Origin of the sequence: Halocatena pleomorpha, assembly GCF_003862495.1 — an archaeon.
Taxonomy (GTDB): domain Archaea; phylum Halobacteriota; class Halobacteria; order Halobacteriales; family Haloarculaceae; genus Halocatena; species Halocatena pleomorpha.
This window is the reverse complement of sequence record NZ_RRCH01000028.1, coordinates 173,014-229,274: the sequence shown is the minus strand read 5'-3', so window position 1 is coordinate 229,274 and position 56,261 is coordinate 173,014. Positions and strand designations below refer to the sequence as shown.

The following is a 56,261-nucleotide window of genomic DNA, read 5'->3' as shown; positions in this document are numbered from 1 at the left end:
TCGCGTCCATCGTCCAGTGCCAAATCACACGCCGTCGACAGGAGATGAATGGCTTGTCGAGCATCCCCCGTATCTTGCCCAGCGAGGGCTGCACAGAGGGGAATAACATCCTCCGTGAGGACTTCACTCCGAAGATGCTGTGAATCCTTGATGCTGTCTTCGAAATACGTGTTTCGGAGAGCATGAGCGGCTCGTCGAGCAAGAATGTCCCGAAGCTGATTCGCGTCGTAGGGGCTGAACACGACTTCCCGACTTCCGAGTGAGGATCGGATATCAGCGTCGAGATTTTCGTGGAACTGGTAATCGTTCGTTATGCCGATTACCCCTACTGAAACCTTCTCGATTGAGGCTCGGGGAAGTTCGTAGAGAACGTAGTCGTCTTGTTGAATTCCATCAATCTCGTCAAGAACTATAATTACCATGCCCCCAATTACCTGAAGATCCTCTGAGAGCATCTCGAATAGTTCGACTTTAGTTGGGCCACGTGGCTTTTCAACGGTTTTGTTGTACCGTACTTCACGCGCCTTCTTGACGAGTTCAGCAAGCACATTCCATGATTTGCCGGCCCCCTTACAACTGACGCGCAACACTGTGAGAGTGATGTCATCCTCGCTCGCCGCCCACTGCTGGAGTTGCTCTGTTTTGAGGTTCACCCCGACGGTCTTCCCTTGTCCAGTTGGACCGTACACGAGGATATTCCTCGGTGATCCACCAAGAGTAATAGGTCGCAATGCCGAGTGAATCCTTGAGAGTTCGTCCTCTCGCTCCGGAAGTTCGGTCGGTTTGTACGTATCCGGCTCCGGATCGAGGATGTCGACATTTTCATAAATTCCCTGTTCGCCACCGAAGGATTCCATGAATAAGCGACTCCATACACCGTGTCTATATAAATCCATGGGAGTGAAGAGAGTGAAGAGAGTGATGGGAGGGGGGATCGGAGTGTAAATAGAAGAGAGAGGGGGTGGAGAAAATCGAACATGGATAGTAACATAAAGAGGGGTCTAAACAGGGATTCTAGGAGACAAAGGTAAGTAAGCAATTTCCACGTTAAACGCATTCTTAGCCTATCTATTCTACTATTACCCCTACTTACTTACCTAACGTTAATAGAAAACGTTATAATAACGCGAATATCTCTACGTGATGTCTAGGGGAACCACTGCAATTGCCTTTCTAGGAAATCTCTAGTGTGGGTGTATCTCTAGCCGATATTATGGAAGTCACCCATCGCTGACGTGGAGGTTGGACGGGGGAGGGGGGACTGCTGTAGAACGTTACACTCTGATCCCCCCTCCCCCTCCCCCCCACTCACATCTCTTGTTATAGAAACTGAAGTCACACCGGCACCGTCTTCGAGGCCGAGAGTCCGGAGTGGCTGTAGTTCGTTCACTAACTCCCCGTCGCCTATGTCGCTAGAATAGGAATAACCCACATCGTCGGGGACAAGCGCCGTGCTCCGTTCAGTCACACCAGAAGGCAGAACCAACAGCCAACGTCTCTATTTATTCCATGGGCCGTGATCAGGATCGATACACCGTTTTTCACGTTCAATCGCGTCGATCGTCGTGATGTCGTCTGCATCGAGTTCGAGATCCTGAGCCTCGACGTTGCTTTGAAGGTGGTCTTCATTCATCGTCCGTGGGATGACGGCGACGTTCTCCTTCGAGAGTAACCACGCGAGACTTACTTGCGCTGGACTCACGCCGTGTTTGTCCGCAATTTCTTGTATTTCCGGGACGTTGAAGATCTCTCCTTGCGCAAGCGGCGAGTAGGCGACGAGCCAGTGGTCGTGTTCGTAAGCGTACCGGTGTAGTTCTTCCTGTTGGAGCAGGGGATGCATTTCGACTTGGTGAGCGAAGACGGGTGCACTGAGGATTTCCTGTGCTTCATCGAGTAACTCCGGGGTGAAATTGCTCAATCCCACGTGGCGGATCGTTCCTTCCTCGTAGAGACGGTCATACGCTGGAAGAACGGTTTCATGATCGTAGACACCAACAGGCCAGTGGACATATAACATGTCTACGTAGTCGAGACCAAGACGTTCCAGACACCCGTTGGCGGCCGCGAGGATATCCTCTGTATCAGGGCTAGGCCCCGGAACATCAACGTGGACCGTTTTGGTTGAGACGAAGATGTCTTCACGGGAGACGGACGCGTTTTTGAGTCCTTCACCGACGTATTCCTCATTATCATAAATCTGGGCTGTATCAATATGGCGGTATCCAACCTCAAGTGCTGATTCGACGATCCCCGCCCAATAATCCTTGTTGTCGTCTGAATATGTCCCAAGACCGAATTGTGGGAAGTCGTTTGCCGGCATATGTATGAAAGTTCAGTGAGCACAGAAGACTCTAGTGGTTTCGGAATCGTGGCCGTGGCAAGAGAGTGGTATTCTCACCTCGTGTAGGAATTCCCAGAAATAGGCCGGATCTATGCTCGATTCTTGTTGCTCGGGTCATAAACTGTGATCCTCTGAGCCAGAACCACGCCGGTACTAAGATTCCACCTTACTATACTGTGAAATAATTAATTTTATTAAGATTATCATAGGATAATATTTGTAGTAATAGACACCCCATAATATCAAAATATATTTAAAATATCTATGGTTATTAGTAGCCAGACAATGACGCTTGCATCACGGAAGTCGAACGATTTCGACGCGGCACTGCCCAAACTATTGTATGAAGGGTGGGTAACCCCTGCCCAGACACAAATACCGATAGCAGAGTACTTGACCGCGGAGGTTCCATGGCAGTACATCGTCCAACGGCTTAGCCGTCTAAGCGACCCCGATCACGATCGGAGTGACCGGTTATGAGACGTAGGATTGTCACCCGACCGTTGGAGGGACTGGGGATGATGATATCCGAGGTGAGTAAATAGCATGTATAAACGAGGACACTTCGGGATCGGGTTACTGGTCCTCGCTCCGATACACTACGTGTTGCTTCCTGAGCGGCCGATGCTGGCACTGTTAGTCTCAGGGATCCTAGTAATTCAGGGGCTCCCCGACAAAGACCAGGGAATCAGCTGGCTCGAACACCGTGGGACGAGTCATTCGTTGTTCTCAGCGGTGCTCAGCGGTGCTGTTTGCGCAGGGGTAGGGTGGGCTGTTGGTGAGTACTTTCTCTCCCCGACTGCGACCTGGCTATCGACTGTAGCGACATCCACTGGAACGCCTGCCGCGTGGTGGGGAACTCAACTGACGATGTACGACGCCCCGACAATGGCTGTAATCGGGTTTGCTGTTGGAGCAGGTGGGATTGTGACCCACCTACTCGGGGATATCATCACACCAATGGGATTGCAGCCGTTTCGCCCGTTTTCGGAGCGCCAGTACAATGTTGCGTCGATCCCGGCAGCGAATCAGTACGCGAATAGTGGGTTCTTCGTGCTCGGCTTGCTGGCAATGCTAGTCGCACTCACGTCGGTGTACAGTGTTCCTTAAGCTACAGGCTAACCTGCGTACTTGTCTCAGCGGCGGTGTAGGCGGCTTCGATGATCCGGAGATCGGTTCGTCCTTCTTCACCATCACACTCACATTCTATCTCAGTGTGGATACAATGGGCGAAATAGTCGAATTCTTCACAGACTTCATCGACCGGTGGACCTGTGTAATGAGCGTGAGTCTCACCACGTTCGATGATAATCTCCTGTGAGACATCACCTCCGAACGGAAAGCGGAGCAACAACTGCCCGTCCGTCCCGAGAACGTGAAGTCGACTGTCTGGATGGGCGTTGAAGCTCGCGGTACAGGAAGCGGTCTCCCCCTCTGGAAAGGTAAGTTGGACGGCGGCGTGCTCATCAACCAGATCAAACGGCGGACCTGACGAAGTAGTTTCGGCGCTGACTGCCACAGGATCAGCATCGAGTAAGAATCGGCTCGTGTTCAACGGATACACGCCGAGATCCATGAGCGCTCCACCGCCCGCGATGTCGGGATCAAGTCGCCACGACTCCGGATCAGTGTATTCAAGAATCTGTGTAGAGAAGCCGCTGTGGATCTGGACCGGTTTGCCGATGACACCGTCCCTGATCGCTTCGCGCATGCGTCTGATTGCAGGTTCCGTCCGTAACCGATAAGCAGTCATGAGGACGACATCTGTCGAGACATCAACCATTCGTTCAGCTCCCTTAAACGTCGCCGCCAACGGTTTTTCACAAAGAATATCTTTTCCTAATTGAGCAGCAGTTTCTGCGTACTCTAGGTGGAACGCTGGTGGTGTGGCAATGTAGACGGCGTCGTACGCTTCTGCTGCCTCACCAGCGTGGTACGCCTCGTAATCGATAACCCGATCGATGGCGAGAGTGCTTGAGAGATCAGCAGCCTTCTGTGGCGAGCCACTGACGAGCACGGTCGCTTCACAGAACTGTGCGTCGCGGATCGCAGGCAGTGCTCGTTCACGGGCGAATTCACCAAGACCGATCACCGCAATCCGAACGGTTGCTACATCGGATGTCTGCCAATCTCGACTCGTGAATTCGCCAAAATACCTGTTGAGGTCCATGGCAGGATATACCACGTTCATCGGCTAATGTGTTCTCCCAATATCGGAGTTAATATTAATTATAATGTATAGATTATCCCTGCAGAACGTAGACAGATCCGACGTTGATGAGACGTCCCCCAGTCGCTAGTACTGGTGTCATCATAGGGTCGATCTCAACCGGCGAAAGATAGCGCTGGTATGATTCGTATACGAGGAAGAGGACCATCGGCACAAGGAGGATACCGTTGAGAAACGCCGCAAACGGTTCGACTCGGAAGAGACCGAACGTCCACCTGCCAGATGGGTTTGATCGGCGTGCAATAATCATTGCACCGAGGGCGATGATGTACGCCAAAGCATCAAAAAGCATGTGTAGGGCATCGCCAACGAGCGCAACCGAGCCAAACACGATTCCACCAAGTAATTCAATGATAAATCCAATAGAATCAATTGCTACGTCCGTGACTCGTTATTGCCCCTCAACACGTAGACTAACCGGGTGAACGGAATAGAAGTTGGTCTCACGTAACTAAGTTGCTGCCGGCGGCGAGTTGGGCAGTCCCTGGGCACCGTCACGGTTGATATCGTTTTTCTTGATTGTTATTCGTCTGTCTGTGGGGATGCACCCACCACAGATAGCGCTGCTTTCTCTAGCATATATTATTAATCAACACTATCATACCATGATCGAATAAAACGGGCCTGTCGCGGCTGAGTCATCGAGTGGCTGGGAGGAGATCGTGCTGGCTGCTCTTCGCAGGGCTGGTACTGTCTCTCGTTCACGCAGCCGAAAACGCTTTATGAGATACTGCTTATGCTGATATGAGGGCAGTTATTACTTCGATAAAGGTGAGAAGATGTCTGTAACAAGAAAAATTGCGAGCGCAGTTGGATCAATTATTGGTCAGAAAATAGGTGATGTATTTGGACAAAAGCTTGAAGCAGTTATTTCGTCCCAGAGTATGGATGAATCGGATATGAAAGACGAAGAGCCGTCACATCGTACGACCGCCATCGGGTATCTTCGAAACGCGCTCACATCGACCAGCGTGAATGAGGTGGAACGTAAAGATGAATCTGGAGTCAGTGAAGACGAAGAGGCGATAGACACCAAAAGCGAGTCGGATGATGAGAAATCACAGGGCGACCCATCTGAATATCTTGATGATATATCGGATGCGGAACTCTGGTCGCTTACGAATCAACTCTTAGACGAACTCGATAGACGGCAGTCAAAGTGAGCACCGGTGTCAATCCACCTCAGCGCCAATATATCTCACCGCAATTGGGTGACCAAACTACACATCTACTATTTATTCGCTCTGTTTCGACTACGGTTGATCTTCTCCGGTGAATTCGTCACGGGCTCGACGCCGGTATTGCCAGTCCCAACCCTCAAAAATCCCGTATTCGGTCATCGTGGTCATACCTGCAAGCGCTGCTCGAAGTTTGAGTCCGACGAGCGGGATGTCAGCGACGGTGATGATAGCGTCGGCTTCGAGAACGGCCCCGTCGCGGAGGATCACGTCAAGTAGGTCAACGACCGCGTCGTCGTCCCGTTTAGTCGGTCGCATGTTCACTCTCCAGTTCGTCTCCGATCGCCGGCGTGAACGTATAAGGCGGCCACGGACCAGTAAAGCGGACCGTGACCCCGGGTTCTGCGGCGACGTCGTCGAGTATGTCACCAATCTCCTTCTCGCGGTTTTCATGCGCGAGCAGCGTCAGCCGAGTCAATTGGGAAGTCATTCGGTCGCTTTCATCACCCTTGCTATCTGTGAGATTGATCGACCGTTCACCGGTGTCTCGATCATGTATCTCGTAGGTGATATCTGAGAGACGATTGCGAAGGGTTCTCGCCCGTTCATCACGCCGACGGCGCTTCAACGTGGCAAGGCGCTGGTTGTATTGTTTTTCGAGCAGGAAGTTCGTGCCGTCGCCGCTTCCGGAATCATTGATACGCGTTGTGAGTTCTTGGAGCCGCTCGTCTCTTTCTTCGAGACCAGCTTCGAGTTCGTTATCTTCTATCATGACATCTATGTGGTACTCCCAGAGGCCGGAGAGCGTGTCGAGATAACGAGAGAGCGCATCTGCCTCCTCGTACGCCCACTCACGAACGCGATCATCATTCCCTTGAATGATCGTATCGAATCGAAATGGCAGTGGTGTCCCAAAACGTTCACCGACAGCATCGACCACTTGCTGGTGTTGAAGCAGCCATTTACGAAGGAGATCAACCTCGTCAGTATCGTATAAGTTATTGCACTCGTGGACGACCACTCCTACATCATCAATAGGAATGAGTGTTGTTGGCTCGTCATCAACACCTGTAACCGAAAAATCGGGCTTTTGATCGGGAATTGATACGGCACAGTAGAGGTAGCGACCCTCTTTGATGGTAGTGTCATTCATCCTTGAACAGGCTATAACCAGGGTGTGATTGGTGTGAGTCGTCGACTCGGTGGACGAGATCGTCAACGAGTCCGTTTAGCTCGCCACGAAGATCGTCGACCGATCTGTCGATTCCTTCGTCAGTTTTCAACCGATCAATCTCCGCTTCGAGCGACGCAAGCTGTGTACCGAGTCGCTCTACCTCCTCGTCAGTGAGCATCCCGGACTCCATTCGACGGAGTGCTTCGCGTTCCATCGCATCCACTAGTAGCTCAACGAGCGTCACGACGAGCGTCATGAGCCCGTCGCGTGCGTTCTCGCCGTCGACATCGATCCTCGTCATGGCTCTTCTTCAGATTCGTCCCACTCGTCGGCGTTCCCGTCATCGTCTGACTCGGTCGCGTCGGATTCGTTAGTTTGGTTCGATGGAATGTCAATGCCCAAGCGTCGCGGGCGTGGTCTCGTCGATACGGCTGGATCGATCCACGGACAGTCCGTAGAGTACATCTTCTCGTCCGTCTCTAGGTCGTCTTGATCCCCAGTGATCGGTGGGGAATTCAGCCATGGGGCGTTGTCCGTGATCGGCGGCTGGAAAAGCGGTGCAACGGGTGTGCCACCGTCCGGTTCTTGTTCCCGTTCTTGGTCTTCGAGTTCAGAGACTTGGCTCTCCTGCTCCTCTTCGTCGCTTTTTGTGTGTGTGTCGATCGTTTTCTGTCCAGCAGCTTCTGCAACGCGTTGCATATCCGTTCCGGTGGGGAATTCGAGACCATACTTCGAAGCCGTCTCAAACGACGCGAGCGCCGCCCGGAGCTGGATTCCCAAGAGTTCGGCGTCACCGATCGTCACCGCAATGTCGGCGTTAATGACGACGCCTTTCTCAAGTAGCATCTCGACGATTTCTGCCAAATCATTCTGTGTTCGAGTCGGACTGTTGTTCCGATTTCTATGTTGATTACTCATTAGCATCACCTATGTCACTTATTAGTATCATTTCTCCGCTGAAGTCGAATTTCGAGTACACCGTTGTTGAATCGTGCGTCCACGACCTCGAAGTCGCCGTGACGGAGCGGGACTCGCGCTATTAGTTCGCGGCCAGTGGCAACCACGAAAATAGGTTCACCATGCATATCGGTGATGCCCCCCGCCAGTTCTTCCGGAGTGATGTTTTCGTCACAGAGGTCAACCACGACTACTGCTCCGATGTCGTCGTAACGGACAGTGGTCGGGTTGCTTTGCGTCGGCACACTAATCGACCGCCGTTCGATTTCGCTGTCGGCTAGTGTGCCGATCCCGATCGAGAACTCGTGACCGACGCACGTCCGTCCGATGTCCGTGTCTCCACTGTTCACTCCCTGGTATCGTCCGTCCGTTTCTGTGAGTACTCCGAGCAGGCCATTGAACAGCGATCCGATGCCGTGATCCGATTGATTATCGTCGTTCGTCATTACCGTTTCACTGTGACTTTACCGCTGATCGCCTTTCGGGCCTGTTCTGCGACATCGAGCTTGCGCTCCAATTCGAGCCGTCGCTGGTCGTACTCCTCGTGAGAACGTTCACCGATTTCATACAGGAGACGATTTTCTTTGATGTCGTCCTGGATCTCGTCGATGTCGTACAGTTCATCGATCGCCGTTGACCGGATAACATCGGCCAGCGTGAGGAACGGTCGAAAGAGGAGATCGTCAATAATAAATGTCATTATTGTGCCCCGATCTCGATATCGATGAAGTTGTACGGTGCCCACGGACCGCTATACTGAACGGATAGGTGGTCGTCGTGTTCTGTAGCGATCTCGTCGATCGCGGTGTCGAACGCGGTTTGTTGATCATAATCGACGAGATATGAGCGGTTCATTACGAGACGGTCGCTGAACAGGCCGTTCTCTGCCTCCTGTACACTCACACCTTGAAGCCGAGCAGCGACATCTTCACGAACTGTCTCCCGATCGAAGGTGGCGTTCTCATCAGCGATGAGTTTCACCCCAAGTTCGACCGTCCCGTCTATCTCGTGTAGCGCGCGATTGAACATTCCCCGGCCGCCGCGAAGCACGTTCTTAAGCGTCCGTTCGTTTTTGAACACCATCCCGAAGCGCATCGGAACGACCGTTCGCTTCCCGTCCTCCATGGCCGTGCGCAGGACATTGTCGTGCGCACGGAGATTCTCGTCCGTCTGCTCCGGTTCGAGCGTATCAATGTCACTCACGACGGCTGCCAGCGGTCGATGATGAACCGTATACACACGGCTCGCACTACCGACGCCGCTAATCTCGAGATCATACTCTTCGTCCGCGATAATCCCGTACGCGTAGTAGTGTGGTGAATCGCTCATGATCGGACTTTCTCGACTGCCAGTCGATGGTTATATACACTATAAATCTGGAGTAATAATATAGTGCCAGCAAATGAAAGCCTAGATCACGCGTTCTGGTAGCACTTGTATATGCCACCTCAAAGGATAAAAATAGTTATGGTATAAAATCATACCGCGATGAGTTCGAATACAACGTGTCAGTGCCGAGGCCAGCGTCCAGATACGTCGAGCCTCGTTGAGGTCATCGATCGTATCCTTGACAAGGGCGTCGTCATCGATCTCTGGGCGCGGGTGTCAATCGTCGGCATTGAAATCCTCACAGTTGAAGCACGCATCGTCGTTGCGTCGGTTGATACGTTCCTTCACTATGCAAAGCATATATCAATACTTGAAGAAGTATGCGAATCCGGTGACCTAGAGGATCTCAAAAACCTCGAAATCGGAACTTCACCGATGGTAGAGTCGGAACCGGAGAAGTCTGAGCCGCAAGTCGAGCAATCCGAGGCACAATAACAGTATGACGACGATAAAGTGGCAGACCAGATCGAACGCACAGCGTTGTGCTCTGTGGTAGGATGACCAAAGCAGAGTGATTAGAGCAAGCGACCATGACAGCCATCGACCCGAGCGAACACACGATAGACGAGTTGGAGAACGAGATCGGAACGATCGATGATCCAGATGAACTCCAGTCGATACTCAACGCCGAGGAAAATGACAAAGATCGAAAGGGTGCAAAGGCACTCATCGAGTCCCGACTGAGCGAAGTCAAAGACGGCGAAGGAGAGAGGGCACCGGAGACTGACTCCGGGATCAATGAGTCAGCACTCGCGGACGGAGAGGCAGACCTCATCGACATCAGAAATCGTGTTCGGGAGATTACAGCAGATCTCATCGGCCGCGATTTCGACGGAGTCAGTGCAATTCGGCGTGAGGAAGACAACTGGGTTATCGTCGTCAATCTCATCGAACGTCACTCGGTACCCGACACGCAGGATATCATGGGGCGCTATGAGGTCCACCTCGACTCTGACGGCGACATCACTGGCTATCACCAGCTGAACCGATATCGTCGTAGCTACACCGATTACGAAGGATGGTGTTGAATGGTTCGAAACGCCCGTTTCGACTTCGCAGCCGGTCCGCTGTGTGCCCATCAGAATCAGTGTACTGGTTAACTTGTCACGTAAGTTATAAATGAAATTTCATATAGAACGTCAGACGACTCTCGGATATCGAAACGCTCAGCGACGAACGTTTCCGTTCGACACCGGACGTACACGGGTGTCATCCACACCCACCGTCGAATCAACATTTATCTCCGTCGTGCCGATCAGACGATCACAGACTCACAATTAACAATGACTTCTTCAAACCAATCATTCACGAGTGATGAAACGAACAGCGAGGAGAGTGTGGCCGAAACCATAACGAAACTCGAATCCACGCTTAATTCCCAGAACCGCGTCGAAGCTAGAGACGAACGCGAAAACAACAACGGAACCCACGAACCGGAAGACAATGACACTGATACCGAAGCAGAAAATGGCGAAAGAGATGAGAATGGAGAACCACATGACAGCAGTCCTGAGGACGAAGGGACAGAGGATACGGAACGATCGGCAGAAACGGACACTGAGGAAAGCAGCATGGACGAAATGGGATTGATTGAAATTCGTGACCACGTTCGAGAGGTGGCGCCGGACCTCATCGGCCGCGATCTCGACGGCATCGCGTCCATTCATCGCAACGACGAAACGTGGACGGTCGCAGTCGATGTTGTTGAGCGTCACTCGGTGCCGGATACCCAGGACATCATCGGGCGCTACGAGATCCATCTTGATCCCAACGGTGAGATTCGAGAGTACGATCGCACAAGTCGGTATCGCCGGGGCGATACCGGACTGGTGAACGTGGACTGATCGGCGTCAGAAACATCCAACTCACTTGTTCTTGGAGAAGGGTTGGACACCAGTCAGTAACTATACTTCTAACGTTCATCGTGACTCCGATGCAGCTCGTAATAATGATCGAAGTACGTTCATTACAGGTGTATGTTCGTAATGGGAGAAAGTACGTATGCGAACACAGTTCGATATGTCCTCAGCACAAGCCGCTTAGCAAACTAAGACGCACAGATTCGCACAACTGTTCAGTAGCAGTCAAGCGCAAGCAAAGAGTACAGACTGAACAGCGGCGTAAATACACGTTAGTGACTCGAAAAAAGCGCATTAGGACGTTCACCGATCAGAGTAAAGAAAAATGCTAATGACACTCGACGACCGAAACCAGCGACCGCGAACACGATGGCACAAATCACCCAGCGCGCTACTCTCCCTCCCGGCAACCCCAACGCTGGGATACGTCGTCCACGGCAGCATAGATGGTCGTCTCTACGGAGAGGTGCCAAATGAGTAACTCTAGATCGAACGAGGAGATAGCCGAGACCGTCGCAAGGCTTGAGTCTGCCCTTGATACAGTGTCAGATGGTGATGGCAATTCGGTGGAGGGCGAGGAATCCAAAGAACTGTTCGAAGCAATTGACACTACAAAGTTATTAGAGTCAATAGATATTGAAAAATTGCCTAATATTGTAAATTTTGAAGAAGTCCCAGCTGCCATTGCGAACGCTGATCCCAAGCGAGCGATCGAACTCAAACGCCTTGTGTCACTTGTGGAGTTCGACGACCTCTTGGATGCAGTCGAAGTGCAAGAACTTCTGCAGGGCACTGATGTCGCGGGTGATATACTCGGGTCGTCGGATCTTTCGGATGGTGATTTGGACGACGGGATGACCCAAGCGATGCAGGTTGCCGTTCAATCAAAGCTCCAGGACGCTGCTGAGGAACTCCGCAGTTCTGTTCTCGATGCGCGCGAGCAGTTAGAGCAAGCACGCGATGAGGCCCAAGAGACCATCGAGGAGACAACTGGTGGAGGAACAGGCCAGCCGTCCTCTCAGAATCCGACCGCCTACTCGACGATGGCCTCAGGTTGGAAGCAAGGCGATTGGTCGTCAGCGAAGGTTTCGACCGTTCCCCGCACCGTGCGCTATTCGAGCGCTTCAGGGCACGACCGACTGTATGGCTCGCGATTCGACAGACTAGAGAACGACGATGAGTAGACGCGGCCGCAGCGATCCTCGGTGTCGTGACGTTCACGGTTCTATTCGTCCTGTCGTGGAGTGACGCCATCCTACAACTCCTGTTCACGGCATTCACGATGGTTGTCTCGGCAGTCGTCGCAGTCAGCGGTCCAGCCGAGACCATCTTCGACCAACCCACCCAGCGCATCCTCACACGCCTCCACTGCTGTCTTTCGTATTCAGGGAAACAGTCTCGTGTTGATATACTAACCCTGTCCTACGTTGTGAATTCAAGGGAGTTACTCACATATTTAATCGCACAATACTGTGGCGTGGCTCGACTGAAACTGTATGCGTTCAACGGCGCAGATCGGGATTACGAGTAGAGTGCGATGATGCGCAATCAACAGTCAGATGAGACGTATCCCTCGCTCACTCCGTTTTATCTCATTGATCATCCTGACGGAACGGTGTTAATTGATACTGGTACCAGCTACGAACTACTCACAAGCCCCGAAGAGTACGCGTCGTATGGAGCGGGTTATTTCGCTGAGTTTGCGGCCAACGAGACCGAGATGAACGGACCAAAAAGCAGCCAATGAGGTGGCCCCCCTCGGCTGCAGTCCTGCTGACATCGACTACGTGGTCATGACGCACCTCCTCCTCGATCATACGGGCGATATTAGCGAATTTTCCGAGTCTAAGTTTATCGTCCAACAGGACGAACTTGAATATGCGTGGTGGCCTGCCGATCCCATCCAGCGAAAACTCTACGTCGTGGGTGGCAGTCGGCGTTCACGTGGGATACCGAGCAACATACGCTGAAGTAAATAAGTAGATTTCCCCGAATGCATTCCCAGAACTACAAATTTTATTTTTTTTTTCACTAAGAAGGTGAAAGAAATAATTGTTTGACATCGGTTATTCGACGGAGATGGCGGCTACTCGGTGTATCCGAGCGCGGATAAACGGTCTTCGACAACCGACTCGTCTGCTGTTTGCGCCGTATCTTCTGTCGGTTTTGAAGTGGTGTCCGCAGGCGATTGTGGAGCGGTTGTGATATTCTCATCCGATCTAATGATCGATTTGCGTTCTTCGTACGGCGGAATAAACCACGGAACTTCGATCAATGACGGAATACGCACGTTGCGCGGGTGGAAGTACACAGGAATTGGAAACGGAGTTGCCCATTCACCGAACGAATTGCCATGGTCGGCAGTGATCACCGTCTTTCCGGGAAGGTCCTCTGCGAGGGGAAGAGCGGTCTCAAGCACACAGAGCAGATTGTCTCGATACGCCTCCCAGACGAGTTCAGTCTCTAACTGTCCGGTACTCAGTGCTTCCCAGACTGGGAGTGAGAATTCACCATCCCCATCACTTCCGAGCATCATGTTTCGGAACTCCTCCATATTGTCGCTGTGGACGTTAACCCGTGTTTCTCCGACAAACGGAACGTGGGGCTGCATAAAGTGAGCGATCAATCGCTTGTTTGGATACTCATCGTGTACAGTTCGTGTACGATCTGCGAGTGTTTCTGGTAAGACCGTCTCTTCGGTTTCGTCCCATCCGTCGGTCCACACGCGATCAGTGTAAAGAAACGGCTCGTCAAGAACCCATTTCTCGAATGGATTAGCGGTAACGTACACTGTGTCGGTGAGCGATCGATCATCGAAATTTGCTTTGAGAAACTCCGGTGAGGCGCTCCCGCGTGACTGCCGTTTGGTCAACTCGCCGTCGAGCGATAGTTTCGCTCGAACCTGATTGAATAGGTCGAACCGACAACCATCCAATATGATGAGGTTGTCCCAATCCGTATCTGTGATATAGACGCCATCTGCTCCCCGAATACGCTTCTGGAGTGGACCGATGACAGACGATAGCAGCAACTGCCGTCGGTAGAAGGAGTTATTCAGTACTCTTTTTATCATTCTAATACGTTCTTTAACCATTCATTAATAGATACACATTCAAACCGTATATACTTATCTGAGAAGTGAGTTGTAACATACCAAGGTACTAATTAGCATCCGAAATCACCAACAAGTGATTTCTGACTGATGCTGTGTCGCACTCCGTTCTCCACGATTGGACGTATCTTCTGGTTCGTCGTCCCCGGTGGCCGATAGGCAAGTGGTTGATCCTTCGAGGAACAATGACGAAATCGAACGAAAGCATTTATCCGGCCGATGTGAACGTTGTTACAATGTCTCAGAAGAGCGTCTCCGATGATCACGTCGTCTACGAATTCACTCCAGATATGGACGCCGAGCGGACGGTACCGCCTGGTACAACCCTTGAGATTCACACAAGAGACAGCGTCGAAGGCGATGTGCAAACGGAGGAGGATCTCATGCGTGCAGTCCCCGACGAGGTGAACGCGGCAACAGGTCCGGTCGCTGTAAAGGGTGCCACTCCAGGGGACATACTCCAAGTGACAATCGAAGATATCCGTCTTCGAGAGGAGTACGGTCGGGTACTCGTCATGCCCGAGTTCGGTCTTCAGCACGGATACGAAGACACAGACGCTCCCCGAACGCGGATCACAGAGATCGATAACGAGTGTCTTCACTTCAATGAGCTGGAGATTGAGCTCGATCCGATGATCGGCACCATCGGAGTAGCACCTCAGAATACAGCCTACAGTACACTCGTGCCCCACGACCACGGTGGCAATCTCGACACGACCGATATTTCAGCCGGATCGACAGTGTACTTCCCGGTGTTCCAGCCCGGCGGACTCCTGGCAATGGGGGATTCAAAGGCTGCGATGGCTGATGGCGAGGTGTGTGGTACCGGTGCCGAAATCGCAACGGAAATTGACGTGACCGTTGATCTCATCTCCGATCCAGTCGTTGCCCTCGATCGACCGTTAATCGAGACAGAAGACGCATGGAAGACGGTCGCGTCTGCGGAGACGATGGAAGAGGCGTGTGAATTGGCGAACCGTGACCTCTGTCGACTCCTCGAACACGTCCATGGGTTCGATTTTACCGACGCCTACATGTTCTCTAGCCTCGTTGCTGACCTCGAAGTGAGTCAGGTTGTCGATCCTCACATCACCATCCGGAACGCGATTCCGAAAGAGCAGTTGGCGAATCCGTTTACGGGATAATTACCAGTTATATATTTACTAAGTGTATCGGCCGTCCAGTGTAACAGCAACACTCCTCAATCATCAGGAGCACCTGCAGCATGCTATCCACTGGCCGGAATCACGATCAGTCATCCGCCGAGATCGGCCGACCATCGGCGTCGGTCGGTGCAGGACTCTCGCCGTCGTCAAACGGATACCACGACTGTTTCCCGTCAGTCAGGCACGGATCCTCGTATCCCTCTACTTCTTCCGGTTCGGCCAATTCGACGATCGTCTTGTGTCCAGTCGCGTTGATCCACTCGCGGAATGGCTGGCCTGCAGAACGGAGTGCTGCATACGCCTCAATGAGATTTCGGAGCAGCCCCGGCACTTCGTCGGCTGGCACGCGCTGTCGAACCCAGTCGATAAAGCTGGGGTCCTCACCGACACCACCCCCGACGCCGACATCCATCGCCTCAACCATCTGGCCGTCCTTTCGGGCACGCATCCCCTGAAGTCCGATGTCGGCGGTCATCGCCTGCCCGCAGTCGGCCGTACAGCCCGAGAAGTGGAGCTTGATGCGGTCGACATCCTCTGGTACCTCGACGTTGTCACCGAGCCACCGCAGCAGTCGGGCCATCCGTGCTTTGGTTTCAGTGAGCGCCAGTGAGCAAAACTCCGTTCCGGTACAAGCCACCGCGCCCTGAGTGAATGGATTCGGCGTCGGGGAATACGTTTCTAGGAAAGTCTCATCGAGCAGGGCATCCAGTTTCCCGTCAGGAACATCCATGATAAGCGGGTTCTGCCGCCGAGTCAGCCGTATCTCACCGGAGCCGTATTCGTCAGCGAGACCGGCAAGTTCGATGGCAGCCTCGGCCGGAAGTCGTCCGACCGGGACCGAGAGACCAACGTAGTTGTTCCCATCTGTCTGCTCGTAGACGCCAACGTGATCATGAGCACCCTGCTCGCTGGATCTACCTGCGTTGTACGTGTATTTGCCACGGAAGTCCGTACCCGCAGACTCACACTCGAAATCCAGCCGCTCATTGAGCGCGTCTCGAATCTTCTCAGGACCTCGCTCATCAACGAAAAATCTGGTCCGGTTTTTCGAGCGGTTCTGCCGGTTACCTTCCTCGTGATACAGTTCTACAAAGGCTCGGACCGTCTCAACAGCGTGTTCTGGCCGGACGAACAGGTCGAGTGAGCGTGCTTTACGCGGTTTGCGACCGCCGAGTCCGCCGCCAACGCGGACGTTAAATCCTTTCACGTCCTCGCCGCTGATGAATTTGTGGGCGGGTTCGAGACCGATATCGTTGATGCTGTCTTGAGCACAGCCCTGCCGACAGCCGGTGACAGAGATATTGAATTTCCGAGGCATATTACAGAGGTCATCGTCATTGCGGATGGTCGCTTGAATCTTTTCAAGAATGGGACGAGATTCGATGTACTCATCAGCCTTCTCCGCAACTGGACAGCCAGAGATATTTCGCATCGTGTCTCCCCCTGCTGACCGGGAGGAGACACCGACTGCCTCCAATCTGTCCCATATCTCAGGAATATCCTCCAGTTTGATCCAGTGCAACTGGATCGACTGCCGGGTCGTGAGGTCGATCCATCCGTTACCGAACTCAGGATTTCGAGCCGGTCCCTGCGCGTAGTCACGAGACACCTCACCGATCGCTTGTAGCTGTCCTGATCCTAACACACCTCCACAGTTGGTCAATCGCAGCATGAAGTATGATTCCTGTCCACCGCGCTGGTGGAATATGCCCCAAAACTTGAACCGTGAAAACCACTCCTCCCGTTCGTCTTCGGGAATGGTCTCCCAGCCTCGCTCAGCAAACGCCTCGATCTTCGTTCGGACCGCGTCACCGTACAGTTCGTCTTTGATGTCCTCTTTTTTGTGTACCATGGTTAGACCACCACAGATGCGGACGTTCGTATTCTTATTTCGATTATATATGGTCGAACACCGCTTAATCTGCGATTATACTTCTTATCTGTATGGGTAAAACACTATCCGTTGAATAAATTAACAATGCAGGGGGTCACTCCGTGCGTCTGTCCACAATACCACCAGCTAGTAGACGTATTATGTATTTATTTTTATGTATTAATTCTGCGTTGCTGGTGTCGTGCTCACTGGATAACACCCGCTCACGAGAACAACTGCCAGACGTATCTCAATCGTTTCTGCTAGATACTGATTGGGTCTCTGACTGTCCGCTTTCATTGACGAAGCCAGCCTCGGTAGCAACGCGCGCGACCGTTGGTTGGAACACCCACGCTGTCAGCAACACGATGGGTATCATTGAAACAGCAACAACGGAGTATCCGACGTGTAGGTTCGGAAGAACCGATGCCGAATACGCCAGCGGATAGACGATGCCACCAACAGTTCCAACACCACCAACGACGCCAGCGACGGCACCAGAGCTGTTCGGGAACAGTGCCGGTACCTGCGCGAAGATGGACCCTTCGGCCATAGCGCACCCCATGCCGACGAGAAAGCCAGCACCAACCGCGAGTAACACCTTGCCGGAGAGACCTGCTAGCGTCATACCGAACATCATCAGGACGATAAAGCACAGCGAGACGAACGTCCATTGTTCGCGGTAGCGGCCGGTGAATACCGGGAGGATATTCCGCTGCTCGCGGGCAAGATAGTCGCTGACGTAGCCCCCGAAGGGACGAAGTAGGCCCGCCGCAATAGAGAACATCGCCGCGAAGGTGCTCGCCAGCACGAGGTTATCAGTGTTGAATCCCTCGCGGTAGTAGGTTGCCAGCCACCCGTTCATCGACAGTTCCAGTCCGAAGCTCATCACGTAGGCCAGTGCAAGGATGACGGTTCCGTATCGCGTCGCGGTGTAAACCCAGCTCTTGAAGCTCGCACTCTCTTTTGTCGCCTGGCGTTTCTCCTCACTTTTTGCGGCCTCGCCGAGGATGTAGTACGTGGCAGCGAGGAGGATAGCGATGACGCCAGTGTAAAAGAAAGCGGCCCGCCAGTTGGTTTCGAACAACGGCCCGCTCCAGTTCGCGGGAAAGACACGCGGTAAGATAAGCGCCCCTGCAGCTGCTCCGGCGTTTCCGATACCGGCGTAGATCCCTTCGGCGGTTCCCAACTGTTCTTCTTCGAACCATTCTGAGACGTGTTGGATCCCGATGACGAAAGTGATACCGGCCGTCGCCACGATCAGCCGCTCGATGAAAAAGACAGTGTACGACTGGGCGAATGCGCTCGCCATCGAGAATACTCCGACGTAGGATAGCACGACGGCGAACACTGTCGGTGCCCCGAACTTATCTGAAAACCAACCGGTAAGGATACGTCCAAATGGAGCCAGCCAGATTGCTGCACTCGCAAGAATGCCGATATCCGCCAGCGACAGTCCGAACGCAGTAGCAATCGGACCAGTGAACGGAGCAAACGAGAACCAGATAAGAAACGAGAAGTTAAATCCGACAGTCGCCAGCGCTAGCGTCCGGTATTTGGTCATTGGAATCAAACTCATGAGATCGCCCTCGTTTCATCCACAGACACGACACGGTTGATGTGTGTCGGCAGTTCATCTACTGAACCTCCGTTGATATGGATGTTCCACCACTTTACCATACATAATGCGTTGTAGTTGCATATAATAACAGTAATTGTTTACATAATAGGGAAAATACGTGTTAGAGGTTGGAGATGGGAGATTTCGAACCAAAGGTCGTCTCTGTTCGATCGTCGATATCCCGCTACTGAAAGTGTCTAAATAGGTTTGAACACTTCGTGGATAACACGACGTAGGCATGTGACGGTGACTTACAGGAGGGTGCGTGGTGCACACCAGTCCCTCAGTGCTCACGCCCTATAGATGAGCGGTTGCCGTCGTTAGTCGGCGGTACCTCTGCCTCTAGTGCGATTAGCTGGACAGCGCACTGCTTGAAGTGTGGCTCATTGGATTGGGGATCCCGATCGGAGAGCGTCAGTCGATTGGTGGCCGGATGGTGGATCGGGAGCCAAACCATTCCTCGTGGAACGCTCTCGTCACGATCGACACGGACTGGCACCGATCCGCGCCGGGAGGCAACGATAGCCCGGTCGTTGTCGAGTGCGGCAGTGTCCGGGTGGATACGGGCAACCAGTTTGCCACTCGTACCGCCGCGAGAGCGGACACCCGTGTTATACCCATCGGCCTCACGGGCTGTCGTCAGCATCAGAGAGTACTCGTCGTCTGTTGGCTCCGGAAGCGGTCTTTGTCGATTGGTCGAGAAGTGGGCGTTGCCAGAGGTAGTCGGGAACGACCACGACCCGTCATCGTAGTAGCGGTAGCCACCGGCGCTCTGTTCATCAGGAGCCGGCCAGCGGACGGCATGTTCCTTCTCCAGACGCTCGTAGGTGATTCCTGAGCAGTCAGCGACAGTTCCCTCTGTCAGCGCGGTGAACTCGTCGAAGACCGCTGATGGATCCGGTGAAGGATCCGTAATCAACTCCGGGAACAGCCGAGCGCCAACTGTCGCAATAAGATCAAGGTCTGGGCGCACACCGCTTGGGAGATCAGTAGCTGCTCGCACCCGTGAAATGGTCCGCTCCATATTCGTTGTCGTGCCCTCAGACTCTCCCCAGGTCGCCGCTGGGAGAACCACGTCAGCGACGGCGGTTGTTTCCGTGTGAAACGCGTCCTGTGCGACGACGAACGCGTCTTCAAGCGCTTTACGAGCGGTGTCAGCGTCAGGCATTCCGGCGACAGGGTTAGTCGCAACAGTCCAGACGGCGTCGGGGTTCGTTTCGAGAATACCGACGGGTCCCGGTCCGGGATCGGTAGGCAATCGATCGACCGGAATGTCCCAGTGGTCAGCGATGGTCCGCCGGTGGGTGAGGGTCTCAAACGCTCGCTGTCCGGGCCAGGTTCCCTTTGAGGAACATATTCGCGTCCCCATCGAGTTGGCTTGTCCGGTTAGCGAGAATGGCCCGCCCCCGGGCTGGAGATTCCCTGTTGCCAACGTCAGATCGATGAGTGCTCGTGCCGTCTCAGTCCCCTGAACGTGCTGGTTGATACCCATCCCCCAGTAGATGAGTGTTCGGTTGTCAAGGGTGGTGGCGAGTAGCTCCACGTCGGCCATCGTGACATCGGCGTCGTTGGCGGCCGTCTCCACGTCAGGAAGCACACCACAGAGTGCATCGAACCCCGTGGTCGCTGTCTCGATGAACGCCGTATCGACGCGGCCGGTCTCCACGATGTGAGCAAGTACTGCTCGTGCCAGCGCGAGATCTTTACCGGGCGCAGGCGCGATATGATGTTCAGCGTTCTCTGCGGTCTCAGACTGTACCGGATCCACGACGACGATCTCACCGTTTTCGCTGGCGGCCCGCCGAATCCAGCGGAATAGCACTGGATGAGCGACCGCGGGATTCGCTCCCCAGACGACGTGTCCTTCGGCTGTGTCGATATCGGCGTAGGTACAGGGCGGGGCGTCACTGCCGAAGGCTTGGTAGTACGCTGTTACCGCGCTGGCCATACAAAGCGTCGTGTTCGCGTCGTAGTTGCGAGTCCCGAAGCCACCACGGGCGACCTTCCCGAGCATGTAGGCGGCTTCGTTAGTCTGCTGACCGCTGCCAAGGACGGTAACGCTGTCTGGATCCTGATTCTGGACCTCGCGCAACCCTGCGACTGTACGCGCAAGCGCCACGTCCCAGGTGGTTTGTTGCAGCTCGCCGTCCCTACGAACGAGCGGGCGAGTGAGCCACTTACCGTTGGGATTCTTGCTTTCGCGGATCCCGCGTGCACACGCTGCCCCCTGATTGACTGGGTGGGCAGAATCCCCCCGAACGATATTGATTCCGTACCCGATATCAGTGCCTTGGTGCATGTGGCCACAGCCAACAGCACACCGCATACACGTCGTCGGAACCCAGTCGCTCACACGATACCACGCGCAATTTGAGCGCCCACTTGCTTGCTCGCAAGACTCTTCTCAGCACACTCAAACACTATTTTCATATTTATATGTATGAATGAGTATTATAAAACGATATCTCTTTACAAAATGTGTTTTCTATGCGCTTTTAGGTTGTATTTGTCCATTCCTCGTTCAGCAGCTACTGGCGTACTCCGACGCCTCTTTTCTGTCACGCACGTCGACCGCTGCCGTAGTCGTCACCGAGATACAGACTCAAAAGTAGTTGTGTGTCTCACACAATACTGTGCACATCTACGATGTAGTGAGTTGACACCATGACCCGGCCGGTCACCGCGGAGTCGGCACACGGCGGCAATGACGACGGCACTGCTGACGAGCAGCGCTGCTCCAAAGATCAACACGGTACTCACAGTGTTGAGAAGTTCGATCCCGTAGACGTTTCCAAGTTTGTTTGACGCGACTGCTATGCTCCCTGCGAGAAGCATCGCGGCAAAGTAGCCCTTGATCTCGTCCTCGTCGACGAGTTTCGTCACGCCCGCCCCGATCCGTGCACCAAGCGCACTCCCGAGAAGCAGGAAACCGACGACCGGCAACGCGACAGCTCCGGACTGTGCGTACGTGAACGCACCGAACGCCCCCGAGATAGTGATCTGGAGGATGTCGGTTCCGACGGCGATGGCGGCCGGAACGCCAAGCCCGTACATCATTGCGGGCATCAGAAGGAACCCGCCACCGACACCGAGGAATCCGGAGAGGACACCGATTGCAAGCCCTACTGCGAAGATGATTGCTGCCGAGACGCGGACGCCACCGCGGAGCGTCACCATCGGCGGGATACGGATAGCCTGAACGCGGTCCGCGAGGTCACTCGAAGTGTCGTCTCCGCTGTCTGACCATGCGTCACGGAGCGTGAGCAATCCGACGCCGGCGAGTAGGCCGACGTACGCGACGTTGATAATGAGGTCGGCCATGCCAGTCGCTTCGAGAAAGAACACGACGCTCTTTCCGCCCTCGATACCGAGCGTCATTGCGACGGTCATGATCCCAGCGAGCTTGTAATCGACTTGTCCGTGGTCACGGTGGCGGAGTGCGCCGATCACGCTCGTCCCGAAGACGAACGCCAGTCCGCTCCCGACAGCGACCGTCGAGGGGTACCCCATCACGAGCAGAGCAGGCGTCACAAGGAATGAGCCACCCATCCCGAAGAACCCGAATAGGGTCCCGATGAGCAGACCAAACCCGATGAAGACGGCGGCCATGGTGAGACCCATCCCAAAGATCGCCATCGTTAGTCACCTCCGACCGCGTCGATGATGACCTGTCCGAGTGTACTGCTGAGCGCACCGTACCCCACATAGAGTGTGATCGCTTCCGCGAAGACAAGCCCCACAGTAGCGATCGCCTGTACTGAACCACTTATCAGTTCGAGTCCGAACATTTTACGCGACCATCCATTCTTTGGATCGTATTTCCATTGACGCACAATACCGTTGGTGCCGAATCAGATACTCGGTATGTAGTGGCATGAGTGTTAGCTGGCCGTCGTGTCGTCAGTACCGAGTGATCGGATATAGCCCTGTGCGTAGGCACCGAGGAACATGCCGATGATCGCCCAGAGAATGGGATAGTTGCCGACGCCGAAACTGGCGTAGGCTGCACCGGGGCAAATCCCAGAGATCCCCCAGCCGACGCCAAAGATCACGCCGCCGATGACGACGTTGCGATCAAATTCCTTCACTCGGCGCGTGTATTCGCTCGCAGTGAGCGGGGCGCGATCTAGGTAGCGCGTCGCAACGGTGAACGTAATTCCGGTGACGACGGCCGCACCGCCCATCACGAACAGCAGGCCGAAGTCGTCGAACTGGAGGAAATCCAGAACAACCTCCGGACGAGCCATCCCACTAATGGCGAGCCCAAGCCCGAAAATCAGCCCACCGACGTAGATGACGGGCAGGAACAACGGGCTGCGGTCGCGTTCACTCATGGAGACACCCCCAGAGCGGCGACAAGTTGGGCGGTTCCGATTGCCGTCACTAGGAAGGTCGCAACGTTCACCAGCGAGGTGTTCGAGAGCGACCCGACGCCACAGACGCCGTGCCCAGAGGTACATCCCTTTCCGAGGCGAGTGCCGACACCGACGAGGATGCCACCACCGAGCAGCCGCCACCACTGAACATTAGTCGTCCAAATGGAGGGATCAGGTGCGAGAGCGAGCCCCCAGATCGCCGCACCGCTCACGATGCCGAACGTGAACACGACCCGCCAGTTTCGGGACTGAACGTACTTGAAGCGATTGAACCGTTCGATGCCCGAGACGTACGACAGTGTCGACTCAAGGAACGTACTCGCGCCCGCGATGATCCCAGTTGCGAGATAGATGACTGCCGCGCCGAGTCCGACGAACAGACCACCGATGAGGTACGGTAGTATCCCTCGCGGAAACGGATCACCGGTCGTGAGCAGCGGAACTACTGGCTCCATCGTCAGTTTGTCAGTGCCTCCTCACTCGCGGCGCAGTTGTTTGGTCCAAGTTCGAGCTCAAGCGCTTCCTCCTCATCGGGGGCCTGCTGGCCGAGATTCGTCCCGATTATCTCCTCGTAGTTCGCTGGTTGGGGCGGCATGTCTGCAATGATGAACTCGACGAACGTCTCCTCGTCCATCGTGAGCGCGTCCATCCGCTCGATCAGATCGTTAAGCTCCGCGGTGTGGGTGCCGTCCTCGTTCGGTGTCGCTGAGTCGCTGAAGTGCGCCGGTGCAATGACTGTGTCCCCAGAGAGCGTGAGAACCTGCTCATGGAGGCTCTCATAGAGTGTTCTGGCAGCGGCTTTTGCGGCCGCAGGGTCTTCAAGATCAGGTCGAGCCACGCTCTCGGTGAAGAGACCGTCGCCCGTGAACAGGACATTCCCGACCTTATACGCGGTCATGCCGGTCGTGTGTCCCGGCGTATGGATGACCTCGATGTCAACGCTCCCAACGGAGAGTGTGTCACCGTCGGTGACTGTCTTGTAGGGCGTCTTGTACTCGATGCCACGCTCGGCGGCTGTCTCCGGAAGAACCGCTGTCGCGTCGGTGGCGGTGGCGAGGTCACGAATACCGGAGATGTGGTCGGCATGGATGTGTGTATCGAGCGCGTACATGAGATCGGCACCCAGCGTTCGCGTATCCTGAACGTACTCGTCAACGAACGCGCGAAGCGGATCGATGATAGCTGCTTCGCCATCGGAGACGATGAGGTACGCAAGACACCCGCTGGACGGGCGTCTATACTGGGCGACTGTCGCGTCAACATCTGCGTCAAGCTCTTGGTAATCATAAATTCGCGCCCAACCTTTCATCCCCCGTTCGAGGTGATTGACATCGTACCCGTCGTCGTCGAGATGTTCGGCAACGAGTTCGCTTGACCCGCCCTTTGCACAGAGGACCGTGATGCGCTGATCATCGGGAAGCTCTGCGTGCAGGTCTTCGGGAATGTCATCGAGCAACTCGAAGTACGGGTAATTCACGATATCGGTGTTTTCACCGTCGATGTGCCACTCTTCGAAGTCGGCTTCCGAACGTACATCAAGGATGAATACGTCTTCGCCGCTATCGATACGCGCCTTCAGCTCGGTTGGTGTGGTCGATGCGACCGTTTCAGTGGATTCGGAGTCTTTCTCTCCGGTCATCGTCACTCTTCTCTATTGACTGCTTGTAAATAAGGCTTTGTATAGTAGTTCACCTACTCTACAACACTATTGCCACAACATTCGGTATTCATGGCCCATTGAGGCGCCACTGAGAAAGAGTGCATTTTGGTATTGTGATTTGGGGGAACTACTATCGATGGGTTTTTTTACTACCCTCCAGTATTGGGTAGTGAGGTCAATACCATGACTGAATACGAAATCACTGAGACCCTTGATGTACAGGGTGAGAACTGTCCGATGCCGGTTGTCAAGACCAAGCAGAACATCGACCGGCTCGAAGCAGGTGAAGTTCTCGAAATTCTTGCGACCGATCCTGGTAGCATGAGCGACCTCGGCGGCTGGGCAGATACGACCGACGGTGTTGAACTCCTCGACCAAGAGGAAGGCGACGATATATACACTCACTACGTGCGTAAAACTGAATAAACAATGAATAAGATTGGAATTATCGTCGACAACGACAGCCCGAAGAGTCTCGCAATGGCGATGAACCTCGGTCACACGGCGCTCGCGTCGGACACCGAGGTGCTCGTCTACTTTACCTTCGATGGACTCTCCCACCTTCTCGAAGGTGAGATGGATGTCTCTGAAATCGAACCGCTCCTCGAGGCAGGGATGCCAAACCCCTACGACATGCTCGACGCATTCGTCGCTGACGGCGGCGACCTCGTCACCACGGTTGCCTGCACGACGACTCTCGACATGCTTGAGTGGAACCAAGAAGCCATCAACGACGATGTCACGACCAAGTTCGCGGGTGCGGCGACGTTCCTTGAGGAAGTCGAAACGGCAGATCAGGTATTCACCTTTTAACGATGAGTACGGATACTCAGTCGACACCGGACGAGGCGGCCCCCTCGCGTGCCGAGCTCGCCGCGCGAATCGAGGAACTTGAGGACGCGCTCGCGGAAGCCACTGACGACGACGCCCCGTCGAAGATGTCGATCATCGCGACGAAGGGGACGCTCGACATGGCTTACCCTCCGCTCATCCTCGCGAGCACGGCTGCTGCCTTCGGCTACGACGTTACCGTCTTCCACACCTTCTGGGGGTTGGACATCCTCCATGAGGAACGCTCGAAGGAGTTGAAGCTGAGTTCGATCGGCAATCCCAATATGCCCGTCCCGAACGCCGTTGCCGCAATTCCGGGCATGGATCGTGTGACGACGAAGATGATGGAGCGGAAGATAGAGGACAACGACACCGCCACGATCGCGGAACTCATCGAAACATCCCTAGAGATGGGTGTAGAGTTTCAGGCCTGCCAGATGACCATCGATCTCATGGACTATGACGAAAACGACTTCTATGACGGTGTGACAACAGGCGTTGGTGCCGCCACAGCGATTCAGGATATGGCCGAGGCCGATATCCAACTCCTCGTCTAATGGGCCTGACCGTCGGTTGTTTTGGTGTGCGTTTTTAGCTCTTTTATCCGCTGATCGGCTATGATTGATTCCATCGAGGCGTCTTCACTATCTTCAACCAAGGGTTAATTGTGCGCGCTTAGGACATTCATCGTAGAGTTCTGGTCGGATCTCCTCTGTGAGCGCATTGAGAAACGTTACTGCGACTGTCACCAGAGTATTCACCTCCCTGTCACAGTACCCTAGAAACTAAACATAGGATTGAAACTAGCCTGCTTTGCCGTGACGCCGCGTTTCGGGGCTTTGTACTTGACATGCTTAAAGAGGCGTCGAAATACCCAAATTCGATCCTTGAGGTTGGAGGTCACGACTTGAGGTTGGAAATCAGGAGAGATCTCTGATTTTTCGGAGCCAGTAAATCGCTTCGTGATTTGCGTGACTCCACACCAAAGTGTGCTGAACGCTGGCACCGGTTATCGTTGACATACGAGAACCTCTCCAGACGCCACTGGAAGGCGTTTACTAAATCTTTCTGAAATTAAGTCAGACACTCCACTATTGCCAGTAAAAACAGAGGACGGTATCGTGTTATGGATTATTGGCAACAAGGGTATTTGGAGTTCAAATCATATAACGTTCATTTAGATAATACTGGCAACACTGGAGAGGGTACTGGACAAACTGGCACTTCCGGTTGGCGTTTTACTGGCAATAGTGGAGAGGGTATTGGCAGTACTGGTGTTGTTGGTTTTTAAGTCATTCCAAAGCCCGATGCCGTTTCGCGGTCTCACGAATCTCGTCAAGCTCTCCGAGTTCACTCTCAAGTGCATCAAGGGCCGACGACAGGGAGACATCGAGCTCGTATTCGTTGTAGTTCCCGCGTCCACTCGACGAGTCGACCAATCGTAAGATCCCGTGGAGGCTCAAATCCGACAGGTGGTCGTGTACCCGCCTGCGTTTTAGCGGATCACTGCTATGGGTGCGAAGAACCTCTCGATATCGCCTATAGATCAGTTTCGTTCGCTCGGGTGTTTCTCCTTCTGCCGCTAGCTGACAGACAGTTAGTAACACATACTGTCCCTGCCGGGTCAACGAATGCATCCCTTCGACGACCTGTTGTCGTTGGATCTGATGCTCGGCCTCCCGAACGTGTTCTTCGGTGATTTTCGCCTCTTCACCGGCCATCGCATCGTTCTCGGCGATATCAGCTGCTTTCCGGAGCAATCGTAACGCCTGCCGAGCAGATCCCGAGTCTTGTGCAGAGAACGCTGCGCACAACGGGATTACATCCAACTCGAGGACATCGCTGTAGAGCGCGATATCGGCTCGCTGCTTGAGAATATTTTGTAGTTCATTCGCGTCGTATGGAGGAAATAAGATTTCCTCTTCGCAGAGAGTGTCCTTGACTTTCGGAGAGAGGTTTTCCCGGAACTTGAAGTCGTTCGAGATGCCGACCACACCGATTTTCACGTCGAGATCCAGTTGAGAGCGAGCTCGTGGGAGCTCATACAGAATATCATCATCCGAGCCGATGTTATCGATCTCATCCAGAACCACGAGAATAGTCCCACCGATCGACTCAAGGTCGTTGTAGAGTTCGTTGAAGATCCGTTTTTGTTGATATCCGGTTTCGCTCATGGGTTCGCGTGTAGACGATACAGTGGTGAGAGGGTGAGACGGTGAGCGAATCTCGTTTACGAGATTAACCGCCACCTGATAGGACGTAGTGCAGCCAGTACAGTTGAGTTCAATAACGTTGAGATCGACGTCGTCGTACTCTTCGGCGGATTCCTGCAACTCCTCAAGAAGATCGTGCGTCGCAGCTGTTTTCCCGACGCCGGTAACGCCATAGAGAAAGACGTTGTTCGGTTGCCAGCCCTGAATGACGGGACGGAGCGCGGCCGCGTATTCGTCGAGTTCCTCGTCCCGCTCTTCAAGTGTCTCTGGCTGGTAGTCATCTCGGAGGACGTCTTTGTCCTGAATGATGAACGATTCTCGATTGAATCGACCCATAAGCGGACTCAAGACGAGGAACCATCATAAAACCATAGGTTCCAGTATTACCACTAACTCACCACTCGAACCAGTTATGCCAGTATTGCATCCACTTATAAAACACACACACTCCACTATTGCCAGTAAACTTCCGCAACGACTGGAGGAAGTCGTCGACCCCTTTTCTGAACGCCGGTACTTTTAATACAATGCGTGCGAAACCAGACCCGTACTGGGAAAAACTAGATACCAGAATCAAAATAGTTATTCAACTAGCTATATCAACTATCAGCTATACCAACTATCTATAATATGTATGTATATTTCAATAAGACATAGTAAATAGTAGAACACGATACAATAACCAGACCAAAAGCGTGACCGTTTCTGTCCTCCTATTCATTTTTTCCTCGTTACTGGCAATAGTGGAGTGAGAGTGGTTCTTAAATGATGGCATTATTGGCAACACTGGCAACGTCGGTTGGCCGCCACTCAACTACACTGTCGAGGACGACTCTTTGCAGCAAGTGTCGAGTGAGTACATCCGGACCCAGAATTTCATTCGGGAGGTGCGAAAAGGCCGTGAGCAACGAGCCGTGGCAGAGTTCTGTGAGATCCCGCAATCAAAGACGCGGAGCATCCTCAAGCGGGCAGAAACGAACGACGGTATCCCACTCGGTACCGATCAGTGGCGACTGGAACGAGCAACGGTTGAGGTCGTGAGAAGACGCTTGCCCCGCCTGCTGAACAAGATCCCGAATAGATTGGAGGATCAGTAGCTACTCGGTGGTACATTCGACTCAGCTTTCCAGATCGATTAGCATATCGATAGACGCCTTCTCGTAAGAATATTTTGTAAATTACGCTCAGACAAGTATGAGCAAAAGCTATTTACAGAAATCTATTCTCCGAGGTAGGGACCAAAATTTCGGTGGATTTGGTACACCGATATATGGTTTATTCTTAAGATGTATATATAGATGCCAACGGCGGACTGTTATGTTGTCGCAACCAAACGGATAGACATACTGAACGTTAAAAAGTTGAAGTGGATTGCTCTGTCTACCAAAACGGCACGTATCTTCACCACCTCACCGACAGTGAGTGGCCCTCGACGACTATTGCACAGACGATCGTGTCGAATGCGCCAACACCGCGTACACTCTTATAGGGACTGTCACCTAATATAGGTAATTAATAATCATGTAAGTAGTAATGGGATGATTAGAAAGACCGTAGTCCTGCTGGAGTGACAATACTAATTACGATCTCAGATAGTAAAAATAATATCTTTCAGTATTATTGGATCTCTCTTTTGTCCCCCTTGTTCTCGTCGACGTATTGGATTTGGACAGTAAGGGATTACAGGTGTACTATTGTAATCCATGTGCTCGATATACTGGCTTCCTTTTCAATATTATTGAAAATGGTGTAATAGGACATTCATCGCACGGTGGGCTGTATTAACCATGAAAACAATTAAATAGCAGAACATTCGATTCATACTCGTCAATGCCAGAACCAAATGTTCTTGTGACGGGTCCGTTTGGAGAGGCCGGCGAAGCAATTCTCACCAACTTAGCCAACAAGGAACGGTACAATTTCACGTATCTTGACCGAACCGATCATCCTCAGTACGACACACATGTCGCAGACATTTCCGATTACGACGCGATTCGGCCAGCTTTCGATGGGCAAGACGCTGTAATCCATCTCGCTGCGCAGTCAGACGCAGGTGCCAGTTTCGAGGATATCGTTGAACCAAATATCGTGGGGACGTACAACGTTCTGAAGGCGATGAAAGACGCCGACGTTCCGAAACTCATCTACGCGTCCTCCCAGCGCGTAATGGGGCTGTACGAGGAGGAACACGCGCCGGAACTGTACAGGGAGGATTATCCAAGCGAGTACGATCCCCGTCGACTCACTCACGAAACGCTTCCAAAGCCCGATGGCTACTACGGCGCCTCGAAGATGTTTGGCGAACACATCTGTCGGGTGCACGCCCGGCGTGAGGGCGCGCCAGAACAGGTGTATTCTCTCCGTATCTCCAGCGTCCGGACCGAGACGTACGATCATCCCTACGGCGACGCCGAACGCGGTGTCACCCGTAGCGATGAACACCAAGTCAACGAAGACGAGGTTTGGGATCAGTCACAAACCGGCTCTTGGGAGCGTGGTAGCGAGGAGTACGAAGAGATGGTGAAACGGCTCAAGGCGTCGTGGACCTCTCAGCGTGACTTTGCGAATCTGCTGGAGTGCTGTCTAGAGGACCAAGACGTGACCTACGACTCGTTCTACGCGGTAAGCGGAAACGACGCTCGGTGGTTCGACATCGAACACGCAAAAGCTGTGCTCGGATACGAACCACAGGACAACGGTTCCACGTGGGATAGCCCCCCAAAGTGAGCGACGAGAAGTACACGCGTATGTCGAGCAATCAGCTGCGTGTATGGTGAGAATAAATCTATACGACTCAGTTGCCTCTGATGGCGTCTGCTTTCGATGCGGTATACTCCCACCTTGTTTGTTCCCTCACCTCTCTTCTTTAGAAACGTCCAACGCGAACGACACCGGGCGACAAATCAGACACCGATCGCTTACGGCCGATCTCGCTGTTGTCCGCACCGATTACTGAATCGAGTCCTCGGGACCAACAACATCCATATCCTCGAATAGTTTGTCGTAACCGTTCATTTCGAAGAGATACGTCCCGTCTTCGAGTGCTTCACGAGTAGCGTCTTCCGAATCCAGTTTCTTCCGGGAACGTTCGAGGACTGTCTGTGCGTCCTTTCCGGGAATGACGGCCAGTCCGTCGTCATCGCCAACGACGATGTCGCCGGGATTGACGCTGACTCCACCACAAGAAATGGTGACGTTGATGGATCCGGGATCCTGCTTCAGCGGTCCCTGCGGATTCACGCCTCGCCCGTAGACGGGAAACTCCATCTCCTTGATCTCCCGCTTGTCACGGTACGCGCCGTCAATGACGATACCTGAGAGCCCGTTTGACTGACACGAGGCACACATCAACTCGCCGAGATGGCCAGTATCGGTATACCCATTGCAGTCGATTACGAGAACATCGCCAGGGTTGGCGACCGTGATCGCTTTGTGGATGATTAGATTGTCACCTGGTGACGCGGTTACCGTAACGGCGGTTCCTGCCATATCGACACCCTCGAAGGCGGGTCTAATTCCTGAATCCATCGTCAGTCCGACGTTTCCGGTTACGTCTGAAACGATGGTACTCGGAATCGCTTCGAAGGCCTCAACGACGGCACGGTCTGGTCGCTCTACATCGTGCTCTATCGTGTGCATACCAGAAGTGAGTGCGACAGCTGCTGTAAATCCATCGATGAAGTTCGTACAGTCTCGTCCGTGTGGGAGTGTTCTCTCTGTGGATATTCGATGAGAGTGTCTGAAAATCGGTGTCGATGACGGCCTGCCGCGCGTTAACTCGGCCCAGCGACATCAATTGGCAGTAGGGAAGTCAACACGGTTCGTCACTGCTTGCTGATACCGAGTTTGTCGACGAGGTTCCCGTAGTATTCGTACTGTTCTTGGAGGAACTGCTGGAGTTCTTTGGGACTTCGTTTGACGCGTATGAAGCCGTTGTTGTTCATGAACTCTACGAATCCGTCATCCTCGTAGACGGAATTGTACACATCAACTATTTCCTGTTTGCGGCTTTCAGTCATATCCGGCGGCGCGAAGTGCGCTAGCCACGAACCGATCCGGATATCGAGACCTTCATTTGCTAGTGTTGGTGTGTTTGGAAGTGACTTGACCTTCTCATCGAATGCGACGCCTAAGGCTCTAAGGTTGCCGTCCTTGACCTGAGATGCTACTTCAGCAGCTCCCACCGCAGTAGAGTCAACTTCCCCATTCGCGACGGCCGTCATGGCAGGCGCTGCACCGTCGTAGGAAATGTGTTCTACCTTCACACCCGCCTCGTCAGCAATCGCCGCCGCGGCCATATGCCACGATGAACCGAATCCGGAGTTCGCCATCTTGATCGTGTTCTTTTGACCGTAAGCTATCCAATTGTCGACCGATTTGAATTTCGAGTCTTTCCTAACGACGAGGGCGGCCGGAAACTCGGTATACTGCATGAGCGGTGTGACATCGTCGGGGCTCAGATCTGCGATTCCGAGATGTTCGAATAGTGCGATCTCGGGAGCCATACAACCGATGGTGTGACCATCAGGCTTAGCGTTCGCGGCCGCGTTCATCCCGACTGAGCCTGAGCCGCCGGTCTGGTTGCTCACATTCCAGGTCCCCTCGGTGTGATTCTCAGCTGCGTCAGCGACAGCACGACTCGTTCGGTCAGCCCCACCCCCCGCGGCCCACGGCGAGATGATCTCCACGGGGCGAGACGGCCATGACTGCTGCCCGGAAAGTTGGCTGGAGACGCTATCGAGACAACCCGCTGTCGCGACAAGACCAGTCGTTCCGACTGCTTTCACGAGGTTCCGTCTGCTCAGTACCGTTTGTCTGGTGGGCTCCGTACTGGTATCTTCTGGCATACCGTTCGCTCATATTCGACAATGAATGTTAAGTCTTCGGTCATCGGGTGGAGTCGCACGACGTCCCGCGTGAATGTCTTCTACACGGACGCCCAAGTCGTTCCCCCTCCGAAGGAAGACAAAGATCGATTCCGAACGATGAAATTCTTTCGTCAAATCACGTTCGCAAAGACCGTACTAATGCCGATTCCGAAACACTATAATATGTAAATATCGACCATTTCGTATGCGCGGGTTAGCGAAAGTCAACCGTGAAGCCGGAAGTATGGAACTCATTAACGTCGAGACTCCCAGCCCCTCCGCGGATGAGGTGTTGATCGCTGTTGAGTACGCTGGGCTCTGTGGGAGCGACGCTGGAATCTACCAGTTCAAACCGGCCTTCGAGCGGATGAATCTACCAACGATTATCGGTCACGAGTACACGGGAACCATCGTGGAAGCCGGCGACGATGTCACACGATTCTCGTCTGGGGAGCAGGTTGTAGAGCGACCTATCCACGGATGCGGTGAGTGTTACCAGTGTCGAATCGGGATGGAAAACATCTGCCAGACCACGGAGCTTACTGGAATCGATCACGACGGCGCGTACGCGGGTTATGTTACAGCGCCGGCGGAATCGCTTCAGGCTGTTCCCAAAAACGTGGACCCGCGTCACGCCGCTCTTGCGGAACCGACAGCGGTTTGTACTCGTGCGGTGATCGAGAACTCTCGTATCGGTGCCGGTGATCAAGTACTCGTCGCCGGTCCCGGTCCGATCGGACTTCTGACCGCACAAGTCGCGGACGCACAAGGCGCAGAAGTGGCCGTCGCCGGCGTTAGTCAGGACACGACCTACCGACTCCCTCTTGCAGAGGAACTCGGGTACTCCACGGTCAATGTCGAGGACGCTGATTTGGAAATGTATCGTGAGGAGTTCACCGATGGACAAGGATACGACATCATCTTCGATACGACTGGACATCCTTCGGGACTACAGATGGCTACCGAAGTGGTTAGAAAGGGAGGACAGATTGTCATTGTCGGTCAACCCGGAGACACAACGCTGTCCTACACGTCATTGGTTCGATCAGAGGTGGACCTTCAGTGTTCCTACAGCGCGATGTATGAGGACTTCAATCGCGCGTTTCGTCTTATTGCCTCAGGTGATGTCGACCACGACACATTCCTTGATGATCGGTTCAGTCTGCTTGACTCAGAGGCAGCCTTCGAGGCGTTTCTGTCCGGCGAAACCTGCAAACCACACTTCGACGTTTCGATCTTGCGCGAATAGATTTTCATACCGTCTACAAGAGTTTGGTATGAGTGAGGAACGTCCTTGAGCCAATTCGTATCGTGACGTCGTGGATCGTCAGTCTCTGGGAACCCCATTCTCTGCCCATCTGCTACGTCGTACGAACGATGTGACTGTCCGCCACGCATGAATGGCAGTCCATAGAATGGAGACGTGAGTAAAAACTGCGGAGTTACCGGAATTGGTGCGTTCTGACGAGACGTCCGGTCAGTCGTTCCGAGGGTCCCAATCGTTCCATTCGCGTTCGACAAGGAAGTTGTCGAGTTTCTCCTTGGGATTCTCGAAGACATGCGATCCGTGGAAGACGAGAAGGGTATCGAAATCGTACTCAAGGAGATTGTAAAGGTTGAGTTCTGCGTCCTCGTGACTGTCGTTGAACAGGGCCGGCGGCGGGAGCAGGTACCCAGCCGGCAGTTCGCCGCGATCCGCACCATCGAGAACGTCTCCAGAGATGAGGATATTCCGATCTTCCAACAACAAGGCGGACGTGGCTTCTGTGTGCCCTGGAACCTGAATAATCCGGATGTTTCCTTCTAGCGTGTCGCCATCCTCGTATGCGACATCCGGTTCGATGTTGAGTTCCGCCTCCTCAAGGTGATCGTACAGTTTTGTCTCGTTGGCTGGCATCGCAATGGTCGGTGAGAATGCGTCCACTACGTGCGCAAGTCCGCCGTGGTGCCCGTGGTCGCCGTGCGTGAGAATAACTCTATCGACGGTCCCATACTCTGACCGGAGCATCTCGACGAGTTCCTCACCGTTCTCGTTGAATGCGGTGTCGACGAGTGTGGTATCTCCTTCATTCGGCACATCTTTGAGCACGAAGACTCGCACGTGCTCAAACTGTATCTGGTCGATTCCCTTGAGTACATTACTGACGCCCATATACAACTGTACTCTATAGCACCGCTCCAATTAAAACCACGGTATTCGATGATTTCGATGTGCCGAAGCGGGGACGCAAATCATGTTCGGTGTACCGATTCCGTTGATACAACTAATTCGTGGGGGTGTGAACCAACTCTCGCACGGCGGTACCGGTAAAGTTATAAAGCACATTCCGTGAACATCTAACACGAGTGTAAGAGAGTCATGATTAAACAACAGATAGAAGACGTGATCAAACGAACTCCCAGTAGCATTTCTTCGAATCCACTCTCAGCCGTATTTATACTCATTGCTCTCGCGGTCATCTACACAGCAAACCGGTTCCCTGAGAAGGGACTGGTGGGACCTGAGCTGTTCCCGACTCTCATCTCTGTCGGAATCATCGTCTTTGCGGCGGCCGATATTCTGAGCGAGACGCAGACGGAACAGGAATTGACGGACCTCAACTTCCGGCCACCAGCGGTCGTGATTGGCCTTCTCATGCTGTACGTCTCGCTGATGCCGGTAACCGGGTTTTTACTCGGCTCGATGCTACTCCTACTCGTCTTACTCCACTATTCGAACGTCCGATCCACCACGCTTCTCATCGCACTCTCAGTAGGTTTTCCGATACTGCTGTTCTATCTCTTCGGCCGCATCTTCTTGATACGCCTGCCTGAGGGGATCGTCCCCATCTCGCGGCTTCTTCCGCAGCTCCCGTTAGGGGTGGTGGTCTGATGGTTCTTGATTACATCACCCAAGGATTCGTGAATGTGATGGACCCGTTCATCATCGGGCTGATGGTCGTCGGAATTTTCCTCGGAATCCTCATGGGATCGATTCCGGGCATGACGGCGACGATGACTATCGCGGTGTTACTTTCCTTCACGTTCACGATGGAGCCTGCACAGGGGATGATGCTGCTGTTGGGCATCTACGGCGGCGCTGTCTACGCGGGATCGATTCCGGCGATACTCATCCGGACGCCTGGAACACCTTCAGCAGCAGCGACTATCTTTGATGGGTACCCTCTCTCGCAGAAGGGCGAGGCGGGACGGGCGGTCAGGATTAGCACGATAGCCTCCTTCGTTGGTGGCGTAATAAGCGTCCTCGCACTGATGTTCTTCTCGCCCGTGATAGCCGACGCCGCTCTTCGGTTTCAGTCGCCGGAGTTCTTCGCACTCGCTGTGTTCGGACTCACGATCATCGCCAGCGTGAGCGGTGATTCACTCACCAAAGGGATGGTCTCCGGTCTCCTCGGCATGCTGGTCGCAACAATAGGGATTGATCCCATCACTGGCTATCACCGGTTTACGTTCGATATTCCGGAACTCCTCACAGGCGTTGAGTTCATCGCAGTGATGATCGGGCTGTTCGGAATCGCAGAGGGGCTCCGAAAATACGCCGAGGGAATCAACGAAGACCAAGATGAAATCACTCAGGACGTTTCGGGCGTGTTGCCCTCGTTCTCGGATCTCCGAGCAATCGCGCCTGTGAGTACCGGGTCGGGCATCCTCGGGGCACTCATCGGAGCGATACCCGGTGCTGGCGGTGACATCGCGGCGTTCATCACGTACAACGAGGCCACGCGCTGGATCAAAAACGCCACGCCGTCGTTCGGTGACGGGAATATTCGGGGGGTCGCTGCGGCCGAATCCGGTAACAACGCAAGTACCGGCGGGGCACTCATTCCGACGTTGACGCTTGGGATTCCGGGCGATTCCGTCTCCGCAATTCTTATCGGTGCGCTGTTGGTTCATGACGTGAATCCCGGCCCGGGACTCTATCAAGACCAGCCGGAGCTGTTGTATACTATCTTCGTCGGATTTCTGCTCATCTATGTGTTCATCCTACTATTCGGGCTTCTCGGGGCGAACTACTGGGCACAGGTGATCAACATTCCCAAGCAGTTCATCTGGCCAATCATTCTGCTGCTCACCGTTATCGGTGCAATCGCGCTCAGAGGGAACCTCTTCGATGCGTGGGTGATGCTCGGCTCAGGAGTACTCGGATACGTCATGCGTCTCCGTGGCTACCCCCTTGCGCCGATAGTCCTCGGGCTGATCCTCTCACCTATCGCAGAGGTGAACCTGCGGCGCTCGCTCGCTCTCTCCAACGGATCACCTGATATCTTCCTCAACAGCCCAATCGCTCTCGTCATCCTCCTGCTGAGTGTGGCGACGATACTCATCCCAGCGGTACGGGCGCTCGGAGAATAGCCCATTCGGCTTTCTGATTGAAGCGATTTTCCCACAGCAGTTCTTACACAGTAGGCACCGAAACATCCCTTAGCGAATAGTTGCGCATGAAGCTGTTATTTGGTTGGTCTGATCTGTGACCTCATATATTCATATGAACAATAGATATTGTTGACCCACTCCCTAACTACAGAATTATTAAAACAATTCTCATAGTATTTTGAAGGTCTGGAAGCACACAGTACTTATGGATGATATGTGGAGGAAATTTCTTAATACTAGAATGGAAAAGAAATATAGTGTACAGGTAACTCAAAGTCTTTTTCAATAATATTGGATGAAATAGCCCTCTATTTTTAAAAGTGTGTTCTGAGTATTACAAATGTACTGTTGTAATGGGACAGTCTCTAATGTCGCAATTTTCGAAATTAGTGGAATAGATGGACAATATCTCTAAATCTATTGAGGGCCTAGGGGAAATTCTCACCAGTTATACTTGGTATAATTACAATATTATTTATAAAATAGATATTAATAAAATGTAGATGTGGTTAATGGAATAATTCTGAAATAATCGTTATGATACTCGACGATATTAGATAGGTATCTGAGAGTAGCGGCCTATGGATCTAGGAGTTATAGTTCGACAGAAGTCTTTTGACGGCGTTTTTCGAGGATACATCGAACGGTCTCCATTAACTTCTGACTGATCATGACCAAAGCAGCTGGTCGCTCACTGATTATACCAGAAGTGTCTTCAATACACTGTTCTTCAGGACTTGGAAGTTAAGTGATTATTATATCATAAATATTCCCGTAACTCTTTTCGTAACTCTAAGAATGTCCTTGGCGTGCCAGCGATAACTGAGATGCGTGATTAATAACACTCCACTGCAGATCCGGAAGATACTTCAACGAGGAGATTGCACATTGCGAAAGAGTGGCCCTTATTGAGATAATCTACACAAATCTCAACGATGAACAACAATCACACGTGGTGGTATATTGATGAGTGAGCTACAGAACGATGATCACGCCTACACCCTTCGTCTTGAACTAGTTGACGAACCGGGGGAACTCTTACGGACTCTTCGTCCTATCGCTGAAAATGGGGGAAACCTTCTCTCGATATTTCATGAGAGGGGTAATGTAACACCAAGAGGATACATCCCTGTTGAAGTTGACGTTGAAGCGACGCCAGATCGGTTTGAGAAAATCGTAGAGGCGCTAAAAGACGCCGGAACAAACGTCATACAGGCCGGTACAGAGCGCTATAGTGAAGAATTCACTATAATACTCTCAGGGCATCTTATCGACACGAACTTATCGGATACCCTGTCACAGATCCAAGCAACACGGAATGCGACTGTCACCGATATCTCGCTATCGGTTCCTCAGGGATCAACTCGGACATCAAGCGCCCGGTTTCGGATAGCTGCCGAGGCAGGTTCAACAGAGGATGTCTTATCTGTAATCAGAGATATTGCGGACGAAAAGGATCTTCGGGTTATCGAACCACTTACTTCGGGACCCCTTGCATAGAACAAGGTTATCGGCGGTAAGAATGTTGGTATCTCCGTTGTCAAGGTGCGCTGTGGGCATACGGTGAACAGAAGATGATTGCTATTCGAGATGGCCAATCGGGTGGATTAAGGAGCAACACCGCAATCTCTTCTCGTTCGTCTAGGAGATCTCCGATGAACTCATCAAAGAACATGAGAACTGATGAACTACAGATATCGTTTCGAACCGTCTGCCGTTTAGCGTCAGACGTTGGACTCTCATCGCAAGTTTGGTCGACAGCTCTACAACCACGTCTTCTACTGGTTCAATCTCCTTGAAGACGAGGTGGCGATCAAACAACGCGTCCGAAAGATTCGTGACGAACCACCTGACCTCAAAGACCGGTGAATGAAGCTGATCAGAACGCAGCTGCGAACTTTAGTTGATCTCTGATCTTCGCTTCAAAATTGATCAGAGAGTTAGCCCCTTAGGGACTGATACCTCGTCTTCAATCATAGAGATGACCTGATCGTCAACGCCGTTATTTTTTGTTATCTCGATAAGTGATGCAAGTTTCTCTAACGGAATTTGTCCTGGGGCATAGTCGGTGTCATCTGCTAGAAGAGGTGCGTAGCTGAGTTTTGAGCCGTAGAGGTGTCCAATTACGCGTGTGTGGCTTCCAATTTTCCCCATCGAAATTCCAGCAACATCGATACCTTTCTCAGTTGCCGCATTGACTGCCTCCAAGAGCGCAAGGGTATCCGTCTGGTCCTGTGGAAAGGTCGCAACCTTAGCAATATCACCGTATCTCGCACACTGTTCAAATATCTTATCTATAATTTCTCTGCTAGGTGTGTTGTCAAAATCGTGATGGGAGATGATGAGGTCGACATCGTTCTCCCGGAATTCATGGGTTATCCAGCTTTTAGATCGGACTGTTTCAAGCTCTATATCAACAAATTTTACTGCATCAAATCGAGATGCTGAGAACAGACTATCTAATCTGCCAGTATCAGTAGCTTGCCCTCCAAACCACCGTGTCCTATTCGTTGCGATAATTGGAATATTTCCATTATATTTGGAAAGTTGATTAATTGGATTCGCTGCTTTGTCCATTCGGAATTCAAGCAGATCTGCTGCTCCCCACGCATCCATCTCTTTTGTGATATTATTTGTAGTAGCAGCGAGGGCTGACTCTCTAATCTTCATGCTAGGGTGTAACGCGCTACCTCATATAAAATGCTGGCTGTTAACGCAATATATCTCGGAATAGAGCCAGAAGAAGCCCTGAGAAAGGCAGGATGCGAAAAAATCAAATTCTTAATAGTCGAATGAAATAATGGGTCTCCCTCCCAAAGCTAAAATCTTCTCTGAGTTGGTTTACTAATTCAATACTCTCTGTATCTCCAACCGTTCTGAGTAGACTCCCCATTTATTTAAAATTAATAATATAATTTCTATTGGTACTTTTTGATTCTTAGCTCGATAATGTTCTTCTTGTTCAGGAGCTCAGTGGCTAATTCTTGCTCAATACGGTCTGTCCCCATTCGGCTGAGCGGGCCGCTAATACTTATGGCACCGACAACGTTATCGGGTTCTGAGACGATTGCAGTCCCAACAGCACAGACACCAGGGAAATGTTCCCCCCGGTTGATCGAATACCCACGCTCACGAATCTCCTCAAGTTCCTGACGAAGGGACTCTTCATCAGTGATAGTGTCTTCAGTCAAGGATGGAAGTCCCCGTTTCTCAAAGATGTCATCTACTTTCTTTTCTGGCAGTTCTGAGAGGATAGCTTTTCCTGTTGCCGTCGAGTGTAGGTATAGATAGTCACCTAGCGGAGCGTTATCGTCGATCGAGTCTGGGCTTTGTGACTTATAGAGCTGGACTGCATACCCATCCTCCTCAACAGTGACATTTGTATGTTCACTAGTCATTTCCCGCAGATCATCCAATTCAGGTTTCGCTGCCCGATAGAGAATCATTCTATTACACTTTTCGCCACCCAACTGGAGAAACCGGAAACTACAGCGGTACTCGTTAGATTTCTTGATAACGAAGTTCGAGTCAACGAGGGTGGTCAGGTGGATATGAGCAGTACTTACTGGTATATCCAGATCCTCTGCGGTCTGAGAGAGAGTTGCACCCTCGACATCCCGAAGATATTGAATGATATCGAATGCCTGTTTAACACTCTTGAGTCGTCGTGATCCCGATTGGCTATGGTCAGTCATAATGAGTGGTTGGGAATCTCTATACTAATACCCGTTGATATTTCGATATTATCGTAATCCAACGCGTCGCTACCCCGGAACTCAATGACAGTTGTGAGGAGAAGCGGTTGTCTGGGATTCCTTGCCGAGTCAGGACGAGCGTCTGATCAACCGTTACGAACACTGATCCACCGGAAAGACTCGGTGGGCCAACGAGAGCATCCGCCTCGTTAGTGAGGGTGCCACTTGACGCGGGCGTGGGTAACGGCGGGTTCGGAGAGGGCCGGATCGAAGCCGATGTTTCGGGCACTGAACTGAGCAGTCGACCACGAACGGGTGCCCCCTGAGAGCGTTCTATCACGTATCGGCGAACGGGTCTGTTCCCCGGCGGTGAGCTGTCCAGACGGCGGCTCTGGATCGTGGCCAACACAACCAGCGACGGCCACGTGGTTCCACCGGTGGTGAGAAACGTTCGCCGAGATTGCTTCACAGGGAAATGTAGAACTGGAAATATTAATGAATAGAGAATAAGTTAAATCAGATTAATCGTGATGATTTTTTGGTTCTGATAGACAATCTCCGTGTCAAACGAGCTACTGGGAGAGGGCGTGCAACAACATAATATATTACTGATATAAATACGATGGCTTGGAAGAGGTGCTGTCGGCACTGAGAAAATACACACAAAACGCCCCACTCCACGATCATCCCTGTTCCTGAAACTACGAGGGTTCGACTTCGACGTCAATCGACATATCGGTATCGTGGAGGCGCGAGCGAAAGACGGGACAAGCAGTAACCATCCCGAATATTTATATATCATCGGTAGGTTGTGACTGATTTTTCAATCGGTTACGTGATAATCAATCCGTGCCTGCTATCGCTCGTGGTGAAGTGATCTGCATGCCAACCGACGAATCGGCGCACGTGGGCGAATCGAACGACGAGAACAGAGCAGAGACCGACTCCTCACAAGGACGTCGAGGGTTTCTGAAAAAAGCAGCAGTGACCGGCATTCTCGGAATGGCGGGAACTACTATTGGTACCGGGGCAGCCAGTGTCCCAGAGACGCCTGAGAGCGAGCACTCCGGCCCGTTTGTGGACGGGAACGCCGTGACTGCTGATTACAGCGTCGATACCCGGGTATCCCCCACCGACGATCTAAACACACGGGCCCAACCGGGACTCGGCGGGGAGGTGGTTGCAACGATGCCACCCCACGCAACCGGGGTGATCCTGTCCGGCCCTTTGCAGATGGACGGCTACACCTGGCAGATTGTTGGCTGGGACGGTAATTATTACGTGGGATGGTGTGCCGCAGAATATCTTGACAACGTGGGCAGCATGCCTGATCCTGGCTACGGGGGTGTTGTAAACGCCACTGCTAATCTAAACACACGGGCCCAACCAGGCCTTGATGGGGAGGTGGTTACGACGGTACCCGATGGATCAAGCGGGTGGGTCTTCTACCCTCGATTGGAGGTGGGCGACTACGTCTGGCGACCTGTCGTGTGGGATGGTAGCAATTACGTGGGATGGTGTGCAGGATATCTCGCCATTATAGCCTAACTCCCCGATAATCGAAACAAACGCTCAGACATCTGCTCATTGTCTCGCACTCGAAACCCGTGATTCAGGATGTGGTAGTTCACCTCTGGGTCCGAGAACGTTTAGAAGACGCACACTGCGTCGAACTCCCACACGGAATCGTATAACGCTCTACTCACCGTTGCTATCGCTTACCATCGCTGTAGTACAGCACCGTCGCGGTGCCGATCGTCGCGGTGACTGGGCGATGAAAGGTTTTCAGACTGAATGACTGAGAGCAACGAAGTACTTGAGGCATTCATTGCCCGGCAAAAAGACCGTGTCGATCAGCTAAAATATGATGTTCAGAATGTCATTCAAGAATATCACGTCGAGGTTGCGCGGCTGTGTGAAGCACAGCGAAACTTCAACAAAACAGTCGAAAATAAGGCTGCCGCGTTTTTTGCTCAGCTCGAATAAGCGGACTACGACACGACATAAGTCATGGGAACAAAAATCACGGTTGAGTAATTACTGTGACGACAAACCATGAAGTTATCCGCCACTCCTGTGGTGGATATCCTGGGTGCTTGGGCGCTCTATTAGCATATCCGGCGCGGCTTTCCCGACGATTCCAATTCCGCCGTGTTCTCAAATACTATGACAGTGATAACGACTCAGAACGCAGAGACATATGACTCCGCTTCAGTCCCGTGTTGGGTTTCTGGGTGTTGTAACAGGAAGTGAATATCTTATTGCAAATATCATAAACGTTTCTCAAGCCACGAGCGTCAGGGCTATCTTCGTAGCTCTCTCTGTATACAGATCTTATGAAAATCCACAAAGCACCGCTCTGGAACGCTCTCCTCGTGTACTACAGTGGCCAACAATGGTCTTAACAGTCCGTATTGTCGCCGTCCTTGAGACACGCTCGAAAAGTTTCCCAGCTATTCTCTGTCGAGATACTGCCTATCGGTATCGAGTTGCTCGCAGCTTAGAACAGGCCGGTAATGAACCCCAGCCCCATGATGATGAGTACTGCTGCTGAGAACGCTGGCAGGTACGGTGTATATTGTTCCACCTCCTCCTCATAGTGTTCGTACCCGGCGACGAGTAGCATTGTCAGGGTGACAATCCCGAGAATCACCGTCAGCGCGTAGACGCTCATGAGTTCGAGGCAGTAGTTTGAACCGGCACAGATCCCAATGATCTCGAATTCTTCCTCGTGTGCAAATCCGAGGAGGAACGCGAACCACGCGATCCCAAGGAGCCCCCGATCCCCAGCCTCGTCGAGGTCCGCATGGGAGTGAGAGTGTGAATGTCCCTCAACGAATGGAATGTATTCATTGAGTCGCGTAAGAATCCCATCACTTGTGTGTGCATGATCATCATGGCTGTGAGAGTGAGCATCGTGGCTGTGGGCGTCGCCGTCGTGAGAGTGGTCTCTGTGCCCATGCGACTGATCGGTATGACCGTGGTCGTTCGAGTGAGACTGCCCAGCACCATGTGAGTGCCCACTCGTGTATTCGCGAATACCAAGTGCGATCAGTAAAAACCCAGCGACGAGACTGACCGGCCCACCAATCTGAATTCCCCCGCCGATCGTGAGCGGTTCATTGAGTTGGGTGAGGCTGAAATACGATTTTGCATAGAAGAACACGGCCACCATAGCGATACTGCTGATGAGATGACCAATCCCAAGGATGAGACTCGCAGCAAAACCATACAGCCATTTATTCGTCTGATCAATAGCATATGAGGCGGCAACGGGCCAGCCATGACCGGGCTCAACGCCGTGAGCTGCCCCGAGGACTACGGAACCGATCAAGAGTCCAAGTGCGTCTGAGTGTAACATTCGGAACTGAATGCAGGTCAGGCTGGCCTTTAGCGGTTGTTATGGGCAAACTCGGGCCACCGTAATAATGAGGGCTTGAATCGTGATCACGCGCGAGTCGCAAGGCGATCCATGAGCACATCGAACGTCACATGGAGTGAGAAGCAACGAGGAGCGGTCGTCGCAGCAGTCGCGTTCGATTATGAACACACTCGTCGTCGGCGAAAACGGATGAGCGAGAATCGTGGTTGTGGTCGATTATTGCGGCGGGCTGCTGTTCCATCGAGAATGTCAACGGGCTCGTGGTGTGTGTCCCCAACAGCCGACAGGAGCGACGACGTGAACGTCCAGCCGTGGGTCTACTAAGACCAAGGGTGATCCTTTAGCGCGACGTAGTACCCTCTGCCGCGTATACTCTATTTATTCTTCATAAAAGATTATTAATTTACTGGGAAAATTATTTATAACTTTGTATCTTATCCCAAATTGCATGACGAATGGTCATGACAATAGTGGGATAAATCGACGCAGCGTTCTGAAAATACTTAGCACGGGGGCACTCGGAGCAGCGGGAATGACCGTTTCGACTGGTTCGGTGATGGCAGATCCTAGCGCTACACACTACCACAACCCGTTGTACGGCCCGGACTTCGCGGACCCGACGATTCATCGCGCCAACGATGGAACTTGGTGGGCGTACGCTTCGAACATGAGCTATAGCAACGACGCCGACGAGATGTTGGTGCCCATCCTCTCCTCATCGGATCTCGTCAACTGGACGTACGAGGGCGAGGCGTTCGATTCGCGACCCGGCTGGCTATACGGCTCGGTCTGGGCTCCAGACATTCACTACCACAACGGCCAGTGGGTACTGTTCTACTCGCTCTGGCCGCGAGAGGACGACGACAGCCTCGTACCCGGCATTGGCTTCGCTACATCCGACACGCCCGATGGTCCCTTCACGGACCACGGGGAGATCCTTTCCAACCCAGATCATCCTTATCCCGGCAACACCATCGACCCGTATTTCGTCTACCACGATGGGACGCCGTACCTCTTCTGGGGCAACTTCGCTGGCGTGTACGTGGTGGAACTCACTGCTGACCTTCAGGACTTCCGGTCCGGGACCTTCGACCAGATTGTCGGGAGCGCCTACGAGGGTTCGACCATCTTCCAACGGGACGGCTACTGGTACTTCTTCGGCTCGACTGGCGACTGCTGTGCTGGATTCGACAGCACGTACGAGATCGAAGTCGGGCGATCGGAGAACTTCCTTGGGCCGTACTACGACATGAACGGGACCGCGATGCTTGACCGCGACGAGTGGAATGCAGGTCCAACCCACCTTGGGGACAACGCTCGGTTCATAGGGCCAGGCCACGGCGACGTGACAGTCGCTGACGACGGCTCTTGGTGGTTCGTCTACCACGCCTACGACACCGAAGGACCGGAGTACGCAGGGAACTACGGTTGGCCGCCCGCGCGACAGTTCTTCCTGGATCCGATCCAGTGGGAGAACGGCTGGCCGGTGATCGGCTGCGACGGGACGCCATCCACACAGATGACCAATCCCGGTTTAGGCGGCTACTGTGACGGCGGTGGTCCGATAGCCGACGGCACCTACCACATTACCAACGTCAACAGCGGGTTGTACCTGGAGGTTGCGAACAGCTCGACGAGCGTAGGCGCGAACGTCCGGCAGTACTCTGACACGGGGTGTACGTGCCAGCAGTGGAACGTTACCCAGAACAGCAGCGGGACGTACGACATCACGAACGTCAACAGTGGGCAGTTCCTCGAAGTAGCGAACGCGTCTACTGAAGACGGCGCGAACATCCGGCAGTACACGGACACGGGCCACGCGTGTCAGGAGTGGGATATTGTGGACAACGGCGACGGCACCTACCAACTACTGAACGCTAACAGCGGCAAGGCTGCCGACGTCGCGAACCGGTCGATGTCGGACGCTGCGAACATTCAACAATGGACGTGGAGCGCTGGAGATCATCAGCGCTGGCGATTCGTTTCATAAAGGGCGGTGAAATGACCCATAATGGTAACCGGATTCGTCACGGTTGTACAACCGACGATTCCATCGAGTGAGGAACTGATGAACATGGTGCGATGATGACGCTGTAAGGGTCCTCCCCTTCGACGACATGGTTTACCGTGTCAGACGGCGGGATGACAGCTCTGTCATAGAACCAATCTGTGTGTTCATTCAGGTAGTCGAAACTCCATGTGGAAGCTATTTTATAATCGTTGTTCGAATTCGTTTTCCTCGATCGCACGTTTGTGGCCTTCAATTGAATGATTATATCTATATGATGTAATTCAGTATATGCAACCTCTTTCAAGTTGAAATGCATCCTCTACTACAAGATCCTATAGTTCTGCGTTAGAATGGAAATTGGTGGAAAAGAAGTTCTCCAGTTCGTTTTCGAGATACCCAACGAAGCAACCCCATCGACGGTGGTAAGCCTCCGCAGACACCCCAATAGTCTTCTTTGGTGCGAGTTCCAAGCACTGCGAATATCAATCTAGGTGCAAAAGAAACCCCGTTTACCGTCGGTACACAAGCACAAACACCTCTGTGATTTCCTCGACCGTAATCGTGACCTTAGGTGCCCTCACAGTCGAGCGAATACGTTTCCGTTGCTGGCCGTTAGCGTCTCAAGCGGAATGGTGGTCGGTTGATCTGACAACCTGCTCGCAGGCGGTGGATGGAGTGGAACTAATATACTATCTCCCATTTCCAATTCATATTAAAAATATGTTAGATTGTTTATAGCATCATAGCTTTTCAGTATTGCCGTATTGACACTACTGAACCGGAACTGATACAACTCTATTGAGTGTCTTCAATCGCTGCTCCGATATCGTTGTTCATGGTGTCGTTTCTCCAAAGGCCTGCGCGAGTCGCTCGCGCATGTACTGTCGGCGGAGTTGCCGCCGCCGGTTTGGCGAGAGATACTCCTGAAGCACGACCTCGGCGCTCGCACTGCCCTGTTCAGCAGCGATCTCACCGACGTCAGTGAGGATCGCCTCCTGAGTCGCTGAGTAGGCGTCGTACCAGAAGCGTCGGGCCATCTGCGGGATCGGCTTTTGGCCGTCGATCTCGGCTGGAAGGTCGGCGCTAGCAGCGAGTTCGTCGAACCACGAGAGGATGGTTTGGCGTGTCCGATGGCCTGCAGCGGAGCGATCAGAAGGAAACAGATAGCCGGTCCAGTGGTCACGTTCGTTGAGTTCGGCTAGCCGGTCGGTCGCCGCCGTTTGTCCATAGAGGATTGAGACCTGTCCGGGGCCGTTCTTTCGCTCCTCGAAGTCGACATAGGGCACATCGGCCTCGGGAGGATCGAACACGAGTTGGGAGCGGTGCAACGCAGCTACCTCCCCCGAGCGCAGGCCCCACGCACACAGTGCGACGACGAGGAGGCGGTCGGTCGGTGTCGTGGCAGCGTCGTAGAGCGCTCGGACGTGCGTGGCGTCGAGCGCCGGGTTCGCGCGTGTCTCGCCAGTGGTGTCGGTGCGGCGACGCCAGCGATATTCGTCTTCGAGTCCGGCGACGGGGTTGACCGCCGCTCGTTTGCGTCGCACCAAGTGGGCGTACCAGCTGTCGACGGCCTCATGGATCCGGCGCATCGTTCGTGGAGCCAGATCGTCGTCGAGGGCGTCAAACGCCGCCCACGCAGCGTCCGTCGCCTCATACGCTGGGACATCGCTGTCACGAGCGACCGGGGCGAGGAGGTCGTCCGTGTCGTTGACGCTCTGGTAGGCGCGGACGTAGTGTGCGAGCCGGTACCGGAGTGTATCGGTGGATGACGCGCTGAGGTCCCCACGTTCGGACCGACTCTCGAGGTAGGCTTCCAAGAGGTCGACGGTTGGGTCGTGGGTTGTTCCCCAGTCGTAGCTGTCATCGCGCTCATCCAGTTCGAGATCATCGGCCCAGAACTCCCCGAAGGTCCGGTCGTGGTACTCCCGAAGCGCGTAGATCAGCCCCCGAAAGCCGTGAGCCGAGAGCCATTCGTGAGTTGGGCGCTCGGTCTCAGGATCGAGTCCCTCTTCGCGCATCGACGGAGCGACGAGTTCCCAGTACGCATCGACAAGTCCATCGAGATCGAGCAGCGTCCACGCGGGATCGTCGGTCTGATCCGAGTGCTCGCTGGCCGTGGTGCTAGTCTCGTTGCTCATGATCCTGTCTCTCTGGTTTCTCTCAGAAGAAACCGGTGTGCTGTGGTTAGGGGTGAATCTGAGTCGGTCATATTCGGTTGGTAGCGTGATACGGACAGCTTACGTATAGGTATTGTGTCTTTCCAGACGGCCACAGTCTGGATAACCAACGGCTAAATGGGATAAGATATGCGTGGCAGGAATAAACCGCATATCGATATAGCAAATCTCGCCACTGCCGCCCTCTACTTCGGAGGATAGATTTCTGTAAAGGGCTTTTACTCATACAGGTAGAGATGGAATTTGCACTATCGTATCACGGGACGGCTTCTCTCGGTATGCGACTTGATCTGAGATACTGTGACGAGATACCCGATGAACACCAATGATGGACAAGTAAAATTTCTAATGCACAGCCACTTGTGAAATTTGCGCTGACGAGATATATCGTGAATTATAAACCTCATCTAAGCGACATCAGAACATAAAATGGAGGAAAAGAACTTATCGTCTATAGCACGTTTACGGTCCGCGTTGTCATAGTGCGTGTTTTCGAACTAGTCTACAACACGACCGGGCGTCTCAATGGAATATATAATATAGATAGTAATAATTTAGAAATTATTAAAATATATTTATAATAATATTAAAGTAAAAGTTTAATACATGTAGATATGTGGCTGTGAGACAAACTATACACTCGTCGAGACCAGTCACGAGAGGACTCCATGACGAAACACGCACGACAGTCGAATGACCGTACAATCCGCGAAACAACCACAGACAGCCCACAATTCAGCCGACGAGATGTCCTTGGCTCGATCACGGCAGTCGGTGCGATATCGATGCTGGGACTCGGCGCCGTCGGATCAGCGACCGCGTCACATCAGGGAGGGCTTTCGAAGTCACCCCCAATGGGATGGAACAGTTGGAACACGTTCCGCTGTGACATTGACCAGACAGTCGTCAAAGAGACGGCCGATGCGATGGTATCGAGCGGGATGACGGATGTGGGGTACGAGTTCGTTAACATCGACGACTGCTGGATGGCTGATTCGCGCGATACCAACGGCAATCTCGCCCCTAACCCGAATACCTTCCCGGATGGGATCGACAGCCTGGCGGACCACATCCATGATCAAGGTCAAAAACTCGGCGTCTATTCGTCGGCTGGCACGGAAACGTGTCAGGGACTGCCTGCCAGTATCGATAATGAGTTCAACGACGCGGACACGTTCGCGTCGTGGGGCGTCAACTATCTCAAGTACGATAACTGTGGAGATCATCTTGGGCGGAGCGCCTGGGAGCGGTTCTCGACCATGTCAGACGCGCTTGACCAGTCCGGCCGGGACATCGTGTTTAGCCAGTGTTCCTGGGGTAGTTACGACGAATGGCAGTGGTCCTGGCGCCACGGCGGTAACCTCTGGCGGACGACTGGCGACATCACACACGAGGGATCGTGGACCTCCGATGACTGGACGTGGGGGATCATGGATATCATCGACCACGCGGATCAGAATAACACCCATATCCACGCCAACTGGGGACACTGGAACGATCCCGACATGCTGGCAGTCGGTAACGGTGGGCTGAGTACGTCGGAAGAGCGGGTTCACTTCGGCATGTGGTGTCTGATGGCCGCACCGCTGTTCGCCGGGAATGACCCTCGAGATATGACCCAGACAGAAGTAGATATCCTAACGAATCAGGAAGTCATCGACGTCAATCAAGACCCTGCGGGCGTTCAGGGCTATAAAGTCCGCGACGACGGCGACCAAGAGGTGTGGGTCAAGCCCGTCACCAACAACAACCGAGTAGTCGCGTTGCTCAACCGGAGCACCTCGCCAACGACCATCCTGACGACGGCGTCGGAGATCGGGATGCCCTCGGCCGACGAGTACTACCTCCGGGATCTGTGGAACCACAACGACAGTTACACGTCGGGATCGATCAGCGCGACAGTTCAGGGCCACGGCATCGAGATGTTCCGCGTAGAGATGAACGCAGGCGGTGAAGACACGCAACCAACCCAGTACCTCAGCGACTGGCACTGGATGGCAGCCTTTGAGAACTGGGGCACTACCCAACGGGACGCCTCTATCGAAGGCAACACGATCGTCTTGAACGGTACCACCTACGACAAGGGGATCGGTACACACGCTCACTCTCAGATCGTCGTCCACCTTGGGGGGAACTACGATACCTTCGAAGCCGATATCGGTATCGACGACGAGGTGACGAGTAGCAACGCGAGCGCGCGCTTTGAAGTCTGGGGCGACGCGGACAAGCTCTACGAGAGTCCCACCATGACTGCTTCTGCCGCGACGGAGTCGATCGCCGTGGATATCTCCGGCGTGAACACGCTCAAACTCATTACTACACCCGTAAGCCACACCGACAACATCGATTATAATCACACCGACTGGGCGGGAGTTCGGGTCACGAGCGACTCAACCGGTGGCGGTGACGGCGCAATCACGGAGGGGACCTACGCCATCGAGAATATCAACTCGGGAAAGGTCGCTGACGTTGAAGATGACGGCACCGCAAATGGCGACAATGTCATCCAGTGGAGCTATAGCGGTGGCGACAACCAACACTGGCAAGCTATCGTTAACGCTGACGGCACCTACCGCTTCGAGAATATCAACAGTAGAAAAGTTCTTGCCGTCAACAGTGGGTCGACGACCGAAGGAGCGACACTCATTCAGTGGTCCTGGACTGGGGCTGACGACCAGAAGTGGAATGTCGTGGAACAAAGCGACGGGACCAATCGCCTCGAAAACGCCAACAGCGGCTACGTGATGGATGTCTCGGGTGGAGGTACGTCAGATGGTGCCGATGTTATTCAGTGGGGGTGGAACAGCGGCGACAACCAGAAGTGGAGATTCAATTCGGTGTAAGCAAGCATTGAGCCGTTGACGCATGACCCGCACAGACCACTCTCACAGATAGAATTCCCCACGCACTGCACTCGAAAACGTTGTCACGTGGACCGGCGTCAGCATCGCCATCATGGGCGTTGTCGTCAGCTTGTGCAAACTCCACCCCGGCATCGAGGTGCCGCTCACGGGCGGAACACAACTCATCCTTTTGTCTGTCGGTTCCGTCGCCGGTGAAGAAGCGTCTGATTTGCGCGGCGAAGGTTCCCTCGCCCAGATGTTGCTGATAAGTTCTATAGGGAGACGATCACACCGCCCTCGAGAGGTATTGATTTTTTATTTCGGAAGGAAAGTAGTTCCACTGCTGGACGTTCGCGCCATCGTCCTGTCGGAGGCGACTTCCATCAAGAGGCCGCTGTTGACGTTCTCGAGCCGATATGTGCCGGTTCAGCTCCGCCGGCGTCACCAACGCCGACTCTGCCGGCAATGCCCCGCCTTCGATGGTCACCGTGACCTGCTGACCGATTCAGTCTGTGACTTCACGCTACCACAGGTTCCAGTCGCCATCGACCAACCCTTCCCGTTTGATTGTTTCGGTGGCAACGTGATCCTCAGCGTCACGGTAGCTATCGAGAGCAGAAGAAACGCGCGCACGACATCTCAGTTATTCGAGTCTGATTTCTTCGATAGTGAGCGTACTGGTGCCGCCCTGCCAGAAGTTCAAGCGAATAGAGAGTGAGGAGGCGGTGCGATCGACGCCGGCAGCTTCGAGATCGACCGCGACGCTGGAGGTGCTCGTGCCAATGGAATCGCTGGTGAGATCGCTGAGGAGACCACTTGCGCCGCCCATGCTGAGGCTGATCTCACTCTCTTCGCCGCCAGTGGCCCCACTCACGTCAAGGACGAGCGTGCTGTAGTCACTGACATCCTGGTTGATCTGTTCTTGAAGCCAGCCACCGTCGTCGTACTCGACGACGAGAGCGCCATTACTGACACTGCCGCTGCCGTTCTGGAACGATCCGCCACCGCACCACTGCCCGAGATCGTTCGTTCCCGGCCATGCGGGCGAGCCATCGTAATCGTTGACTACGAGTTCGTCGCCAGTACCACTCGCGTCGATAGTGATCGTCACTGTGGTCGTTCCAGACGAATCTGTCACGGCGACGGATGTCGTCGCGGAGTCACTGTCCGTTTCCGCAGTGATTTTGTGCTGGCCGAGGAACGCGTCGACGACGTAAGAGCCACTGCCGTCGGTCGTCCCGGACTCGCTCGTCCACCACTCGTCGAACACCAGCCCCGTGTATACGTCGTAAGCAGGTTTCGTCGACCAGTCCTCCTCAAAGAACGGAGCCTCACTCCGCCAGTGGGTCGTGTCCCACATGCCCCAGATGAGAAAGTCGGTGACGTCTGGGTGACCGAAGGCTGTCTTGAGGTACCGCTCCATCACGTCAGCCCGTTGCTGGTGACCGCTCCAGTCGCTGCCAGCCATGTCGAACTCGGTGACTCGCTGTGTGGCACCGAAACCGGCGTAGTGGTCGAACATCTGATTGATCCGGGCGTAGCTCCACGGATCGCCCGAGCCGAGGGTCGGCCCGATGTGCCCCTGGAGTCCGATACCGTCTAGATCGATCCCCTGATTTCCGAGGAACTCAAGCTGAGAGGCGTACCTCTCCCGTGCATAGGCCCATGTCAGCGTGTTATAGTCATTCGTACAAATACCGACGTCGAGACCGTTTTCGTCGATCACCGACTGCGCCTCAGCGTACCAATCAGCCAGCAGTGGTGAGCGCCATGGCTGGATCTCACCCGCAGGGAGGTCGTCAAGGTTGATCTGGCCCGGATACACTGCACTGTGCAGTTGGCCCCGGTGCAGCGCCTCGTTAACGACGTCCCACTCCTCAATCTGCTCGCCGTAGTGGGTGATGATATCTCGGATGTGCTGCAGCGACCGATTCCGGACGGTTTGGCCGTCATCGTTCTCGATGGCCGTCAGGATGTCCGCTGGAATCGCGTAGGCATCAGGTGCCCCCCAGATGCAGGTATGGCCACGAATTCTAAAGCCGTGCTGGTCGAGCCAGTCAACAGCGGCATCGGCCAGCGACTGATTCTCCTCCCAGAAGCGCCACTTCATCTGATTGCCCAAAACCGCAGTGTTGAACAGGTCTAGCAGGTGCTCCCGGTAGGGATCGCCGTCGCTCGTCTGGTTGATCAGTTGGTCGGCTCCGAGCGCCGTCCCGAAACCGAAGTCGTGTTCCTGCATCTCTACGTTAACCGATGCGCCATTGATGGGAGCGCCGTTTGTGTCAACTACCTCGATCATCAGCGATCCCATCTGAGTTTCGCGGATCCGCTGGTCGGCTGCCGCCTCGTCGAAAGTGCTCTGTGCCGTCGCTGTCCCGGTTGGTGAACCGATGAGTCCAGCTACGCTGGCGCTCCCAAGTACTCGCAGATAGTCGCGCCGGCCGATGATTCCGGACTCGCTCACACAGCCCTTGACGAACGACTCACTCGACGCCCCCCGGCCGTTCTCGCCCACAGACGACTCCGAATCGCGTCCGCAGGCCACCGGATGGTCCACATTCTGATCTGCCTCATCGTTCCTCTTCGGTTCCTCTGTCTCCGTATTAGGACTTTCTTGTGTCATATATTATTTTCTGATGGTCGAAGCACACGGTTCCTGAACAGCTCCGCGGTATCTGTCCCGAACCCTAAGCCTCTACACTTGATCACCAGCCTATTCTGATTCCAAATATACATATTATATATTTATTATTAAAACTAACCTTTTGGGTAAATATCTGGGTCATGTAGACCTTTGGTGGGAAACCCCCCGCTCAGAACATCTTGCTCTGCTGAACGCAAGAAGACGGCAGTATCGAATCAATGATATCCAAAATTCCACCGCTAGAAGCACTGTATTGCCGATTTATAGATCCGAATACTGTAGTAGTAGCACGATTCGCTGATTCATTAGCTAACAAGATTATGTTACTTTTCGGAGATTCCTCGTGGATGACGGCGATATCACTGACGGATACGCGCAGAGAAAGAGTTGGCGGCGGCGTTATCCGCCGACCGCCAGCGATAGAAGGAGAAGCTGACAGTTTGGCGAAGGTGACGGGAGAACTCGTCTGTTTGAACGTTCCAGAAGGCGAAGCGACTGTCGCCGTCCATACTTCACACGGACAGAAAGTCTCCCAGCCGCTGAGCGTCGGGACGTAGATCCCAATGCTCGACAGTCCCATGGGGAAAGTACCCTTGGCGTACGGAGCAAGCGGCGCAACTTCTACTGAAAGTTTTTCGCTCGGCGTCAACCAGACATCCCGCTCAGTAGAACAGATATCGAGAGATGTTCTTATTTCTGAATTCAAATATATTGAAAAGGTAGATGCTATATATATACTAATCAGAATGTGGGTGGAATTCCGTATATCGCTGAGCTTGACTACGATAGATCTCGAGCGGAGTCACACCGTGCCGACATCAAAAATCGTGAAATCGCGGTCCCTATTCTCTTTCATGATGAACCCGTCGAGGCGATCGGTATTATTGGTCCTTCAAAACGACTCAGCGCGATTACTGCGACGACGTTCGTCAGCAAGTCGTGTAAACAGCCGCGATGATAGAGATGAGTTATAAGACGGAGCTGTTAGCGCTATTTTGTCCTTTGGGACACTTCGATGAGGATAGTTAACAGACTACAGATATGATAGCGACTCTGCGACGTCAGCACGAATTCCCCTTCTCGTATTCGCTATCGTCGTAGATGTCATAAGTACAGAATGGGTCGTAGGTCTCGCTACCCATTCTGTTACGTTTGAGGCAGGGAGCTGCAGTGGGAACGATCTAGCGCTGCGTTCCGTGTTTGTTCCGTTTCCCGTTCGCGTTCTGGGTGGGCTTAAATGAGACGCGGAATGCTTGCTCTTGTTCATGACCGCCGACAATCAGTCCACCGTCGTAATGGGTGCATGTGCGCGGATTGCCAGTGAATTCGTGCCAGCCCGTGTATCCATCCTGGCTCTGATATCCCCGGCCTTTAGGGTAGGGACCTCCCTCAACTGTATCTACTCGTCGATCTGAATTCATGAGGAGATTGTGTGCCTCGGCCGTTGGCTGGTTTTCGAACTCGATTCGGTAGCACGCCCACGTGCGCGTGGTGCCATTGCAGGTGAACTCTTGCAGGCCGAGCTTATCGATGATCTTAAACCGGGACGCGGTATTCGTATCGTGTCGCTGCCACGTGTGCGGAGCGACGACGCCGCTTCCCCCTTGACCCTCGCGCCCGAGGGCTGAGCCGGTAGTAGTGGTCAGTCCGGCACCGACAGCTGTGATTCCCGCGGCACCCCGAAGCATCGTCCGTCGTGAAATAGCAGATGATCGTGTCATGCTATAATCATTAGTCGGTGACGCAACCGTTATTATTCTTCCTATATTGATTCCGCGATTCTCCAAGGTAGGGAGCAGTGATATATTGGATTCTCCAACTACTCTGCCTGATGCATCGATTCACAGCCAGTTTATTATCAGAATAGAAATAATTCTCCCAACATTCAGATAATATTAATTGATAGTTAAAATATTTTAGGTATATATCATAACGTGCGTATATTGATGGGTACTATCCCTAGTATAGGAGAAATATAAACTATCACATTTTGCATGAATGATACCCCAGCATGCTCGGGAATCGTTTCGGCTTAGGCCAACCGTATCCGACCACAAAGCTGATCGTGATCGCCGGAATCACCGCGGTGCTGTTCGTTGGGGGATTATTGATCACCGAACGATTCGGAGAGTACTTCGTTGATGTCGATTTTAAACCATTTTTCATCGTATATGTTGTTCTCGCGCTGGTACCGTGGGGCCGTCCAACTGTGGCGATTGGCGTTGGTGCAGCACTCGGTGAGGGGTTTCTAGATCTCATCGAGGGGTATGAATTCGACGATCCGTTC

The 56,261-nt window shown here is 53.3% G+C and carries 59 protein-coding genes and 1 pseudogene (2 of these 60 only partly in view); 29 read left to right on the top strand and 31 right to left on the bottom strand.

From position 1 onward, the window contains the following. Both EIK79_RS13025 and EIK79_RS13020 read right to left on the bottom strand, forming a co-directional pair. A protein-coding gene (locus tag EIK79_RS13025; RefSeq protein ID WP_124955543.1) for a Cdc6/Cdc18 family protein crosses the window boundary here: on the bottom strand, positions 1-857 show its 5' portion. Its footprint begins 397 nt before the window's first position; only the first 857 of its 1,254 coding nucleotides appear in the window; its start codon is at positions 855-857; the stop codon falls past the left edge of the window. A 641-nt stretch (positions 858-1,498) separates the two neighbouring features. Beyond that, positions 1,499-2,320, bottom strand: a complete 822-nt coding sequence (locus EIK79_RS13020; protein ID WP_124955542.1) for an aldo/keto reductase — start codon at positions 2,318-2,320, stop codon at positions 1,499-1,501. 306 nt (positions 2,321-2,626) lie between these two features. On the opposite strand from EIK79_RS13020, the gene EIK79_RS13015 reads away from it, so the two are divergent. Then, a complete protein-coding gene (locus EIK79_RS13015; RefSeq protein ID WP_124955541.1) occupies positions 2,627-2,821 on the top strand; it encodes a hypothetical protein in 195 nt (64 codons plus the stop codon). Positions 2,822-2,887: 66 nt separating this feature from the next. Next, positions 2,888-3,451, top strand: a complete 564-nt coding sequence (locus EIK79_RS13010; RefSeq protein WP_124955540.1) for a metal-dependent hydrolase — start codon at positions 2,888-2,890, stop codon at positions 3,449-3,451. Position 3,452: 1 nt separating this feature from the next. Here EIK79_RS13010 and gfo6 read toward each other — a convergent pair whose 3' ends face one another. Both gfo6 and EIK79_RS13000 read right to left on the bottom strand, forming a co-directional pair. Beyond that, positions 3,453-4,511: a D-xylose 1-dehydrogenase Gfo6 gene (gfo6, locus tag EIK79_RS13005; protein WP_124955539.1), complete on the bottom strand. Its 1,059-nt coding sequence runs from the start codon at positions 4,509-4,511 to the stop codon at positions 3,453-3,455. A 73-nt stretch (positions 4,512-4,584) separates the two neighbouring features. Next, the gene (locus EIK79_RS13000; RefSeq protein WP_124955538.1) at positions 4,585-4,944 is read right to left on the bottom strand and encodes a cation diffusion facilitator family transporter; all 360 of its coding nucleotides are present in this window, start codon (positions 4,942-4,944) and stop codon (positions 4,585-4,587) included. 406 nt (positions 4,945-5,350) lie between these two features. Here EIK79_RS13000 and EIK79_RS12995 point away from each other — a divergent pair, with 406 nt between their 5' ends. Next, on the top strand, positions 5,351-5,734 hold the full coding sequence (locus tag EIK79_RS12995) for a hypothetical protein (RefSeq protein WP_124955537.1): 384 nt from the start codon (positions 5,351-5,353) through the stop codon (positions 5,732-5,734). Positions 5,735-5,824: 90 nt separating this feature from the next. Here EIK79_RS12995 and gvpM read toward each other — a convergent pair whose 3' ends face one another. The 7 genes from gvpM to EIK79_RS12960 are packed head-to-tail and all read right to left on the bottom strand — an operon-like array spanning position 5,825 to position 9,209. Then, positions 5,825-6,067, bottom strand: a complete 243-nt coding sequence (gene gvpM / locus EIK79_RS12990) for a gas vesicle protein GvpM (RefSeq protein WP_124955536.1) — start codon at positions 6,065-6,067, stop codon at positions 5,825-5,827. Further along, positions 6,054-6,902: a gas vesicle protein GvpL gene (gene gvpL, locus EIK79_RS12985; protein ID WP_124955535.1), complete on the bottom strand. Its 849-nt coding sequence runs from the start codon at positions 6,900-6,902 to the stop codon at positions 6,054-6,056. The genes gvpM and gvpL overlap by 14 nt, the downstream gene beginning before the upstream one ends. Then, positions 6,895-7,224 carry a gas vesicle protein K gene (locus EIK79_RS12980; RefSeq protein ID WP_124955534.1) on the bottom strand — a complete coding sequence of 110 codons (330 nt, stop codon included), beginning with the start codon at positions 7,222-7,224 and terminating at the stop codon, positions 6,895-6,897. The genes gvpL and EIK79_RS12980 overlap by 8 nt, the downstream gene beginning before the upstream one ends. Then, the gene (gvpJ, locus tag EIK79_RS19380) at positions 7,221-7,841 is read right to left on the bottom strand and encodes a gas vesicle protein GvpJ (RefSeq protein WP_124955533.1); all 621 of its coding nucleotides are present in this window, start codon (positions 7,839-7,841) and stop codon (positions 7,221-7,223) included. Before gvpJ ends, EIK79_RS12980 begins: the two co-directional genes overlap by 4 nt. Before the next feature lie 14 nt (positions 7,842-7,855). Then, positions 7,856-8,326: a hypothetical protein gene (locus tag EIK79_RS12970; protein WP_124955532.1), complete on the bottom strand. Its 471-nt coding sequence runs from the start codon at positions 8,324-8,326 to the stop codon at positions 7,856-7,858. Further along, a complete protein-coding gene (gene gvpG, locus EIK79_RS12965; RefSeq protein ID WP_124955531.1) occupies positions 8,326-8,580 on the bottom strand; it encodes a gas vesicle protein GvpG in 255 nt (84 codons plus the stop codon). The genes EIK79_RS12970 and gvpG overlap by 1 nt, the downstream gene beginning before the upstream one ends. Then, complete coding sequence (locus EIK79_RS12960; RefSeq protein ID WP_124955530.1) at positions 8,580-9,209, bottom strand: GvpL/GvpF family gas vesicle protein; 630 nt, start codon at positions 9,207-9,209, stop codon at positions 8,580-8,582. Before EIK79_RS12960 ends, gvpG begins: the two co-directional genes overlap by 1 nt. A gap of 159 nt (positions 9,210-9,368) precedes the next feature. Between EIK79_RS12960 and gvpA the strand changes: the two genes are divergently transcribed. The 7 genes from gvpA to EIK79_RS18800 all read left to right on the top strand — a co-directional run bounded on the left by gvpA (position 9,369) and on the right by EIK79_RS18800 (position 12,875). Beyond that, entirely contained in the window at positions 9,369-9,704 is a 336-nt protein-coding gene (gvpA, locus tag EIK79_RS12955; RefSeq protein ID WP_124955529.1) for a gas vesicle protein GvpA, read from the top strand. 95 nt (positions 9,705-9,799) lie between these two features. After that, positions 9,800-10,297: a gas vesicle protein GvpO gene (locus EIK79_RS12950; protein WP_124955528.1), complete on the top strand. Its 498-nt coding sequence runs from the start codon at positions 9,800-9,802 to the stop codon at positions 10,295-10,297. A 309-nt stretch (positions 10,298-10,606) separates the two neighbouring features. Then, positions 10,607-11,113: a gas vesicle protein GvpO gene (gene gvpO, locus EIK79_RS19045; protein ID WP_303645419.1), complete on the top strand. Its 507-nt coding sequence runs from the start codon at positions 10,607-10,609 to the stop codon at positions 11,111-11,113. Between the two features lie 346 nt (positions 11,114-11,459). Next, complete coding sequence (locus EIK79_RS18160) at positions 11,460-11,609, top strand: hypothetical protein (protein ID WP_185715630.1); 150 nt, start codon at positions 11,460-11,462, stop codon at positions 11,607-11,609. After that, positions 11,602-12,312, top strand: a complete 711-nt coding sequence (locus tag EIK79_RS12940) for a hypothetical protein (protein WP_124955526.1) — start codon at positions 11,602-11,604, stop codon at positions 12,310-12,312. The genes EIK79_RS18160 and EIK79_RS12940 overlap by 8 nt, the downstream gene beginning before the upstream one ends. Positions 12,313-12,338: 26 nt before the next feature. Continuing rightward, entirely contained in the window at positions 12,339-12,659 is a 321-nt protein-coding gene (locus EIK79_RS18805; RefSeq protein WP_124955525.1) for a hypothetical protein, read from the top strand. A gap of 6 nt (positions 12,660-12,665) precedes the next feature. After that, on the top strand, positions 12,666-12,875 hold the full coding sequence (locus EIK79_RS18800; protein ID WP_233738150.1) for an MBL fold metallo-hydrolase: 210 nt from the start codon (positions 12,666-12,668) through the stop codon (positions 12,873-12,875). A 339-nt stretch (positions 12,876-13,214) separates the two neighbouring features. Here EIK79_RS18800 and EIK79_RS12925 read toward each other — a convergent pair whose 3' ends face one another. Continuing rightward, positions 13,215-14,201 (bottom strand): hypothetical protein, encoded by a 987-nt coding sequence (locus EIK79_RS12925; protein WP_124955524.1) that lies wholly within the window; start codon positions 14,199-14,201, stop codon positions 13,215-13,217. Positions 14,202-14,476: 275 nt separating this feature from the next. On the opposite strand from EIK79_RS12925, the gene EIK79_RS12920 reads away from it, so the two are divergent. Beyond that, a complete protein-coding gene (locus EIK79_RS12920; RefSeq protein WP_124955523.1) occupies positions 14,477-15,385 on the top strand; it encodes an acetamidase/formamidase family protein in 909 nt (302 codons plus the stop codon). A 106-nt stretch (positions 15,386-15,491) separates the two neighbouring features. Here EIK79_RS12920 and EIK79_RS12915 read toward each other — a convergent pair whose 3' ends face one another. The 8 genes and pseudogenes from EIK79_RS12915 to EIK79_RS12885 form a co-directional block, all read right to left on the bottom strand. Continuing rightward, positions 15,492-17,258 (bottom strand): nitrite/sulfite reductase, encoded by a 1,767-nt coding sequence (locus EIK79_RS12915; protein ID WP_124955522.1) that lies wholly within the window; start codon positions 17,256-17,258, stop codon positions 15,492-15,494. Between the two features lie 271 nt (positions 17,259-17,529). Beyond that, the gene (locus EIK79_RS12910) at positions 17,530-18,858 is read right to left on the bottom strand and encodes an MFS transporter (RefSeq protein WP_124955521.1); all 1,329 of its coding nucleotides are present in this window, start codon (positions 18,856-18,858) and stop codon (positions 17,530-17,532) included. Positions 18,859-19,183: 325 nt separating this feature from the next. Then, positions 19,184-21,253: an assimilatory nitrate reductase NasA gene (gene nasA / locus EIK79_RS12905; RefSeq protein WP_124955520.1), complete on the bottom strand. Its 2,070-nt coding sequence runs from the start codon at positions 21,251-21,253 to the stop codon at positions 19,184-19,186. Between the two features lie 288 nt (positions 21,254-21,541). After that, positions 21,542-22,521: pseudogene (locus EIK79_RS12900) on the bottom strand (sulfite exporter TauE/SafE family protein). A 17-nt stretch (positions 22,522-22,538) separates the two neighbouring features. Then, positions 22,539-22,688, bottom strand: coding sequence for a DUF7512 family protein (locus EIK79_RS18155; RefSeq protein ID WP_185715628.1), 150 nt, complete (start codon positions 22,686-22,688; stop codon positions 22,539-22,541). Between the two features lie 93 nt (positions 22,689-22,781). Further along, entirely contained in the window at positions 22,782-23,234 is a 453-nt protein-coding gene (locus tag EIK79_RS12895; protein ID WP_124955518.1) for a DUF6691 family protein, read from the bottom strand. Next, the gene (locus EIK79_RS12890) at positions 23,231-23,731 is read right to left on the bottom strand and encodes a YeeE/YedE family protein (RefSeq protein WP_124955517.1); all 501 of its coding nucleotides are present in this window, start codon (positions 23,729-23,731) and stop codon (positions 23,231-23,233) included. The genes EIK79_RS12895 and EIK79_RS12890 overlap by 4 nt, the downstream gene beginning before the upstream one ends. Positions 23,732-23,733: 2 nt before the next feature. Next, positions 23,734-24,915, bottom strand: a complete 1,182-nt coding sequence (locus EIK79_RS12885; RefSeq protein ID WP_124955516.1) for an MBL fold metallo-hydrolase — start codon at positions 24,913-24,915, stop codon at positions 23,734-23,736. 204 nt (positions 24,916-25,119) lie between these two features. Between EIK79_RS12885 and EIK79_RS12880 the strand changes: the two genes are divergently transcribed. The 3 genes from EIK79_RS12880 to EIK79_RS12870 are packed head-to-tail and all read left to right on the top strand — an operon-like array spanning position 25,120 to position 26,324. Then, entirely contained in the window at positions 25,120-25,362 is a 243-nt protein-coding gene (locus EIK79_RS12880; RefSeq protein WP_124955515.1) for a sulfurtransferase TusA family protein, read from the top strand. Between the two features lie 3 nt (positions 25,363-25,365). Continuing rightward, the gene (locus EIK79_RS12875; RefSeq protein WP_124955514.1) at positions 25,366-25,749 is read left to right on the top strand and encodes a DsrE family protein; all 384 of its coding nucleotides are present in this window, start codon (positions 25,366-25,368) and stop codon (positions 25,747-25,749) included. A 2-nt stretch (positions 25,750-25,751) separates the two neighbouring features. After that, on the top strand, positions 25,752-26,324 hold the full coding sequence (locus EIK79_RS12870; protein WP_124955513.1) for a DsrE/DsrF/DrsH-like family protein: 573 nt from the start codon (positions 25,752-25,754) through the stop codon (positions 26,322-26,324). A gap of 735 nt (positions 26,325-27,059) precedes the next feature. On the opposite strand, the gene EIK79_RS12860 is transcribed toward EIK79_RS12870, so the two are convergent. Next, a complete protein-coding gene (locus EIK79_RS12860; RefSeq protein ID WP_124955512.1) occupies positions 27,060-28,316 on the bottom strand; it encodes an orc1/cdc6 family replication initiation protein in 1,257 nt (418 codons plus the stop codon). Positions 28,317-28,816: 500 nt separating this feature from the next. On the opposite strand from EIK79_RS12860, the gene EIK79_RS12855 reads away from it, so the two are divergent. Both EIK79_RS12855 and EIK79_RS12850 read left to right on the top strand, forming a co-directional pair. Continuing rightward, positions 28,817-29,077, top strand: a complete 261-nt coding sequence (locus tag EIK79_RS12855) for a hypothetical protein (protein WP_124955511.1) — start codon at positions 28,817-28,819, stop codon at positions 29,075-29,077. A gap of 733 nt (positions 29,078-29,810) precedes the next feature. Further along, positions 29,811-30,707 (top strand): NAD-dependent epimerase/dehydratase family protein, encoded by an 897-nt coding sequence (locus tag EIK79_RS12850; RefSeq protein ID WP_124955510.1) that lies wholly within the window; start codon positions 29,811-29,813, stop codon positions 30,705-30,707. A gap of 222 nt (positions 30,708-30,929) precedes the next feature. Here the strand turns inward: EIK79_RS12850 and EIK79_RS12845 are convergent, their stop codons facing one another. Together EIK79_RS12845 and EIK79_RS12840 are read right to left on the bottom strand one after the other, a co-directional pair. Continuing rightward, a complete protein-coding gene (locus tag EIK79_RS12845; protein ID WP_124955509.1) occupies positions 30,930-31,619 on the bottom strand; it encodes a 4-carboxy-4-hydroxy-2-oxoadipate aldolase/oxaloacetate decarboxylase in 690 nt (229 codons plus the stop codon). A gap of 185 nt (positions 31,620-31,804) precedes the next feature. After that, positions 31,805-32,827, bottom strand: a complete 1,023-nt coding sequence (locus EIK79_RS12840) for a Bug family tripartite tricarboxylate transporter substrate binding protein (protein WP_124955508.1) — start codon at positions 32,825-32,827, stop codon at positions 31,805-31,807. 226 nt (positions 32,828-33,053) lie between these two features. On the opposite strand from EIK79_RS12840, the gene EIK79_RS12835 reads away from it, so the two are divergent. After that, a complete protein-coding gene (locus tag EIK79_RS12835; RefSeq protein WP_124955507.1) occupies positions 33,054-34,097 on the top strand; it encodes a zinc-dependent alcohol dehydrogenase in 1,044 nt (347 codons plus the stop codon). 228 nt (positions 34,098-34,325) lie between these two features. On the opposite strand, the gene EIK79_RS12830 is transcribed toward EIK79_RS12835, so the two are convergent. Next, on the bottom strand, positions 34,326-35,000 hold the full coding sequence (locus EIK79_RS12830; protein WP_124955506.1) for an MBL fold metallo-hydrolase: 675 nt from the start codon (positions 34,998-35,000) through the stop codon (positions 34,326-34,328). Between the two features lie 207 nt (positions 35,001-35,207). On the opposite strand from EIK79_RS12830, the gene EIK79_RS12825 reads away from it, so the two are divergent. The 4 genes from EIK79_RS12825 to EIK79_RS18150 all read left to right on the top strand — a co-directional run bounded on the left by EIK79_RS12825 (position 35,208) and on the right by EIK79_RS18150 (position 39,091). After that, positions 35,208-35,720, top strand: a complete 513-nt coding sequence (locus EIK79_RS12825) for a tripartite tricarboxylate transporter TctB family protein (protein ID WP_124955505.1) — start codon at positions 35,208-35,210, stop codon at positions 35,718-35,720. Then, entirely contained in the window at positions 35,720-37,201 is a 1,482-nt protein-coding gene (locus EIK79_RS12820; RefSeq protein WP_124955504.1) for a tripartite tricarboxylate transporter permease, read from the top strand. Before EIK79_RS12825 ends, EIK79_RS12820 begins: the two co-directional genes overlap by 1 nt. Positions 37,202-38,188: 987 nt before the next feature. Next, complete coding sequence (locus EIK79_RS12815; protein WP_124955503.1) at positions 38,189-38,722, top strand: amino acid-binding protein; 534 nt, start codon at positions 38,189-38,191, stop codon at positions 38,720-38,722. 231 nt (positions 38,723-38,953) lie between these two features. Beyond that, positions 38,954-39,091, top strand: a complete 138-nt coding sequence (locus EIK79_RS18150) for a hypothetical protein (RefSeq protein WP_185715627.1) — start codon at positions 38,954-38,956, stop codon at positions 39,089-39,091. Between the two features lie 63 nt (positions 39,092-39,154). Here EIK79_RS18150 and EIK79_RS12810 read toward each other — a convergent pair whose 3' ends face one another. The 3 genes from EIK79_RS12810 to EIK79_RS12800 all read right to left on the bottom strand — a co-directional run bounded on the left by EIK79_RS12810 (position 39,155) and on the right by EIK79_RS12800 (position 41,342). Then, entirely contained in the window at positions 39,155-39,892 is a 738-nt protein-coding gene (locus EIK79_RS12810; RefSeq protein ID WP_124955502.1) for a type I 3-dehydroquinate dehydratase, read from the bottom strand. 248 nt (positions 39,893-40,140) lie between these two features. Further along, positions 40,141-40,917, bottom strand: a complete 777-nt coding sequence (locus EIK79_RS12805) for an IclR family transcriptional regulator (protein ID WP_124955501.1) — start codon at positions 40,915-40,917, stop codon at positions 40,141-40,143. A 209-nt stretch (positions 40,918-41,126) separates the two neighbouring features. Next, on the bottom strand, positions 41,127-41,342 hold the full coding sequence (locus EIK79_RS12800) for a hypothetical protein (protein WP_124955500.1): 216 nt from the start codon (positions 41,340-41,342) through the stop codon (positions 41,127-41,129). Between the two features lie 457 nt (positions 41,343-41,799). Here EIK79_RS12800 and EIK79_RS12795 point away from each other — a divergent pair, with 457 nt between their 5' ends. Together EIK79_RS12795 and EIK79_RS12790 are read left to right on the top strand one after the other, a co-directional pair. Then, complete coding sequence (locus EIK79_RS12795) at positions 41,800-42,465, top strand: SH3 domain-containing protein (protein WP_124955499.1); 666 nt, start codon at positions 41,800-41,802, stop codon at positions 42,463-42,465. A 246-nt stretch (positions 42,466-42,711) separates the two neighbouring features. Beyond that, positions 42,712-42,903, top strand: a complete 192-nt coding sequence (locus EIK79_RS12790; protein WP_124955498.1) for a hypothetical protein — start codon at positions 42,712-42,714, stop codon at positions 42,901-42,903. A gap of 514 nt (positions 42,904-43,417) precedes the next feature. On the opposite strand, the gene EIK79_RS12785 is transcribed toward EIK79_RS12790, so the two are convergent. Further along, positions 43,418-44,278, bottom strand: a complete 861-nt coding sequence (locus EIK79_RS12785) for a hypothetical protein (RefSeq protein WP_124955497.1) — start codon at positions 44,276-44,278, stop codon at positions 43,418-43,420. 111 nt (positions 44,279-44,389) lie between these two features. Here EIK79_RS12785 and EIK79_RS12780 point away from each other — a divergent pair, with 111 nt between their 5' ends. Next, positions 44,390-44,623 carry a hypothetical protein gene (locus tag EIK79_RS12780; protein ID WP_124955496.1) on the top strand — a complete coding sequence of 78 codons (234 nt, stop codon included), beginning with the start codon at positions 44,390-44,392 and terminating at the stop codon, positions 44,621-44,623. Positions 44,624-44,747: 124 nt separating this feature from the next. After that, a complete protein-coding gene (locus EIK79_RS12775; RefSeq protein WP_124955495.1) occupies positions 44,748-46,289 on the top strand; it encodes an RICIN domain-containing protein in 1,542 nt (513 codons plus the stop codon). An 854-nt stretch (positions 46,290-47,143) separates the two neighbouring features. On the opposite strand, the gene EIK79_RS12770 is transcribed toward EIK79_RS12775, so the two are convergent. Then, positions 47,144-48,448 carry a tyrosine-type recombinase/integrase gene (locus EIK79_RS12770; RefSeq protein WP_124955494.1) on the bottom strand — a complete coding sequence of 435 codons (1,305 nt, stop codon included), beginning with the start codon at positions 48,446-48,448 and terminating at the stop codon, positions 47,144-47,146. A gap of 707 nt (positions 48,449-49,155) precedes the next feature. Between EIK79_RS12770 and EIK79_RS12765 the strand changes: the two genes are divergently transcribed. Continuing rightward, positions 49,156-51,330 carry an NPCBM/NEW2 domain-containing protein gene (locus EIK79_RS12765; protein WP_124955493.1) on the top strand — a complete coding sequence of 725 codons (2,175 nt, stop codon included), beginning with the start codon at positions 49,156-49,158 and terminating at the stop codon, positions 51,328-51,330. A 112-nt stretch (positions 51,331-51,442) separates the two neighbouring features. Continuing rightward, positions 51,443-52,048, top strand: a complete 606-nt coding sequence (locus EIK79_RS12760; protein ID WP_124955492.1) for a hypothetical protein — start codon at positions 51,443-51,445, stop codon at positions 52,046-52,048. On the opposite strand, the gene EIK79_RS12755 is transcribed toward EIK79_RS12760, so the two are convergent. Then, complete coding sequence (locus tag EIK79_RS12755) at positions 51,974-53,953, bottom strand: endo-1,4-beta-xylanase (RefSeq protein WP_124955491.1); 1,980 nt, start codon at positions 53,951-53,953, stop codon at positions 51,974-51,976. The two genes, EIK79_RS12760 and EIK79_RS12755, sit on opposite strands and share 75 nt — an antisense overlap. A 368-nt stretch (positions 53,954-54,321) precedes the next feature. Between EIK79_RS12755 and EIK79_RS12750 the strand changes: the two genes are divergently transcribed. Next, positions 54,322-54,531 (top strand): hypothetical protein, encoded by a 210-nt coding sequence (locus EIK79_RS12750; RefSeq protein ID WP_124955490.1) that lies wholly within the window; start codon positions 54,322-54,324, stop codon positions 54,529-54,531. A 624-nt stretch (positions 54,532-55,155) separates the two neighbouring features. On the opposite strand, the gene EIK79_RS12745 is transcribed toward EIK79_RS12750, so the two are convergent. After that, entirely contained in the window at positions 55,156-55,662 is a 507-nt protein-coding gene (locus EIK79_RS12745) for a hypothetical protein (protein WP_148094150.1), read from the bottom strand. A 323-nt stretch (positions 55,663-55,985) separates the two neighbouring features. On the opposite strand from EIK79_RS12745, the gene EIK79_RS12740 reads away from it, so the two are divergent. Then, a protein-coding gene (locus tag EIK79_RS12740; RefSeq protein ID WP_124955488.1) for a hypothetical protein crosses the window boundary here: on the top strand, positions 55,986-56,261 show its beginning. It continues 327 nt past the right edge of the window; only the first 276 of its 603 coding nucleotides appear in the window; its start codon is at positions 55,986-55,988; its stop codon lies beyond the right edge, outside the window.

What these genes read in the sequence shown, in the direction of transcription:
- gvpJ (WP_124955533.1), bottom strand. Translation starts at nt 7,841, where the DNA reads ATGAGTAATCAACATAGAAATCGGAACAACAGTCCGACTCGAACACAG.
- EIK79_RS12835 (WP_124955507.1), top strand. Translation starts at nt 33,054, where the DNA reads ATGCGCGGGTTAGCGAAAGTCAACCGTGAAGCCGGAAGTATGGAACTC.
- EIK79_RS12755 (WP_124955491.1), bottom strand. Translation starts at nt 53,953, where the DNA reads ATGACACAAGAAAGTCCTAATACGGAGACAGAGGAACCGAAGAGGAAC.
- EIK79_RS12995 (WP_124955537.1), top strand. Translation starts at nt 5,351, where the DNA reads ATGTCTGTAACAAGAAAAATTGCGAGCGCAGTTGGATCAATTATTGGT.
- EIK79_RS12870 (WP_124955513.1), top strand. Translation starts at nt 25,752, where the DNA reads ATGAGTACGGATACTCAGTCGACACCGGACGAGGCGGCCCCCTCGCGT.
- EIK79_RS12840 (WP_124955508.1), bottom strand. Translation starts at nt 32,827, where the DNA reads ATGCCAGAAGATACCAGTACGGAGCCCACCAGACAAACGGTACTGAGC.
- EIK79_RS12940 (WP_124955526.1), top strand. Translation starts at nt 11,602, where the DNA reads ATGAGTAACTCTAGATCGAACGAGGAGATAGCCGAGACCGTCGCAAGG.
- EIK79_RS13010 (WP_124955540.1), top strand. Translation starts at nt 2,888, where the DNA reads ATGTATAAACGAGGACACTTCGGGATCGGGTTACTGGTCCTCGCTCCG.
- gvpM (WP_124955536.1), bottom strand. Translation starts at nt 6,067, where the DNA reads ATGCGACCGACTAAACGGGACGACGACGCGGTCGTTGACCTACTTGAC.
- EIK79_RS12910 (WP_124955521.1), bottom strand. Translation starts at nt 18,858, where the DNA reads ATGAGTTTGATTCCAATGACCAAATACCGGACGCTAGCGCTGGCGACT.
- gvpA (WP_124955529.1), top strand. Translation starts at nt 9,369, where the DNA reads ATGAGTTCGAATACAACGTGTCAGTGCCGAGGCCAGCGTCCAGATACG.
- EIK79_RS12785 (WP_124955497.1), bottom strand. Translation starts at nt 44,278, where the DNA reads ATGTTACACTCAGACGCACTTGGACTCTTGATCGGTTCCGTAGTCCTC.
- EIK79_RS12780 (WP_124955496.1), top strand. Translation starts at nt 44,390, where the DNA reads ATGAGCACATCGAACGTCACATGGAGTGAGAAGCAACGAGGAGCGGTC.
- EIK79_RS12980 (WP_124955534.1), bottom strand. Translation starts at nt 7,224, where the DNA reads ATGACGAGGATCGATGTCGACGGCGAGAACGCACGCGACGGGCTCATG.
- EIK79_RS12825 (WP_124955505.1), top strand. Translation starts at nt 35,208, where the DNA reads ATGATTAAACAACAGATAGAAGACGTGATCAAACGAACTCCCAGTAGC.
- EIK79_RS13020 (WP_124955542.1), bottom strand. Translation starts at nt 2,320, where the DNA reads ATGCCGGCAAACGACTTCCCACAATTCGGTCTTGGGACATATTCAGAC.
- EIK79_RS12960 (WP_124955530.1), bottom strand. Translation starts at nt 9,209, where the DNA reads ATGAGCGATTCACCACACTACTACGCGTACGGGATTATCGCGGACGAA.
- EIK79_RS12890 (WP_124955517.1), bottom strand. Translation starts at nt 23,731, where the DNA reads ATGGAGCCAGTAGTTCCGCTGCTCACGACCGGTGATCCGTTTCCGCGA.
- EIK79_RS12950 (WP_124955528.1), top strand. Translation starts at nt 9,800, where the DNA reads ATGACAGCCATCGACCCGAGCGAACACACGATAGACGAGTTGGAGAAC.
- EIK79_RS12765 (WP_124955493.1), top strand. Translation starts at nt 49,156, where the DNA reads ATGACGAAACACGCACGACAGTCGAATGACCGTACAATCCGCGAAACA.
- gfo6 (WP_124955539.1), bottom strand. Translation starts at nt 4,511, where the DNA reads ATGGACCTCAACAGGTATTTTGGCGAATTCACGAGTCGAGATTGGCAG.
- EIK79_RS12915 (WP_124955522.1), bottom strand. Translation starts at nt 17,258, where the DNA reads ATGGTACACAAAAAAGAGGACATCAAAGACGAACTGTACGGTGACGCG.
- EIK79_RS12745 (WP_148094150.1), bottom strand. Translation starts at nt 55,662, where the DNA reads ATGCTTCGGGGTGCCGCGGGAATCACAGCTGTCGGTGCCGGACTGACC.
- EIK79_RS18800 (WP_233738150.1), top strand. Translation starts at nt 12,666, where the DNA reads ATGATGCGCAATCAACAGTCAGATGAGACGTATCCCTCGCTCACTCCG.
- EIK79_RS18160 (WP_185715630.1), top strand. Translation starts at nt 11,460, where the DNA reads ATGACACTCGACGACCGAAACCAGCGACCGCGAACACGATGGCACAAA.
- EIK79_RS12760 (WP_124955492.1), top strand. Translation starts at nt 51,443, where the DNA reads ATGGGCGTTGTCGTCAGCTTGTGCAAACTCCACCCCGGCATCGAGGTG.
- EIK79_RS13015 (WP_124955541.1), top strand. Translation starts at nt 2,627, where the DNA reads ATGACGCTTGCATCACGGAAGTCGAACGATTTCGACGCGGCACTGCCC.
- gvpL (WP_124955535.1), bottom strand. Translation starts at nt 6,902, where the DNA reads ATGAATGACACTACCATCAAAGAGGGTCGCTACCTCTACTGTGCCGTA.
- EIK79_RS12790 (WP_124955498.1), top strand. Translation starts at nt 42,712, where the DNA reads ATGACTGAGAGCAACGAAGTACTTGAGGCATTCATTGCCCGGCAAAAA.
- gvpG (WP_124955531.1), bottom strand. Translation starts at nt 8,580, where the DNA reads ATGACATTTATTATTGACGATCTCCTCTTTCGACCGTTCCTCACGCTG.
- EIK79_RS12850 (WP_124955510.1), top strand. Translation starts at nt 29,811, where the DNA reads ATGCCAGAACCAAATGTTCTTGTGACGGGTCCGTTTGGAGAGGCCGGC.
- EIK79_RS12795 (WP_124955499.1), top strand. Translation starts at nt 41,800, where the DNA reads ATGCCAACCGACGAATCGGCGCACGTGGGCGAATCGAACGACGAGAAC.
- EIK79_RS12880 (WP_124955515.1), top strand. Translation starts at nt 25,120, where the DNA reads ATGACTGAATACGAAATCACTGAGACCCTTGATGTACAGGGTGAGAAC.
- EIK79_RS12775 (WP_124955495.1), top strand. Translation starts at nt 44,748, where the DNA reads ATGACGAATGGTCATGACAATAGTGGGATAAATCGACGCAGCGTTCTG.
- EIK79_RS12815 (WP_124955503.1), top strand. Translation starts at nt 38,189, where the DNA reads ATGAGTGAGCTACAGAACGATGATCACGCCTACACCCTTCGTCTTGAA.
- EIK79_RS12860 (WP_124955512.1), bottom strand. Translation starts at nt 28,316, where the DNA reads ATGGGTCGATTCAATCGAGAATCGTTCATCATTCAGGACAAAGACGTC.
- EIK79_RS12830 (WP_124955506.1), bottom strand. Translation starts at nt 35,000, where the DNA reads ATGGGCGTCAGTAATGTACTCAAGGGAATCGACCAGATACAGTTTGAG.
- EIK79_RS12770 (WP_124955494.1), bottom strand. Translation starts at nt 48,448, where the DNA reads ATGAGCAACGAGACTAGCACCACGGCCAGCGAGCACTCGGATCAGACC.
- EIK79_RS18155 (WP_185715628.1), bottom strand. Translation starts at nt 22,688, where the DNA reads ATGTTCGGACTCGAACTGATAAGTGGTTCAGTACAGGCGATCGCTACT.
- EIK79_RS12925 (WP_124955524.1), bottom strand. Translation starts at nt 14,201, where the DNA reads ATGATAAAAAGAGTACTGAATAACTCCTTCTACCGACGGCAGTTGCTG.
- EIK79_RS12970 (WP_124955532.1), bottom strand. Translation starts at nt 8,326, where the DNA reads ATGACGAACGACGATAATCAATCGGATCACGGCATCGGATCGCTGTTC.
- EIK79_RS12895 (WP_124955518.1), bottom strand. Translation starts at nt 23,234, where the DNA reads ATGAGTGAACGCGACCGCAGCCCGTTGTTCCTGCCCGTCATCTACGTC.
- EIK79_RS12810 (WP_124955502.1), bottom strand. Translation starts at nt 39,892, where the DNA reads ATGAAGATTAGAGAGTCAGCCCTCGCTGCTACTACAAATAATATCACA.
- EIK79_RS12875 (WP_124955514.1), top strand. Translation starts at nt 25,366, where the DNA reads ATGAATAAGATTGGAATTATCGTCGACAACGACAGCCCGAAGAGTCTC.
- EIK79_RS12750 (WP_124955490.1), top strand. Translation starts at nt 54,322, where the DNA reads ATGACGGCGATATCACTGACGGATACGCGCAGAGAAAGAGTTGGCGGC.
- EIK79_RS12805 (WP_124955501.1), bottom strand. Translation starts at nt 40,917, where the DNA reads ATGACTGACCATAGCCAATCGGGATCACGACGACTCAAGAGTGTTAAA.
- EIK79_RS12820 (WP_124955504.1), top strand. Translation starts at nt 35,720, where the DNA reads ATGGTTCTTGATTACATCACCCAAGGATTCGTGAATGTGATGGACCCG.
- EIK79_RS12845 (WP_124955509.1), bottom strand. Translation starts at nt 31,619, where the DNA reads ATGCACACGATAGAGCACGATGTAGAGCGACCAGACCGTGCCGTCGTT.
- EIK79_RS12885 (WP_124955516.1), bottom strand. Translation starts at nt 24,915, where the DNA reads ATGACCGGAGAGAAAGACTCCGAATCCACTGAAACGGTCGCATCGACC.
- EIK79_RS12920 (WP_124955523.1), top strand. Translation starts at nt 14,477, where the DNA reads ATGTCTCAGAAGAGCGTCTCCGATGATCACGTCGTCTACGAATTCACT.